Source organism: Methanofollis sp. W23, assembly GCF_017875325.1.
Taxonomy (GTDB): domain Archaea; phylum Halobacteriota; class Methanomicrobia; order Methanomicrobiales; family Methanofollaceae; genus Methanofollis.
In genome coordinates this window covers 288,357-346,027 of sequence record NZ_JAGGMN010000001.1, presented here as the reverse complement: position 1 = coordinate 346,027, position 57,671 = coordinate 288,357, and the positions used below count along the sequence as shown (strand labels likewise).

Below are 57,671 nucleotides of genomic sequence, written 5' to 3'. Positions count from 1 at the left end.
CCCCGGCTCTCCGTAAAATAGGGGTCGTCCACCCGTTCATGCAAGAAGTGGCCTTCCGTCGTCCGCAGATTGTCCTCCCACTGGCGTTCGATATGAATCAGGGCCCATTGCCGTTTACAAAAAGAGAAGTGCTGTATGCCTGACAACGAAAGCAACTCGTCGTCGGCATATCTTTTCTGGATCATAATTTTTCGATCAACTCAACGCCGTCAGGGACGTCGTCGGAGACGGTGACGCGGTAATCGCCGAACGAGCGCGGCGGGAGATCACCGGAGAGACGCTCCACCTTCACCCCATCAAAGAGGAGGTGAGACTGACAGCACCCGAGCGCGTTCTTGTGCTTGAAGACGATCAGTTTGCGTGCAGACATCTTCCCACGCGCCGCCGAGTGGTCGTGCTCGAACATATTGACCAGACTGTCCCAGAGCAGGTCCAGGTCGTCTTCGTTAAACCGGGTCGTCTTCTGGGCCAGGTGAGCAGAGATGTAGCCCTCGGCACGGTACAGCGCATAGGGCACCATCTGCTTCTTGCCCATCGTCTGGCCCTTTTCTGCATCTTTCTCATTGGTGACCGCACACCTGGTGACCGTCACCTCCTGCTGGAAGACCGGGTCCATGCTCCTGGCAAAGTTGATCTGCACCGGCCCCCGCACCTGCCCGCAGTTCACTTCAGTCGTCATCACGGCACCGAATGTCCTGATGTCAAAGAAATTCTCGCACATGAACTCGGTCAGTTTCGAGTCAGTGGGTTTATTCTTGGAGGGTTCCATCCCGAGATAGTCATAGGCCCTCTTGTGCTGGTCATTGAGGACGGCGCCTGACCTGACATAGATCTCATACCCTGGAACGCCGTCCCTGACAAGGTCCACATAATCCCTGATCTTCCTCTTGAGACAGACATCAGTCACGATGCCGTGTCCGGTCTGCGGGTCGATCCGCGGCATATTGCCCATGTCGGGATCGCCGTTCGGGTTCCCGTTCTCGACATCGAACAGCAGTACAAACTCATACCGATTCTTGATAACCTCACTCATAATTTACGCCCCCTCAACCGGAGTCTCCTCTTTCTTCTGGAAAAATGCCTTGCGCTGATGATAATAACCGAGCATGAACATTCCCTGCTCTTCAAGGTTCAGATATGCAGGGAACTCGTCAACTCCCGACAGGATCTCTTCAATAGACTGGCTCGACTTGAACCCCCACTCAGACTTGGCGATGTGGTGCTGTGCAAGTTTGAGCAGGACCGGGAATACCACGGCAGGCGTCGACGACGCACTGCTGAAGTACTTGCTGTTGATGGTGCTCTTCATCTCTCTGTTCGTATCATTCTGTGCCTTCTCAAGGACTGCAAACAGCCTTCCAAGACGATACGGCACATCAGGACTCTCTTCATTCAAACTCACAGTAATCAAATCCTCCTTTAATTTCGTTCCACCGGCCCGGCTCAGTCTCAGCAGATATGCCTTGATAAACCCGGCCTGAACCGAATCGATCGACCGCCCCACCTTCACGCGATCCAGGACCGCACTGTACATCTGGATCGGATAGGGCTGGTTTTTCAGGACCGCATTCATGACCAGACCGCCGAGAAGTGGCGAGACCTTTGGAACATTTGAGTTCGATTTTTGATCTTTCGACCCCTTCGGGAGGGTCGCTTTCAACAACCGGGAGATCGAGACATATTTCGGGCTGAAATCACTTCTGACGATCTCCATATCCAGGTGGTGACGGCCAACCCTTGCAACAAAATTTCCAAAACTGTCCATATACCAGAACCGCACCGCAAGTCTCGCATTGTTGGGGGAGAGCCCAAGGATGTAGAAGTTCGTCTCCGGGTCGGTATGGATATCTGCCTGATTGATCTTCTGGCCAGCCCTCACTTTCTTGAGAACGTCTTCGACCAGTTTGCGTGTTTTTTTATCCCGAACCTTCGCACCGTCTTCAGGTGCATCGTCGGCGGGATCGGCCTCCTCCTCGCGGGGGTTCATCAGGAAGCGTGCCAGGTCTTCACAGGTCCGGTCCTCTGTCTCTGCCCAGAAGACCGTCGTCGTATCGGCGATACCTATCCGGTTCTCCCGATGCGCAAGAAGATGGTTCAGCGCCGTCGTGTATTTGAACATCGAGGTCTCGCCGACCGGGGCGTTGTAACTCTGGTCTTTCCCATATGACTTGAAGGCGTCGTCATTGAAACTGACCAGCGAGGCCCCCGCCTTCTGAGCACCGACCACCCCCTTGATCTTCTGATGCAGTCTGGCGATCGGTTCGTCCTGCCCGCTCACCAGACTCTGAGCAACAACCTGGGCGCCGTCAGCCTCATCCGAGAAATAATCCTCCCAGGCATGCCGAACCGCGCCGTTCCTGTGCAGGTAGTTTCCTCTGCACTCGAAGACGAAGTTCCCGCCATCAAGGATCTCGTCCTTGTACTGGAGGACCTTTGGGTGGTTGAGGAACGATGCAGGGTTCCACCGGTCCAGGAACTTCAGGAAACTCCTGACACCAGCGTCATCCACGCCGTCGAACACCTGATGATGAAGGATCTTGAAGGCCTCAAAGCACTCCCTGGAACGCGGAGAGACCAGGACAACCTCTTTGTCATTCTTCTCAAGAACCGAAGCCTCCTGCGGACCGCCTTTTTTAGCCTTCTTTGCGATCTTCTTCTCAAACTCTTTGACCTTCAGTTTCTCGACGCCAAAGACATACTTCGCATTGTCACATGTGCAATATGGGACTATGCCGTTGGCGCGAGGGGAGTGGAGGGGTACATCCATCTCCTGCGGCCTCGGCTTCTTATCATCGCTCCTGAGGTCGACGATATGCGTCACCTCACCGTCATCAGAGAGGACGAGGGCGAACGAGACATTTGCCTGGCTGTACCCAGGTCTGGCAATCTTCACGCTCTCGTCCTGATCTAAGATATCATAATACCGGCAGAGGGCCTGAATGATCACGAGACCCCTCCTGCACCTATACATTCCCTGACATCGATGACGCCGTCGACCATCCTGGCTCTGAAGAAGACCGGCCGCATATCGTCGGCAAAATCGAGGTCATAGAGCATGAACCCAAGATCCCTCTCCCCTTGATGACTTGAAGAAGGCACTTCTCCTTCGACAAGTTCGAACTGAGCGGGAAATTCGCGACACCCAAGATATGGATGGTGGAAACACTGTCCTCGTCTCATCCGCCTGAGCGCAATATTGTAGTGCTTCTCAGGCGTGTCCTCAGACCCCGCTTTTTCGGTCAGTTCGAAGTGCGCCTCAATGCAGTAACAGACATCACGGAGCAGAAGAGAGGCCCGCTGGACACGGTTCTCATTCGGGTCCTGAGAAAGCGTGACGTCCTTGCCCTTGAGGGCGGACTTCACTTTTGTTGCAGGGATCTTTCCGAGAATTTCATTCCTGCGGATGTTGTCGTACTTGAACGGGTTTATGACATGGATCCTGTCGATCTTCCAGCAGATCGCAGGTTTCCAGTAGATCGCCTCAAGGACACCTCGTGCCGCCGAAGGCGTCATCACGTCATAACTCACCCGCTCGACCTTCATCTCAGGGCGCGTGAAGCAGGCATAGTCTCCCCAGACTTTTAAACAAATTCCAAATCCCATACCAATCACCTCCCTAAGTCATCAATAGTGAGCCATCATATCCATAAAATTTGCGATATAATAGTCCTGTTTCCTCAGAGTAACTCGCAGTATCTTTCAGTACGAAAAACCGACCGCCAACAGACTCCAGGGCATCCGCGTCCTCTAGATCTCTGAACTCATTGGCATAGACGCTGACCGTATAGGGCTGAAGTCTTCGGGCGACTTCCCATGGAGAATGGGTACTCTTGAGTTCCTGTATCAGCGATCTTGCATTCTCATCATAGGGAACGATGACCTCTTTTGTACCGCTCTCGATGATCCTGAATGCGGCGTCGACGTCTTCAAACGGAAACTCAAGCCTTCTCCCCCCGTCTTCAAGGCATGAGAGGATCTTTTTCCGGTCAAGCCCGTCGTCTCCTTCATAGAAATAGAGCCTCTGGAAGTACTCCGCCACTTCAGGGAGAGAGAGCGGGTCATCGGTGGTATCGAGGATCATCTCCCCAATCTCGGCGACCCGTCGCTGCCAGCCGGTCGCCCGGCCATGGGGTTCGGTGGACATGAAGAGATAGACCTCACCTGACTCCAGCCTCCCCTCACGGTTGCACCTGCCCGACGCCTGGGCGATGGAATCGATGCCGGTCATCGCCCGGTAGACCACCGGGAAGTCGATGTCCACCCCGGCCTCGATGAGTTGGGTCGAGATGACGCGGCACTCAACACCTGCTTCCAGCTGCACTTTGATCTCGGCCAGGACCGCACTCCGGTGCGCCGGGCACATCCTGGCGCTGAGGTGGTAGCACGCCCCCGACCCTTTGAGGGAGTCGTAGAGGTTCTTCGCGTGGTTCCTAGTGTTGACGATGCACAGCACCTGAGGGTGCGCCCGCAGTCGGTCTACGAGGGCGACGTCGTCCATCTCACCGAGGTCGTGCACCCGCACCCGCCTGAAGGCCTCATACAATTCTTCCGGCGAATCGGTGATCTCAATCGGGCTGAGGGTTTCGTCCAGCAGGTCGCCGAGTTTCGGCTGGGTCGCCGTGCAGATGACGACCGTCGAACCATAATTCCTGACGAGTTCAGCGAGTGTCGCAAGGCAGGGTTTCAGATACTCTGTCGGGAGCATCTGGGCCTCGTCAAGGATGATCACACTCTTTGTCAGGTTGTGCAGTTTTCTGCACCTGGACCGTCTGCTGGAGAAGAGCGACTCAAAGAACTGGACATTGGTGGTGACCACAATGGGCATGTCCCAGTTCTCTGACGAGAGCCTGAGTGTCTCCTCTGTCGAAGCGTCCTCTTCGGGCAGGACCTTCGAGGGATCGAAGTTGCTGTGATGTTCCAGCACGTTCCGGCCACCAAAGATATCTCTGAACACCCTGGCATTCTGCTCAATGATGCTGGTGTACGGGATGATATAGAAGATCCTCTGCAGGCCGTGCTGTTTCAGGTGGTCCAGGGCAAATGCCATGGACGAGAGGGTCTTCCCTCCGCCGGTGGGGACGGTCAGAGTAAACATCCCCGGTGGAAGAGTCGCTTTTTTTCTGCATTGCTCCAGGATCGAGTGTCGATACCGGTTGATCCCGCTCTCCTCGGCACCTGCCTGCACCTCATCCATGTGGTCCTCGAATTTTTTGGAGAGGAGGTCGAACGGGTCGTAGTGGCCTCTCAGCGCGGACTTTTCAGGGCTGGTGAATGCTTCGGTATCCAGGGAGTCGGCGTCGACCAGGCACGAATAGAGCATGCGGGTGTAGAATGAGAACGTGAACCCAACGGTGTTCTGGAGAGGCTGCGCGGCGATGCGGGCCCCATGCAGGTCGGGGACTGAGATTTCCTCACTATAGGCCGAGTAATCCGGGACATATGATTTCTGAAGCCGCTCTTCCAGTCCGCTCTCGGGGCTCCCATAATTGAGAAGTCCCCCATGATGACCGGTGACAATATATTCCAGGATCCGGCTGTAGGCAGGATGGTAGCGGGACCGTGCCTCCAGTGCGCCGGCGGTGGAATGGTCGACACCGACGGGGGCACCTTCCAGGCGTCTCTGAAATTCAGGTGAATATTTTCCGAGGTCGTGCAGCAGACCTCCGGCATATGCAAACTCCCCGGCACCGAAATTCTGTGCGAAGCCCGACGCGAGGTCTGCAACGTGTATCAGATGGGCTTTGAGGGGTTGCCAGTCGGATTTATCTGGATTTTTTGTAGTGTGAGCATAATACGCCATATCGGGCACGAATCTTACATCGAATATACATTACCATAATATTTTCTAATTTGATCCCTGAGAGGAGGTGCATCGCTAGAATTAAGGTCCTGACCTCTGCAAGGGGGATGAAAATAGAAGAGACTATAGAGGGTGCGACCACCTAATACAAGCCACCCGTCCGGGTCTCCTATATTTCAATCCACACACCCGTGAAGGGTGCGACGCGGCTCCCCTCTCGCGTCGATCAACTCCGTCGATCTATTTCAATCCACGCACCCGTGAAGGGTGCGACGCGGCGCGCTGGACGGGGCGCGTCATCCGTTCGAATTTCAATCCACGCACCCGTGAAGGGTGCGACACTCCCGAAGAACTGGAAAAGATGATCGGAGCCATTTCAATCCACGCACCCGTGAAGGGTGCGACCAGGACAGTTCCTCGTCGATACGACGGTCCGGTTTTGATTTCAATCCACGCACCCGTGAAGGGTGCGACGCAGGAGGGAGATCTGGGGATCCCGGCGGCGGAGGATTTCAATCCACGCACCCGTGAAGGGTGCGACGCGATCCCTCTTTGGACTTTCTTCTTCATTGGTATTTCAATCCACGCACCCGTGAAGGGTGCGACGCAGATCCCCGACGACCTCGACGCGGGTGCCCTGATTTCAATCCACGCACCCGTGAAGGGTGCGACGGGATTTTCCTCCTCCTCGCGATACGGGGCGCGAGATTTCAATCCACGCACCCGTGAAGGGTGCGACCTCTGACCTGGGATCCCGGGCTCGTCACCCTCGCGAATTTCAATCCACGCACCCGTGAAGGGTGCGACTCCACAGTGCCCCGCATCCCGACATAGCTACCCTTTATTTCAATCCACGCACCCGTGAAGGGTGCGACTCCCTGCGACCCGCGTCGAGTAGCTCACCGCCCCATTTCAATCCACGCACCCGTGAAGGGTGCGACACCCCGACGCATTACGCGGCCCCCCCGATCCGGATTTCAATCCACGCACCCGTGAAGGGTGCGACGCCCCCCGGCTCCTCCAGCGGCAGGCAGGAGGGGGAATTTCAATCCACGCACCCGTGAAGGGTGCGACCAGGTTCTCCCGGCGCGGCGGCCCTGCGGAAACATTTCAATCCACGCACCCGTGAAGGGTGCGACGCGCTCGGCGAGGTGGCGCTGGATCAGATACTGATTTCAATCCACGCACCCGTGAAGGGTGCGACTCCCGGATCACCTGCTCTGCTCTCGGGTTGCGGTGGTTATTTCAATCCACGCACCCGTGAAGGGTGCGACGGGGCGAGGGCGGTGAGGGCCTCGGCAAACTGCGATTTCAATCCACGCACCCGTGAAGGGTGCGACGGGGGAGTGGTCGGCTGCCGACTTCGGCGAGGATGATTTCAATCCACGCACCCGTGAAGGGTGCGACGCGTCTCCCCCGAGGCTGCGGTTCGGTATCTCGTCATTTCAATCCACGCACCCGTGAAGGGTGCGACTTTGGTGTCCAGAGATTCGTTGTTGAGTTGGTTCATATTTCAATCCACGCACCCGTGAAGGGTGCGACAGTTGAATTCTTTCCAGGCGCCTGCTGAGCGGGAATTTCAATCCACGCACCCGTGAAGGGTGCGACATTCGGGTGTCTCAAAGTGGGGCCGCCCCTATTCTCAATTTCAATCCACGCACCCGTGAAGGGTGCGACCGCCCGCCTGCGTTCGGATTCGGGCCCGACCAGATTTCAATCCACGCACCCGTGAAGGGTGCGACACCGTAGGTCGAGAGATCTGTGTTGCCGCTGTTGGAATTTCAATCCACGCACCCGTGAAGGGTGCGACGATCTGGGTACTTGATCCAAGATCCAGATCAGAATTTCAATCCACGCACCCGTGAAGGGTGCGACTTTGGAGCGGATACGGCAGAGTATAGGGCTAAAATATTTCAATCCACGCACCCGTGAAGGGTGCGACAGTTTCGCCGCGTCGTCGAGGTCGCGGGCGTCGACATTTCAATCCACGCACCCGTGAAGGGTGCGACGTGCCGATTTTCATGGAGCAGGAGCCGGGCTCAAGCGGATTTCAATCCACGCACCCGTGAAGGGTGCGACGCGGCACGGCGTCGAGGCGCGGATAGATCCGTTCGATTTCAATCCACGCACCCGTGAAGGGTGCGACTTGTTGTTCCCCTTCGGATATCCTAGCCCCACAATTTCAATCCACGCACCCGTGAAGGGTGCGACCCTGCAGATGGAGTCTCCGAACCCGATCCCTACACCATTTCAATCCACGCACCCGTGAAGGGTGCGACAAGAGCACGGCGGCGTCAAGTCGCCGGCCGAAGTATTTCAATCCACGCACCCGTGAAGGGTGCGACGACTCCGAACAGGGCGGTCAGCCAGTAGAACCCATTTCAATCCACGCACCCGTGAAGGGTGCGACTTTTCCAGACGTCGTAGAGGTTCGCGTCCATGTAATTTCAATCCACGCACCCGTGAAGGGTGCGACGAGCAGAGCAATCCCAGAATCCCGATTGTTGACCAATTTCAATCCACGCACCCGTGAAGGGTGCGACCATATTGGGAGGATTCGTCACCCGACCGCAACCCGATTTCAATCCACGCACCCGTGAAGGGTGCGACATCATGTCGTTTCGTCCCAACTCTGGCTCTGTGCATTTCAATCCACGCACCCGTGAAGGGTGCGACGGTCAACGGGACGCAGGCGAAGGACTTCGACGAGCGATTTCAATCCACGCACCCGTGAAGGGTGCGACTCAAGCCCGCGCCGATCTTCTCCACCCAGTTCCAATTTCAATCCACGCACCCGTGAAGGGTGCGACGGCGTCCCTGGACAACATCAACAAGCAGATCGCCATTTCAATCCACGCACCCGTGAAGGGTGCGACCACCGATACGATATATATACTTTTCTGAAATATTCAATTTCAATCCACGCACCCGTGAAGGGTGCGACGTATTTTGCTCCAGGAGTATTGTCGGAGGGGCCAATTTCAATCCACGCACCCGTGAAGGGTGCGACGACCTCGCCGCCGCGATCAGGAGACTGACGGCCTATTTCAATCCACGCACCCGTGAAGGGTGCGACGCGGCACCTATGAGGGGTGGTTCGCGATCCACTGGATTTCAATCCACGCACCCGTGAAGGGTGCGACAATCTCGCCGAGAAATTGATTGAGCAGGGATATACATTTCAATCCACGCACCCGTGAAGGGTGCGACGGTAGGAACGTTCCCCGGTGCGGAGGGTGAAAAAATTTCAATCCACGCACCCGTGAAGGGTGCGACCCTGCTCCGAGTTTTCCCCGGTTCGTGCCGAGCGTATTTCAATCCACGCACCCGTGAAGGGTGCGACCTCAGGGGACGAAGGCCGATGACGAGGTCGAGGTATTTCAATCCACGCACCCGTGAAGGGTGCGACCTTCCAGGTGCGAGTGATCGGGTCGTTTTTTGAATTTCAATCCACGCACCCGTGAAGGGTGCGACTCCAGGGACGCCTGGTGTGCAGAGGCTGAATCCTGATTTCAATCCACGCACCCGTGAAGGGTGCGACGGCGCATGCCCTACTGGCGCCCGGCGCCTGAAAGCATTTCAATCCACGCACCCGTGAAGGGTGCGACGATGTCGGACCGACGACGCGATCAAGGGTCGCTGATTTCAATCCACGCACCCGTGAAGGGTGCGACCGTTTTGGTCGATGGACTACTGGGCCGCCGAACCATTTCAATCCACGCACCCGTGAAGGGTGCGACAGTTCCGCCGGACCATTCTCGGCTACAGAACAGAGATTTCAATCCACGCACCCGTGAAGGGTGCGACGATCTTTTTCGAGTTGGGTGATCTGCCGGATCTCATTTCAATCCACGCACCCGTGAAGGGTGCGACACTCTGCCCTTGCGAAGGCGTGGTCGTCGGCGATTTCAATCCACGCACCCGTGAAGGGTGCGACATGGGCTCTCTGCCGACCACGCCCGGGTGATCGCGAATTTCAATCCACGCACCCGTGAAGGGTGCGACCTGTGACCCGATCTTCCAGTCATAACCTCCATAATTTCAATCCACGCACCCGTGAAGGGTGCGACTGGGGATCCTGGCGGCGGCGGAAACGAAACAGGCTCATTTCAATCCACGCACCCGTGAAGGGTGCGACCCCGGCGCGGACTGCCGCGCAGCGCCCAATCACAATTTCAATCCACGCACCCGTGAAGGGTGCGACCCCGGCGCGGACTGCCGCGCAGCGCCCAATCACAATTTCAATCCACGCACCCGTGAAGGGTGCGACCCTGACACACACTGGTTTGGACCTTTCGCGGCAATTTCAATCCACGCACCCGTGAAGGGTGCGACATCGCAAGACATGTACTTCTCCGACATGCTCCTATTTCAATCCACGCACCCGTGAAGGGTGCGACCACGTCTTCTTCCACTCAACCCAGTCTGAGAGATTTCAATCCACGCACCCGTGAAGGGTGCGACTCCTTGGTGCGCTCTACGTCCTGATGCCGCGCCAATTTCAATCCACGCACCCGTGAAGGGTGCGACCCTTCCAGGTGCGAGTGATCGGGTCGTTTTTTGAATTTCAATCCACGCACCCGTGAAGGGTGCGACGACTCCAGGAACTGTAGGTCCTGAAGGTTCGCCCGATTTCAATCCACGCACCCGTGAAGGGTGCGACACGGGGATTACAGCGATCCTGAGAAATTCATGCGATTTCAATCCACGCACCCGTGAAGGGTGCGACCTCGGATTTCTGCGCCGTTTTCGCGGTCTGGGATTTCAATCCACGCACCCGTGAAGGGTGCGACCGCCAGCTCCGCCGCGAGTGCCAACACCTCCGTTATTTCAATCCACGCACCCGTGAAGGGTGCGACTGCAGATTACCCAAACCCCTCCTTCATCATTTTTCCAAAGATGAGACAGAGATCTAAGCCAATCACAACTCTCTCAACCTGATATCAAATATTGTTTTCGTCAAAATAACGCAGGACAATATTATTCATCGCCCAAAATATCTATTCTCCAAACCATTGCGCAGACCCGCCCCCCAAAAATTAGATGCAACTCAAAAATAATATAGCCTCCTCGCCACCACAAACAGTATATTTCAGTTCTCCATTTTCCCTGCGAAGCTCCCGGAAAAAAGATGGTCGCTCCAGGTTCGCCGCGATCAGGTGATTAATAATCCTTCTGGGTCGTACCCCTCCTTTGCACCAAAGTGCTCAACCCGACGCTTCCAGTTCTTTCCCAGGTAATAAAACCTGAGACTGTCCTTCTCCTCGTCGATGATACTACATAAAGAATGTTTCAGTTGTGCAAACTGAGCGGGGTCCACAAGACACTCGAAGACTGAATTTTGGACCCTCTGCCCATAGTTCACACACTCCTTTGCCACCCTCCGCAGTCTTTTCTTTCCCTCGGCAGATTCTGTACTCACATCATACGTGACCAATACCATCATGCACAACACCTCAATTCATGAAGAACGGTGGATACCCATCGATATCTCCCCGCAAGAAACGGGCAAGAAGCATCGCCTGTACATACGGGACCAGCCCCACCTGTACCTTCTCATTCAGGTAGGGATGAGTAATCGAGTCCACTTTCCTCTTCTGCCAGGCCGCGAGAACCTTTTTCTTTCCATTCTCCGTCATGATCACCGCCCCATTCTCCTTCTTGAGAAAATCGTTCCCCCTCACCTGCTTCAAATTCACCAGGTTCAGGGCCAGACGGTCCCCCAGGAACGGCCGGAGTTCTTCCATCAGATCCAGTGCCAGACTCGGCCTTCCAGGCCGGTCAGTATGGAAGAACCCCACATAGGGATCAAGCCCCACCGTCTCCAGGGCGGACTCGACGTCATGGGCAAGCAGGGTGTACAGGAACGATAGCAGGGCATTCATGTTGTCGAGAGGTGGGCGCCGGTTCCGTTCAGAGATGAAAAAATCATCCTTCTGCTTGAGGATCAGTTCATCAAGGACGCCGAAATAGAACTTTGCGCAGTTCCCCTCGATACCCCTGAGAGTGTCTGCGCTGGCACAGTCGTCAACCCCCAGCAGGTTCTCGATCAGCATCGCATCCGCCGACCTGATCCGGTCACCCCTGACGACATCTGCATGATCGCGGAGACTCCTCCCAAGGACCGTTCGACAGTTCACCACCTTCCCGATGATTAAATCCCTGGCAATATCCAGGGAGGCTTCCTGGTCGTCCGCCGTGCGATACTGTGTCCGTCGCAACAGGACATTCCCCCGCACTCGCCCCTGCACCCGCGCCAGAAACCTTCCCGACGGAGTCAAAAAAGAGAGACCGACATTATTGTCGGTACACAACCGCATCAACTGAGGGCTGGCGCCCATGTACCCAAAACACACGATCCCTTCGAGATTGTGAATAGGAATACGGAACTTCTCTTCGCCACTGACCTTAACGATGACATTTTCGCCATCTCTGAGAAGATAGGATTCTGGAGAGGTGACATATAAGGTGTTGAGCAACTTTCTCATGAATAAATGGTCACAGAGGGTTATTTATCTGTGCAAATATAAACTATTCTAAAATAATCAGAGTATTGAAGATCCTCCATGACCTGCCCGACCCCCCCTACTCTTCTACCACCCCAAGGTCGCACCACCCGTCCTCATTCAGATCAGTCCACAACGAGCACCCCGGCGACCCTGAACAGTGGTTCCCGAACGGACAGGTGCCGGCAAGAGAGGACGGGTCTTCCTCATCTTCACCCGACCCCTCGCCCTCCAGCACGTCGCGGTCGTCGCATGGCTCTTCTTCCTCCTGCGGCGCCGCCTCCAGGTCGTCTCCGGCACCTGGAGGGCTACCGTCATCCACGCACCCGGCAAAACCCATGACCAGACCGAGGAGCACGATCACCTGCACCCAGGATAGACCGGTCTTTCCCTCCAACTCCCTCACCTCATATGCAGTCTCTTCCGTGTCATTGCCGCAAGCCACCGCCAGTGCATCCCCACATGCACCAGGGCAAGCACGCAGAACACCACCCCTGACCAGTCATGGACCAGGGTCAGGGAGCCAAGCAAGTGATACCCCCACCCCAACGCCCCCAGCAACCCGGGCCACTTGAGAAAGCCGGTGAAGGCGCAGAGGAGAAAGGTGATCACCATCCCCAGATCGATATAATAGAGAAAATCTCGTCGTTCCATCATCATCCATAAATCCTGACATCGGGCATGGTTCTAAAAAAATATGGAGACCATCCCTGGATCCCCTCTCCAGGCCCCATCACTCTTTCCTATGCACCGCGATCAGCCCGACACCGAGACCGCCGAGGAGCAGAAGAAAGATCCCGCCGCCCACCACGTCAGGAGCCTCTTCGGGCGGTTCTTCGACTTCGTTGAAGAGCACATAGTCAGGACTCTCCAGGACTGTGTCCCTGGTGGCCGAGTAGTCTGCGACGAACTGCGTGATCTCATCAGGCGTTGCAGTCTTCTCGAACTTCACCTTCTTTCTCATCTCGGCAAACCCCTCAGGGAAGACCTCTTCTGAGATCGTACGTTCGACCGTCTCGCCGGTGGAGCGTTGGGTGATCTCGAACCGGTAACTCTCTGGCGTCCGTGCCTTCGAGTTCTTCTGGATCGCAGACTTGGTCAGGTTGGCGATCGGCACCCCGTCGACCCCGATAAATTCCACCTCTCCCCGGTACGCCGGGTCCATGCCCGGCCCGGTCCCGGTGACGTACCATGCCGCGTGGACCGATCCCTTCGAGACAAGCCAACACTCCAGGCCGATGTCAGAGCGTTCAGGAACTTCGTCGCCCCAGACCTCCTGGATCCCGCTGAGAAGCGCCCGGTAGGTACACCCGCAACAGATACAGACATCAGGACTCTGGCCTTCCAGCGCCCCATGATAGGCCCCGACATCATCGATCGTGATCTCGACCAGTTCCCCGTCCTCAGAGACGACAATCGGCCCGAGGTCCACCTCAGGTGCCGGGGAAGCCCCCGGCATATGAGCAGAGACGCACTGGCAGAGCACCAGCGCGGCACACAGAAGAAACAATCCTTTTTTCATCGCGTATCAACCCTCATCGACGGTACGGCCCCTCTCCATCGCAGTCTATATGCCAGGGAAAGACCGTCCTTGCCCCAGACATGATGCGCACAGGTCAGGGGCATAGTGCGTACAAACTCTAATGTTTGGCGATAATCAAGGGTCTCCAAAACTCTTTCGGGAAATGGGACCAGGCCACAAAAGTTTCGGAAAAGAAGTCCCCGAAAACTCTCCCTGACTGGTTCTGTAGAATCAGGCATGAACCCCTGGTTCACACATACGTGATGAACAAGATCGTGGGTCTCCGGAGTGTGTGGATCCGTGCTCCTCCTTTCGCGCAGGACACCACGCGGGACCACCACTCTCCTGCCACCCCCGCCTCTCCTCACCGTAGGGGGTCCAGGGGAGGGGGGGCACCCCCCGGCGCGAGATGACAGGAAAAATTCGACGATGAGGGTGGCACACCCGATCATCGCGATGGCGAAAGGAGGAGGAAGGCAGAATGCCAACATCCTGAAGGCGTCCCTCTCATCTATCTGCATATCATCTCCAACGAGATCGGGCTGGTTCAAATTCTCATAAAAACCAGGAAAGATAATCGTCAGGATCATTTTCATGGTACATCTCTCTGGTTCCTCTCGGTGACGGGGGGTGCACCCCCCGTTCCCCCGCCGCACGATCGACCGAAGACAGCAGCACTCTCGTCGCAGTCGTCCGTCGTGCCTTCCCTGTCTCATCGTCGTCCTGGAGGGTCCGGGGGCACTCGCCCCCGGCGAGATGATGGGAGAAGGCGGGTGAGTCGCGCTCACGCCAAGAATAGGTGAGGGATTCTACAAAACCCCCTTACGAGGATCCCGGACCTGCGGCCCATTCATGATCCGGACAATATATTAGCCCGCAGATCCCACACTCTCTCTGAGTCAAAGAGAGATTCCAGATCTCCCATTCTCAAAATCATCTCTTCACACCAACGGAGCACCAGACCCATGCTGAACAAATTTTTCATCCCCGTCGTCGCCCTCGCCGCGCTCGTCGCCCTGTACGGCATGATCACCGGACAGTGGATGATTACCGTCTTCTTCATCGCCCTCGGTGTCGTCCTCGTCGCCCTCTGGCGATGGAGCATCAGGCCTATGTTGAAAAAATTCCTCATCCCCGCCACCGTCCTCGTCACGCTCCTCGCCATCTACTGCATCCTCACCGCACAATGGATCTATGCCGCTCTTTTCCTTGCCACTGCCCTCGCTCTCGCGCTCGTCGCCCTCTGGAAATACTGGTAGAGGACGGCCGCCCGCTCAGTCGTGCGCCATCTGGTCGATCGCCGCCGTGACCGCCAGGACGAGTGCAGCGTCATGGCCGGGTGCGATCTCCACGCCGTAGGTGTCCCGGATCCTGAACCACTTCTTCGAGACCTCCGCGACCCGCTCCCGCCCGGCATCGATCCGGTACTCGTGGTCCAGGATGTTTCCCTGCACACTCCAGTCCTCCCCCTCGGGGACCTTCACCGTCCACCGGTCACGGAGCGGGGCGATCAGCGCCTTCTTGATCGTCGCCGCCGTCCCGCCGTCGCCCCGCTCGATCTCCATCGTGTCCTTGATACGGAGCATCCGCTCCTGGATTTTGTAGAGGTCCCGCCCCCCGCTGTCCTGGATGACCAGCGTATTGCGGATGCGCAGCATCTTCCCGTCCACCTTGAAGGCCTTCTCTCCGGTATCGTCCTCGATCCAGTAGTCGTCCCCGAAGGCGACGATCTTCTCCCGCATCCTGTACCGGTGTGCCCCTTCCTCTCGGCCCCGCAGGGCGGCGCCTCCTCTTCGTCGTAACATACTCCTGACTCCCCCGGACCCTCGCCGGTCCGCGGCCCGGAGGCAATACCCGGAGATCGATATAATACTTTTTCCCGGAGACCAGGCACCGGCCCCTGCCATTTTATATAGATCCAGAAATATCTCCTGCCCACCACGCACCCGGAGACGCAGTTGCCTGCCGACCCTCCCGGGTGCCCATGGCCAGGAGGACGGATACCATGAATGGATCAGATTCACGGCAGTTCTGGATCGGCGTGATCGTGGGACTGGTGGTGGCGCTCATCGTCAATTACCTCGTCACCATCGGCGGCGCCTTCATTGGCGGGATCGTGACCGGCTTGATCGTGCGGGGCGGCGCAAAGAACGGGGGGAAAGCAGGCGTCTATCTCGGCCTCCTGAACGCCGTGGTGCTGGCGGCCGCCATCTTCGTGTATGGCATCGAGACCGCCCCGGCCGACATCAGTTACCTCGGGTTCCTCGGCTCGACGCTCTTCATCGTCGTCGCCCTCTTCCCGCTCTTCGGCCTCTTCGGCTATGTGGGCGGGCTTATCGGGGGGTCGCTGACGAAGTGATGGACCCAACTGGCATAAATCTCCGACCGCCGACGACAGAGATCTGATGCAGGGGCGACCTGGAGAGGGGGGCGGTGAAGTGATGAAAGAAAGATACCCCTGTTCACTTTTTCTTAAAACCTCTGAAGACTCGCCTATAGAACAACGAATGGACACAGAAGAAGAACACCGCCTGACGCACATCACGATTGCCGCCATGTCTCTGGCCCCGGTCTGGAACATTTTTATAGCGTCGCCCCCATCTCCCGTCCGCTTGAATGAGATGGCATCTATCCATCCATTGAAGCAGGGTGAAATTTCGAAAGGGGGGAAATGAAAATGCAACAACTGCAGGAAACCGTCGGTCCCCGGACCGTGCCGCCGCCCGACGGCGCGAGCGACGTGTTGCGCGACGCGATCGCCGGCACTCCGGAGCGCATCCTCCAGCGTATGAGGTGGCTGAGGGAAGTCCCTGACAGCGAAGCCGGGTGGCTGGCGCTCATCGCGGCGAGCGACCAGGCCATGGCAAGAGAGGTCAGGGCGGCTATCGACCAGTCCGCGGCCTCGGTCGAGCGCGACGAGATCGCAGGGGTCACGGTCTACCACGTGACCCCTGACGAGATCGACCCCGAGCACGAAGGACACCTCTTCGTCCATGTCCACGGCGGCGCCTACATCTTCGCAGGCGGAGAGGCATGCGTTGCAGAAGCCCTCGCCATCGCCCTCGGGACCAGGATGCGGGCACTGTCCATCGACTACCGCATGGCACCCAGGCATCCCTATCCCGCTGCCGTCGACGACGTGGTGGCCGTGTACCGGCACCTGCGAACCGGGCGGCCAGCACGGTCCATGGCCATGGGCGGCAGTTCGGCGGGCGGCGGCCTCACCCTCTCCGCGGTCCAGCACCTCATCGAACAGGGCGTCGAGGTGCCGGGTGCGCTCTTCGTCGGCACACCAGGGTCCGACCTGAGCGGGACCGGCGACACCATCTTCACCAACCAGGGCGTGGACCGCAACATCCCTTTTTACAACGGCCTGATCGAAGGCGCATTACGGCTGTATGCGGGTGGTCGCAGCCTGAAAGACCCGCGGATCTCACCCATCTACGGCACCTTCGACGGGTTCCCGCCCACGCTGCTGGCGACGGGAACGCGCGACCTGTTCCTGAGCAACACCGTTCGCACCCACATCAAACTCCGCCAGGCGGGCACGCCGGCCGACATTCTGGTGTACGAAGGGGCGTCCCATGGCGACTACCTGCACGAACTTGCTTCGCCTGAGTCTCAGCACTTTCTTGCAGAACTGGATCGCTTTTTCACCCGGCACCTGCGGGTCTCGAAACCGGTGAAAAAGATGATGGCCCACATGGACTCCGCCCTGGGCTTAAACCTGTGAACGGAACAGGGGGCGGCGACGATGATCCCGCCGCTCCCGGCCCCCCTTCCTGCCTCCCCTCCTACTGCCGCGCCATCATGCGGTGGTATTTTTGCTCCTCCGGTTCGAGACGGCTGACCTCGTCCTCTTCCAGATCAATACGCACCCAGTGGATCTTGCCCTGGAACCTGTTCGCCGCACCCTCAGGATAGTCATCGGTGACCGGCATGGCCAGATCAGAACCGATATCCATCGTCTCATCGGCGGAGAAGACGAAGGGCACGGTCTTCTCGATGCGCCCTTCCCCGACCTTTCTGTCGTTGACATAGATCATCCCGGTGCCGCCGGCCCCGGGTCTGCCGCCGTCGAAGGCGAAGTGATAGCGGATGGTGACCGTGCCGGCGGGCAGTTTCTCGGACGTTTTTACGTAGTAGTAATCAAAGTCGAAGAAGTTGTGGACATATCTGGCCGCGCCGTCCCTGACATAGAGTGCCCACCCGGCAAAACGCCCGCCCTGTGCCACGATCACGCCGTCCGTCCTGCCTTCAGTGACTTCCACCTCGGCGGTGACAGTGTGCGAGCGGTTCTTGATGTTGAGCACGGTGTTCTCCATCAGGTGGGTCATGCCCGGGTAGAAGGTCATGGTCGTGCGGCCGCCTGGCAGGTCAGGGCGTCCGGCGACGGCGGCGTTGAAACGCTCGTAGCGCCGATCGTCGAGCGGGAAAACGTTGTACCGGGCCGCCTCGATCATGAACAGGTACTGCAACTCGCGCAGTTTGTCGGGCATCTCCTTCGAGAGGTCGCGGGCCTGGCTCCAGTCTTTGGTGGTGTCGTAGAGTTCCCAGTCGTCCGCATCGAACGAAGGCCACTCACGCGTGAGCCACGGCGTACTGTGATGGGTCACGGCCGTCCAGCCCTCGTGATAGATCCCGCGGTTGCCGAAGATCTCAAAGTACTGGGTCAGGTGCCGCTCTTCGGCGTCCGGGTCGTCGAACGAGTCGGCCATGCTGACCCCCTCCAGAGGCTTCTGGGCGATGCCGTTGACCATGTAGGGTTCGGGCAGCCCGGCCACCTCCAGGATGGTGGGCACGATGTCGATGACGTGATGGAACTGCCGGCGGATCTCGCCCCTGGCCGTGATGCCCTCGGGCCAGCTGACGGCCATGGCGTTGCGGGTACCGCCGAAATGCGACGCCACCTGCTTGGTGTACTGGTAGGGACAGTTCATGGCGTGCGCCCAGCCGACCGGGTAGTGGTTGAAGGCCTTCGGCCCGCCGACATCGTCCAACCTTGGAAGCACGTCTTCCAGCACCTGCGGAATGCCGTTTAAAGCCATCAGTTCGTTGAAGGTGCCGTCAAGCCCGCCCTCAGCGCTGGCGCCGTTGTCGCCGGCGATGTAGATGAAGAGGGTGTCGTCATAGACACCCATCTCCTCGAGGGTCTCGATCAGGCGCATCACCTGGGCGTCGGTGTGCTCGGCAAAGCCCGCATACGCCTCCATCAGGCGGGCGTAGACCCTCTTCTGGGTCTCGTTCAGGTCGTCCCAGGCCGCCACTCCTTCGGGCCGGGGGGTCAGTTCGGTGTCGGGCGGCACGATGCTCCGGGCCTTCATGGCGGCCAGGGTCTCTTCCCGCACGGTGTCCCAGCCCCTGTCGAACCTGCCCCGATATCTGTCGATCCACTCCTGCGGGACATGATGCGGGGCATGGGTGGCGCCGAACGAGACGTAGAGGAAGAAAGGCTTGTCCGGGGTCATGACCTGCAGCCCGCGGACCCAGGCGATGGCCTTGTCGACGATATCCTCTGAAAAGTGGTAGCCCTCCTCCGCCGTGCCCCAGGGCTCGACAGGGATGTTGTTCATGTACAGGGTGGGCGACCACTGGTTGGTCTCACCGCCCACGAAACCGTAGAACTTCTCGAAGCCTTCGCCTGTAGGCCAGCGGTCGAAGGGACCCGACATGCTGACCTCCCAGGTCGGCGTCTGGTGTGCCTTGCCCACACACCCGGTGCTGTAGCCGTTGAGCCGCAGGACCTCGGCAATGGTGGCGACGCTGTTGGGGCGGACGCTGTCGTTGCCCGGCGCACCGGTGGCGACTTCACAGACCGAGCCTATCCCCGCCGAATGGTGGTTGCGGCCGGTCAGCAGCGCCGCACGCGTGGGCGAACAGAGTGCGGTGGTGTGGAAGCGGTTGTAGAGCAGCCCGTCTCCGGCGACCTTTTCCATGGCCGGCATCTGGCAGGGGCCGCCGGTCACACTTGGCGCACCAAACCCCATGTCGTCGATCAGGACGACGACCACATTGGGAGCGCCTTTAGGCGGCCGAAGCGGTTTTATGGGGGGGAATTCAGCGTTCCGCGCGTCCAGCGCCATCTTTCCCGCAACCTGGATATCGGGGATCGGGAGAAGTTCCCGCCCTGTTTTCTCCGGTTTCTGTACCATTTTATCCAACCTCCTTTTAGTTTCCATCCTCTGCCCGTGTGTCCTGGAGTGCGCTCTCCCGCCTGCAGGGATCATGTGATCAAATCGGCCAGAAGAAACGTCGAACCCTCCGCAAAGCGGGTTCTTCTGGCGGACACTGGTCAGCGCCTATATGTCGGCGGATTTATATGTATTCCCAGATGGCGGAGGAGGGGTTGGTGCAGATCTCCACGCCGTCCTCTGCTCACCTCTCCCGAGACCGTCTGAGGATCCGTTTATAGAAAAATGGCTGGACAAAGAAGAAGAACGCCACCGCAATGTACACCACGACCGCCGCCGGCGGGAGGAAGAGGGCGAGCAGCACCCCGATCCCATTGGAGACGATACCTGACCGTCGCCGTCTCTCCATGAGACGGAAATCATCCTCGGCAAGCCCGTCGACGAGCAGTTCGGGGCGCCACGCAAGGTAACGCATGATCGCGCTCAGCAGGACCGAGGCGACGAGGAGGTCCAGGCCGTAGACGAGGACCGAGAGGTGCGAACCCGCCCCGACGAGGTGGCCGGCCATCAGCCTCGTGGTGAACGGCAGGAAGGAGACGAAGAAGAGCGTCATCAGGGTGAGGCGGAACGTGACCTCGTCTTCCTCGGCGGTCAGGCGGGTGATGGACGCATGCGTCATCCAGAACCCGCCGATGAATACAAAACTGATCACATAGGCGAGGAAGTCGGGCCATGCCTCCAGGAGCGCCGGGACCAGGGCCTCGCCGCCCTCCGGCACCGGGAGTTCGAGGACGAGGAGCGTGATGACGATCGCAAACACCCCGTCGGCAAAGGCGTTCAACCGGTCGGCGGGGAGCACGTCGGTCAGGCGGCTCCGGCCCGGTCTCTTCTCCCCCTCGTCGCGGCGGCCCATTATTCACCGTCCCCGCCGGGATGATGGGGAGCAGAACTCAAAATTATTTGGATCGCCGGTGGGAGGGATCGAAAAAAGAGAGGGGAGTATGATCTCATAGAAATCCTCTCGATGATTCTCTTCGACTGGAGACGGCAATACGCTCCTCATGGTCATCGATGGTGCCTTCCCGGCCCTCTCTTCATCCCCCAGGGTCGGGGCGGCACTCGCCCCCCGCGAGAAAATGGGGGAAGGGGTGATGGATTAATCAGACGTGCCGCCCTCAAGTGCAGAATCTTTCCCGCCGTCTCGCGCCGGGGGGCGGCTATGGGAACACGATCCTCACTGATTCATCCTGTCTTAAAAAAGAGCATATCCCAAAACACTCTTAGGGTGAACATCCCCTCGAACCGACGTGCTTCTTTCCAAGAATTCCAAACCCTATCCTCCGCCTGGGGGCGTGCCGCCCCTCTTCATGGCTTCTCGCTGCCTTCCCGTCCCTATCGCCATCCCGGGGGTCTGGGGGCAGAGCCCCCAGCGCGGTGATGAGGGAAGGCGATGAATGCATCGGTGAGGAAGAGGGCTGGAGAGTTTTGGGATGACTTCAACAGGAAATTTTCATCACATATGTTTGAGACGCCCTCTCGTCCCATGCCAAATTCTACAGAGCCAAAAAAAGAAAGGAATATTCAGTCTTACAACGTCTCGATGCCGCCCATGTACTTCCTGAGCACCTCGGGCACCACGACCGAGCCGTCCTCCTGCTGATAGTTTTCGAGGATCGCCCTGATCGTCCTGGAGGTCGCCACCGCCGTGCTGTTGAGAGTGTGGACCGGGTGCTTGGAGGTGAAGTCAGAGGCGTCGCGCACCCTGATGTTGAGCCCCACCGCCTGGTACGAGGTGCAGTTCGAGCACGAGACCACCTCGCGGTACTGCTCCTCGCGAGGCATCCAGACCTCGATGTCGTACTTCTTCGCCGCCACCGTCCCGATATCGCCGGTGCAGATGTTGACGACATGATACGGGAGGCCCAGGGCCTGGAAGTACGCCTCGGCATTGGCCAGGAGTTCTTCATGGTACTGCCACGAGTCTTCAGGCTTGCAATAGATGAACTGCTCGACCTTCGTGAACTGGTGGACACGGAAGAGCCCCTTCGTGTCGAGCCCGTGGGCGCCGATCTCGCGCCTGAAACACGGGCTGATCCCGGCGTACTTCAGGGGGAGGTCCTTCTCCTCGAAGATCTCGTCCTTGTACATCGCCGCCATCGGGTGCTCGCTCGTGGCGATCATGAACTCGTCCTCGCCGTCGATCTTGTACATCACGTTCTCGAAGTCGGCGAGGTCGGTGACCCCCTCGTACGCCGCCCGGTTCATCATGTACGGGGGCGAGACCGGAGTGTAGCCGCGCTCCATCAGCATGTCGAGGGCATAGCGCTGCAGCGCCATGTCCAGGAGGACGAGGTTGCCCTTGAGGAAGTAGAACCCGGCCCCTGAGATCTTGACCGCACGCTCGAAGTCGGCCCAGTCATGCTCGACCGCGAGGGCGCCGTGGTTCTTCAACTCGAACGCCGGAACCTTCAGTTCACCCCACCGCTTCACCTCGACGTTTTCGGTGTCGTCCTTGCCGACCGGGACACTCTCGTGGAGGATATTGGGGATCCGCATCAGATAGAAATGGACCCGCTCGTCGATCGCGTCGAGTTCGGTCTCGGCCTCCTTGATCACCTTCGGGAGGGTGGACGCCTCTTCGAGGAGGGGCGCGATGTCCTCGCCCGCCTTCCTGGCGGCATTGATCTCGCGGCCGATCTTGTTGCGCCGGCTCCGCATCCGGTTGACCTCAGTCTGGATCTCGCGGCTCCGCCGGTCCTTCTCCAGCAGGTCGTCGAGCCATGCAAGTTTCTCCTCGTCTCCCCTCTTCGTGAGGTCGGCCCTCACGACCTCAGGATGATCCCTGATGAACTTCAACTCAAGCATTGTCTTCTCTCTCCCTCTGGTGCGCTGAATTCATAAATTGATTCTTTCCTGTCCTGATCAGTTTGGATGCGAGAGAACTTGAGGGTTGCCCGGAGGGGACTGCCCCGGATAAAATAGGATCAATATCTCCTCTCAGTCTTCCTCTCTTGCTTGAGAGAAGGCGGCCGGAGATGCATACCCCCGGGCCATCCATCACACAGTGGGAGGACGACCAGAAGAAGGTGAGAACAATTTGTAGGGTTTCGCTGTCGACCAGAGCCGAGCATGAGTCAGACTCCGGGCACGCGCAGTCATGAACAGAATTGGTAGAGAGTTGACATTATAGGACTCTGTAGAGAGCCTCACCTCTTCCTGGTGGGAGCCGCGCCCCTGACGCAAGGATATGGGAAGGTATGATGATCCGACGTCCCGCCCTCATCGTAGAGTCTTCCCCGCCGTCTCGCACCGGGGGGGACCCACCCACGACGAAGAGAGGTGGGGGCGGCGATGGAACACGATCCTCTCCAATTCTCCGGTCTTAAAAAAGAATAATCCAGCAACGAAAAATGTTCGTCCAGTATGCGTGAGGCGTGTTCTCGCCTCATGCTCATTCTACACAGCCGATCCTCACCTGCTCTTCAGGCTTGAAAAAGAGAGACCACATGACAAGAAATTTTCATCCCATATGCGTGAACCCAAAGGCTCATGCCAGATTCTACAGAGTCATTACAGGGCACTTCAACAAGAGAACCCTGCATCCAATTCCTATCCTATTATATCTCCTCAGACCAATTCCATGATATGGTACGTGTCCCTGCAGTCATACTCGGTGCAGGCGTGGTCATCGGCGGCGTCCTCATCCTCGCCCAGCACCTCTTTATCGGGGCCTTGCTTATTATCGTTCTTGGAACCCTGGCGATGTGCCTCTATATCATGGAGGAGACCAGAGACCTCCCCGAAGTCTCATGCTATCTCTCTGATGATGCAAAGTCGGTGATCGTCACAAATGGCGGGAACGCTCCGGCAAAGGAAATTCATATCGCCCTTGTCCCGATGAACATCGAGTTCGACATCCCTGAACTCGGCATCGACGAGACCTACACTCATCCACTCTCGTCGATGGCCACCGAACTGAAGGCGGCCGTCTCATATACAAACAGCAGCGGCCAGAGGCACAGCCAGACCGTGCGACTCTCGGCCCTTGATGAGACCGATCCCCTCAAACCGATGTTCCCGATGTTCTCCTGGAAAAAAGAGGACTGAAAAAAATCCCTGGAGATGGGGCCTATAAAAATCCCCTTGATGGACCTCTCTGGCGGGAGTTCGTCGTCCCGCGTCGAAGAGAAGAATCAAGAGGATTTACTCTGAAAATGGTCATGAAGATTATCTCTATAAGTTTTGTAGATACTCTCTCCCTCTCCTATTCTTGCCACCTTCCTACACTTTCTCGCCAGGGGCGAATGCCCCCCCATGAAGAGTGTCGTGGGGTGCCCGTCTTCACGATCATCGCTCTGCCTTCCCATCTCTATCGCCATCCAGGGGGTCCGGGGGCAACGCCCCCGGCGCGGTGGGGAGGGAAGGCATGGTTGGGCAACGAAGAAGGGAAGAGTGCTGGGATGTCCTCCATGAAGATGATCCTGACGATCCTCTCTTCAGGTTTGCATGAGTGTTTGAACTCACCATATCACGTTGGAGCCGACATGCAGAGGATAGAATATATTTCTGATGGATCGGCGGCATGGTGCTCGACTTCGATCCGCTCCTTGAACAAAATAGATGAGGGTCGGAGATCGATCCAGGTCTGAGATGATACTCTGGCCCTGTAGAACCCCTCCCCTCTTGTGTGGGGGAGACGTGTGTCACCCGCCTTCCTACCCCTCTGGCCGGGGACGCCGCCCCCTGCCAGAGAGATTCATCAAGAGGATTTCTCCAAAGCCGATATTTTTTCATCCTGTATGCGTGAGCCCGGAGGTCATGCTCACTTCTACAGAACCAGGAGATGAACAGATCACCCTTTTTTTCTCTGAACTCTCCAGTCATTCTCGTTCTGGGGGTTTGTAGGAGGCTTCACCCATTGTATGTGTGTGGCGCGCCCGGGAGAGCGGAAAAACCAGATCTTCCAGATGTCCTGCCGCGATTAATACAGCCCCCCTTCTTGAAGACAGATAGAGATGATGGCGGGGGGACCGGGCCTGCCTCATCGTCACCTGTCCCGCTCTCCCCCCGCGGTCTCTATATAGGATCAAAGCAAGGGGAGTGCATGCTCTCCGGGATCACTCTCAGGACCGTCAGGGCCTGGGACGCCGAGGAGATCGTCGGGCTCTACCGTGCGGGCGAGTGGTGGAAGGAGGAGTGGACGGCCCACGGGATCCCCCCCCTCATCAAGGGAAGTTTCTGCTTTGTCGTCGCCGTCGACAGGGAACGGGCCGTAGGGATGGGGCGGGCGATCTCGGACGGGTGCTCTGACGCCTATCTCCAGGACATCATCGTCCTCCCCGAGTACAGGGGCTATGGGATCGGGGACGCCATCGTAAAGACTCTGGTCACCTTCTGCACATCCCACGGTCTCACCTGGATCGGGCTCATCGCCCAGCCAGGCACGGTTGCATTTTATCAACGCCACGGGTTTGCCAGGATGACAGGGCACGTCCCGATGCTCCTGAGGGAGGAAGATGATCTCTATTGACGAGTTCAGGCCGGTCACTCCAGGCGACCGGACAGTCTTTGCCGACCTGTACCGCCGCCACCCGCCGGTGCACTCAGACCTGAGCTTCACCACGATGCTCTGCTGGAACCACTATGCCCATTACGAGTATGCCCGCCTCGGCGAGGGGGTCGTGATCATGAGCACGGTCCAGGGGGAACGCTCGTTCCGCGGCCCCATCGGCCCCTCTGACCACGAAGCCCTCGAGGCCGTCCTCGACCTTGCGGCGCGGGAGGGCGGGAAGGTGGCATATTACCTCTTCGACGACGCCACCCTCGACAAGGTGCGCTCGTTGTGCCCCGCCCTTCCCCTCAGCCCAGACCGGGACTTTGCCGACTATGTGTACCGCACAGAAGACCTCGCCGCACTCCATGGCAGAGGCTACCTCACCATCAGAAAACATCTCAACCGTTTCAGGCGCGAGTGTGGCCCTGCGGTCGAGGCGGTCACCCCGCCCCTCCTCGACGAGGTGGTCGAGTTCCTGGAGCGCTGGTGCGAGTGGCGCCATTGCGACGACTCGCCCGTCCTTGCCGAGGAGAAGACCGCCCTGCACTATGCGATCACGCATTTCGAGGACCTCGGACTCGAAGGGATCGCGGTGCGGGTCGAGGACACGATCGCCGGGTGCGCCCTGTACGACCGTCTCAACGAGGAGACGGCGGTGGTCCACTTCGAGAAGGGGCTCCCTGACTGCGAAGGGATCTACAAGGCCGTCAACCAGGAGACCGCCCTGAGCCTGGCCGGGCGCTACCCTTACCTCAACCGCGAGTCAGACCTCGGGATCCCTGGGCTGCGAGAGGCAAAACTGCGCTATCACCCCCATCACATGGCCAGGGTCCATACCGCCCGACGCACCGACCTGGAAAAGAGACATCTATGAATGCGTCGATATGGAGTGGAGCATGACTGAGAGGATATTAGTGGCATACGCGAGCAGGTACGGCTCGACAGAGGAGATTGCCCGGGTCATCGCAGACGAGATCAGGGATCGTGGCTATGAGGTCGACTGCATAAACGTGATGGAGGTCGAGGACGTCACGCCCTACGCCGCCGTCGTCGCCGGCAGCCCGATCTATATGGGCAAGTGGCTCCCTGAGGCGGTCGACCTGGCCAAGCACTTCAGGGTCGAGTTGAACGAGCGTCCGCTCGCCGCCTTTGCAGTCGGGTATTCGATGAAAGAGGAGAGCGACCTGATCAGGAAATCAGCCAGGGCCTCGATGAACGAGTTGCGGATGTACGTTCACCCCCAGACTGAGGGGACCTTTGCCGGGAAGTTCGACCCCGAAGGGATGAGCACGAGCGACCTCCAGATCATGAAGATGGCCAGGGCCGCCCCTGGAGACGCCAGGGACTGGACGGCGATCAGGAACTGGGCCAGGGCCCTGCCCTCGGTCCTCTTCACTCTCGAAGAGCAGGCCTGAAACGTAGACATAACAACTTTGTAGAGCCCCTCCACAGGGTGCGAGGGGATGGCTTCGAAGAGAGGCAATGGATGGCGGCACTCTCGTCATAGTCATCCACTCTGCCTTTCCGGCCCCCTCTTTACCTGGGGGTCGGGGGGCGTTGATTGAACACTATTTTCCTGTTCCTCTGTTGCGATTGAGAGAGAGGGGCACCCATATCTTCTCGCCTGGATTTCTTCGAACGCCTCCGGCTTTCTCACGCTCGCTTCTACCGGGGCCCAGGACCACGATGAGGCAGAGACGGCACTTCGGTTCGACCTACAAATATTTTCATCGCGTATGCGTGAGCGGGGGGTTCATGCCGGATTTTACAAAGCCATAGAACCCAACCTTTATTTTTCGGCATCGCATAGGGCGGACCAGGAGAGAGGGACCGGGCCGGGACTCCAGGTCTCTGAAGCCCAATTACGCTCTCTTTTGATCATGAATACGGGGGGGACGATGATGAGAAGACGATACATGATTATCGCGGTGCTCGTCCTGGTACCTGCAGCATTGCTTGCCATGCAGGCAACTGGGATGGAGGAAGTCGAGCGGCAGGTCACCGACGACGAGGCCGACCAATATATGCCGGCGGTCGAGGGCGACCGCATTGTCTGGACCGACACGCGCAACGGGAACGAGGACATCTATCTCTACAACCTCACGAGCGGGAACCTGACCCGGGTCACCGACGGGCCAGAGAGGCAGTACAGCCCTGTCATCTCCGGGACGCGGGTCGTCTGGGCCGACACCCGCCATGGGAAGGAGGACATCTATCTCTACAACCTCAGAACCGGCGAAGAGACCAGGGTCACCGACGACCCTGGCGTCCAGGGCGACCCTGTGGTCGAGGGTGAGCGGATCGCCTGGGCCGACGTGCGGACCCTCAATGTCAATGTCCATCTCTTCGACCTGCGCATGGGCAACGAGACGCCGGTCACCGAGAGCATTCCTTTCCAGGGGTATCCTGCACTCTCCGGCGACCGGGTCGTCTGGACCGACACCAGGTACTGGAACGCCGACATCTATCTTGGCAACCTCACCACCGGGGAGGAGACCAGACTCACCATCAACGAGGCCGATCAGTACGAGGCGGCATTTGACGGCGACCTCATCGTCTGGACCGACACGAGAAACGAGAACCGCGACATCTATCTCTACGACCTCGCCACCGGCGAGGAGGAGCAGGTCACCGACGACGAGGCCGACCAGTACGAACCGGCGATCAGCGGCGAGCGCATCGTCTGGACCGACGAGAGGAATGGGAACCGCGACGTCTACCTCTATGACCTCGGAACTGGAGAGGAGGAGCAGGTCACCGACGACAAGGCCGACCAGTACGAACCGGCGATCAGCGGCGACCTCATCGTCTGGACCGACGAGAGGAATGGAAACCGCGACGTCTACCTCTACGACCTCTCTGAACACGCGAGCACCTGAAGAAATGGCTCTGTAGAACCCCTCGCCTATTCCTGGTGTGAGCATGACTCACCCACCTTTCCACCTCTTCGTGCCGGGGGCCCTGCCCCCGGATGATGATAGGGCCGGGGAAGGCATATTCGACTTCCCTGAAGAAAGACTGCCGTCCACGACCTCGTGAGGTGGGGGGGTTGGGGGGGGCGAGCGCCAGCGAGCTTGAGATAATTTCCAATTTTCGAACGGCCAGGCCCCCCGCCAGAGAGAGATCCAGAGGGTTTCTACAGAGCCGATCTTCGAGATGCGAGTGATAACAAGCAGGAGGATACGCAGGTGTTCCGAGTCACCCCCCAGTGCAAGATGGCGGTGAAAACCTGCGATGGGAGCGGCCGCCTGATCATCACGCCTTCCCCTATCTTCCCTGAAAATCAAAGATTTTCTCGAACTCATTATCATTCGCTACCCCCTGACCCCAGGATGAAGATAGGAGGAGGCCGTATCTTTCTAAAAGATATCAGTCATGAGAGAACCTGGTGTGATCAAATCCTCATGCAAAATCTTCGGGATCATTTGGATCTAAACCCTTGCCTGGCGGGTTCTCTCCATCATCATCCGTCACTATCTTCTCCCCAGGGAGGACCGGAGATTCTGGTATGATCTCCAGAGAAAATGGTTCAGGAGAACCCATTCCCAATTCCTGGTTGAACATGACGCACCTGCCTCCCCGCACCTTCGTGCCTGGGGCTCTCCTGAGGTCAGAGATCTTCTTATGCTCCTTTCAGTCGCACCGCAAAGACCTCCGGGCCCTCTCAAACGTGCTCTCACCCGTTTCCCAGGGATGAAGATTGAGCCGGGAAGGCAGGTGTGAGTTGAGCAAACAGAACCCGAACAATCGTGCCACCCCGCCTTTCCTCGCATGGAAGGTTCCGGGAGGTCTCTCACCGGTGCGAGAGTACAGCGAAGTGATTCTCCACGCCCTAAACGCCCAAAAATAGAGAGGAGGGGTCACTCCTCTTCATGGGCATGCGGTGTGCCCCCCACCGCCACCGCGGCCACCGGGCAGCCGTCCGGCTCACGCCTGACAATCACCGGTTGCTCGGCAAGTTCGGGCCATTTCAGGACATTGCCGTCGGTATCCCTGAGCGGCACCGGCGGGTGGGAGGTCTGGGTCAGGACCGAGACGACAACCATCGCCACCCCTGCCACCGCCGTCGGGACAAAGGTGAAAAAGACCGTCCACTCGTTGTCGGGCGGGACAAGCGTGAACGCCCCCTCCTGAAGAGAGAGGGCGGCGATCCCGACAAGGGTGGTGACGAACCCGCCAAGCATCGAGGCGATCGCCCCGGGTGCGTTCGCCCGCTTCCAGAAGAGCCCGCAGACCACCGTCCAGAAGAGACAGGCAAAAAGGAGTGTGAACCCGAAGATCATCAGGTCATAGACTCCCGTAGCGGTGAAACTGATCCCGATACAGAGCAGACCGATGGCGACGACCAGGAGCCTGGTGATCCGCAGCACCCTCCGCTCCTGGTGCCTGCGGTCCGAGACCGCCCCGTGGATGAAGTTGGTCGAGATGACCGCCGCCGCGGCAAAGATCGCCGAACTCGCCGTGGACATGATCGCCGCCACCAGCGAGCCGACAAAGAGGGCCATCATCCAGGGGGAAAGAAGGGTCTTGGCAAGGTAGGGGACGATCAGTTCGGGGTCCTGCGCCAGGAGCGCCCCGTCGATGAGCCCGGTGTTCACCATCACGATCCCGACCAGGCCAAGGACGATGGGGCCGAGGCCCGCGACCCAGTACAGTCCGGTCCCGAAGAGAAGTCCCTGCCTGGCCGCTTTATCGTCCCGTGCACAGAAGACCCGCTGCGAGATGTCCAGAGAGGCAAGGCTCCCAAGACCCATCCCGCACCAGGCCGCAAACCAGGCCATGATCCCGGTGAGGGTCCACCCGATCCCGCTCGGCGAGGCGTCGTCAGGGAGGACCGACCAGAAGTCCTCGGGAGTGTTGGCCGCAAGGGCGTCGAGCCCACCGACATAGGAGATGCCGGTCGGGATGAGGATGGCAAGCCCGAGGAGGATCAGGACCATCTGAATGTTGTCGGTGATGATCACCGCGAGCATCCCGCCAAGATAGGTGTAGATGATCACGATCAGCCCGGCAAAGACCGCGCTCTCCATGGCCGGGAGGCCGATGAGGACGTTGAGGATCTTGCCGATGGCCAGGATCTGGACCGAGGTCCAGAAGATAAGGGTGGGCAGGGAGAGGACGGAGGCGACAAGCGAGCCCTTCATCCCGTACCTGAGATAGTACATCTCCCCCAGCGAGGCGATCTTCATCTTCCGCAAGATGGTGACGAAGAACGCCGCCATCAGGAGAAGCGTGATACCCGAGGCCCAGGGGTCGGCGATGGTGGCAAGGAGATGCCCATCGTACGCCGCACCGGCCCCACCAAGAAGGGTGCCCCCGCCCCAGAAGGTGGCAAAAAGGGTGCCCCCAATCAGGAGAGGACCGACATTCCGGTTTGCAACCAGGTAACCCTTCGAGGTCTCGACCGCACCCCGGCGCTGGACAAAAAAGCCTATTGCAAGCATCAGGGCGAGGTACAGCAGGATAATCAGGAGTTCTATGCTCATCAGGCGACCACTACTATTTTCCCGGAGGTTTTTTGAGAATTTCGGATGGGGACGTCAGAGCAAAAAAGAGATCTCCACACTCAAACCCAGGAAAAGAGGGCGTCAGGGTGGATTCACAAGAGTATGAGAGATGTGTAGAAACTCGAAATCGGGGGCGTGCGCGCACCGCCGGACGCACCTTCGGGCATAGAATGGGTACGGGGGACGGCCACCAGGGGGACGTGCCGCAGGGTCACGTCCCCCTGGCATGACTCCATACCGCGGTCAGAGGTGTGAGGACAGGGTCAACGACCCATGTTCGTTCAGCCTGGGCCGGGGATGAAGAGGGCAAGAAGGAGCACTTCTCCACCGGTGGCACAGACTCGATGGTCGACACCAGGCGGTGTCACAAAGGAGGCGCCTGTGGTGAAGGGAATCTCATGTTCCTCAAAGAAGAAGGATCCCTCTCCTGCCAGGACACCGTTCCATTCCCACTCGTCCGGGTGGGCGTGGACACCGACCTCGCACCCCTCATCGACCCTGACCAGATGATACCCGAACGCTTCACCGGTATCACTCTTTGTCATGAGGTCTTTGAGAGCGACCCCTGGCCATGCAGGGTGCTCGATCCAGGACACGTCCCTGGAGACGACCGTTCCGGTCGGGGTGAAGGTGGCGCCGTTCGCGAAGGCCTCGCCATGATCTGGTTTTTCCATGGGATTCACCTGATCTCATTCAGATTAAAAAAGAAGAGAGACCAGGAGGTCAGTCCTTGACCGCGGGGATGACCTCCTTGAAGACGTCGATGCCGAAGTTCACGTCCGGGCTGGAGTTGCCAAGACAGAAATGATTAATTCCAGCCGCCTTGAAACGCTCGATCTCTTTGATCATCCCTTCTGCGTCGGTCGCGCACATGTAGTTCTCTTTGATGACGTCGGAGTGGACAAGATTGGCGTGGAGCTGGACTTCCTTCGGGCTATAGACCTTGTACTTGAACATGGAAGGGACAAGACACCCTGCCCAGAACCGGTTGCCCTCGACGGCTTTGTCATAGTCGGGATCGACCGAGTACCAGATGAGCATGGCGTGCTCCATCTTAGACGGATCTTTCCCGGCCTCACGGGCTCCTTCCTCAAATTTCGGGATGGTGACGTCCTTGAGGGTATTGGTATCGGCGGCGACGGTCATGAGGTGGTCCCCATACTTCCCAGCAAGTTTCGCACCCTTGGGGCCCATGCCACTGAAGTAGAGGGGAACCTCATCGTCTGGTTTGGTGTACAGGAAAGCCTTGTCGAGCGTGAAGTGGTCGCCTTTGAAGGTGACCGGGGTGTCGCTCTCCCAGAGTTTTCGCATCACTTCGACGGCTTCAACAGTCATCTCCTGCCGCTCCGGGACTGTCGGCCACTCGCCGGTGACCGGCACTTCGTTCATCGCCTCGCCCGCACCGACAGCCACGCCGACCCGACCAGGGTACATCTGGCGGAGGGTGGCAAAAGTCTGGGCCACAATCGCCGGGTTATACCGCATGATCGGGCAGGTGATACAGGTGGAGAAGAAGATATCCTTGGTTGCCTGGAGGGCGGCCCCCATCCACGCCCATGCCTGGGCGGACTGCGCGTTGTCATGGTACCAGGGGTGGAAGTGATCGTCTGCCCAGATCGAATCAAAACCTACTTTTTCTGCTCGTACCGACTGTTCAAGGGCATCCATGGGCCTATACTGCTCAAGAGATGCAAAGTAGCCAATTTTTGTTTCCATAATCTAGACCTCCAACAGATCACGTTCAGGTCTCCAGATATGGGATAGGAAAGATCAAACCCAAATTTTGATACCTCATAAGGGGTAAGATCGTGGGTGGTGTAGAACTGGCCACGGCTCTCCTGCATCACCACATGCATAGAGGGAGGGACACAGCCATTCTATCCCATATATGGCTCTTTACGATCTGTTTTGATGTGGACATGACATCCACACAGGGAACTCTCTGTGCGCCTATATATATCATCCCATTATTGATCGACAATACGCCATCTGTCTGATCCCTCCTGGTACCCGGCACAGTTCCCCTCATGCGCTATGCCCACTCGAAAAGATATGATCTCCCAGGGGATCTTTAGAATGAGGCGATTGCCGACGATCAGGAGGCAGTGGCCATGCCCCAGCATTGACGAACAATAAGAGGAATGATTATATATCGCAATAATTTTCCACTCTACAAACATCACACGGGTGTACCCGTGAAGCGACTTTCTCTCGAACCTCCTCAGAGACATCGACCATAAATGAGGCGATCTCTCCAGATGGGAGTTTGAAGATATAGTGCGAGAGCCAGGGCGAATCTTTCCCTCTCCTGTACTGAAGGGGGGAAAGGAACTCAGGCACCTCCGTCTTCAACACCCTCACCAGGGCGTCGTGCACCTCGGGGTCAGGGAGATCGGGAAATTCTTCAAAGAGTTTCTTCCCAATCAGATCCTTTTTCTCAACCCCGAGGATGGTCTCGGTCGCCCTGTTGATATCTTTGAAGAGGTAATCCCTGCCGTCCTCGATCGGTTCATAGATCAGGACGCCGTTGCACGCATTCTCAAAGAACGACCGGTATCTGATCTCCTTGAAGGTGAGGTCTATCTCAGACAATTTTTCTGAGGTGATGTCCCTGAACAGGATCGCGAACTCACGAGGGGTGCCGCCTCCTTCGGTCAGGAGTGGTGCAAAAACCACATAAAAATATGCAATCCCCGACTTCGTCGTCGGGAGCAGGTCCTCATGGCGTAACCGATCGAAGTCGCAGGCCAATTCGGTCTCCGCCACCTTCCCCGCACCGACCAGGTCGAGCAATTTTTTCCGATAACAGGAGATATCGAAAATGGACTGATTTTTCAGTTCTTGAAAGTTCCTGAGTCCAAGGATATGGAGAGACGCCTTGTTCGCATTGAGGATGGTGCCGTCGTCCCCAAAGAAGACAATCCCGCTCGGGACAGTCTCAAAAATTGTCCTGATCTTCGTCTCACTATTTTTCAGGGCGACCTCGGTCTTCTTCCACTCGGTCACGTCCCGCAACGTGATCATGATCCCCTGGTCCCCGACCTGAGAGATGATCGGGGCGAACTCGATGAAATATAGTTGTCTGGTTTTCTCGTCGATGTACTGCATCTCAGTGATAAAGGTGTCCCGGTGCCGTAACCTCTCAATGTTTTTCCTGATGGACTGGTCGTCAAAGAGGCCCAGTCCCAGATCATAGAGACAGTTTCCAACAATGTTTCGCCCTTTATTGAGCTCGAAAAAGGTGATAAAACTCTTGTTGACCGTGACGACATGCAGACTGGTGTCCAGGATCACAATAGCAAAGGAGAGGCGGTCAAGGAGGTCGGAATAAAAAATCTGCTTTGATGAGGTGAACAACTTCGACCTCCCAAAGGGTTCCATTGTCACATACCCCTTTGACAGAAGAATTTCAAGATATTTGGAGACCGAACCGCGGTTCATCTCGAGTTCTCTGGCAATGGCGGATATGGACATCTTCCGCGGGTGTTGCCTCTTCAGGAATTCGAGGATGATCTGAAATCGGTCCTGAAATTCATCGTTCTGGTAGGGATTCATGGGGGGTGACCAATTGATCCATTCACGTATGAGAAATAAAAGAGATCGTTTTTTGGCTCTGGAAAAGCCTTTCGATCGGACTTTGTAGGATCCAGCGTGAACCTGGGCTCAAGCATACGCGATGAAAACTTCCCGTTGCTTGATCACTCATTTATAAGATAGGAGAATCGATGTGGATCCTGTTCCATCGCCGACCCTGCCTATCCTCGGTCATGGGGGGGGCGGCGATGGCCTGTGTTCCTGTCCATTGTTTCGTCTTGAGGAGCGTGATGATCAAAGGTCTCGACAGGTCCCCTGAGACTCCCCACGACCGAGGAGAAGTGGGGGCGACAGACCGATCGGGATCAGGGCCGAATGATCCTCTCTCTTGATGAAGAACAGTCAGGAATATTATCCAGAAGATGATCAGGCGTGAAAGGATCGATCTTTGATCCATCTCCTTGTGACAGGGCAACGCCTCTGGCATGAAAATAGAGAGAGGTACACCGATCCGATGGGGTCCCCCCTCTCACCAGGCCCCGCCCAGCACCAGGTACAGCGCCCCCACCGCCACCGCCATATGGAGGAGCGCAAAGACCGGCACCAACTTGAACTTCATCTTCTGCGTCTTGTGCCGGTAGTGCTGCATCGCCCACCAGGCCCCGAACGGTCCCAGGAACGAGAATGCAACAAGCATATCCTCAGAAGTCCGCCACCTGCCGTCGATCGCCTTCTTCTTGTCGCTCCAGAAGAGATACGCGGTGTAGAGATTGAGGAGCACAAAGAGTATGAAGACCAGACCGACACCCTCTATCATCACCATCTCTCCTCACGCAAAGTCGAAGAGCGTCGTCCTCGAAGGGTCGACATCGGTCCAGGTCCATCCCAGTGGTTCGATGATCCGGGCGATCGGTTGCTTGATCGTCTTCTCGAGCATCGTCTCCCAGTCGACGACAAACTCGGGGGGCACCTGGTCGGCGTACTCAAAGGCGACCACGTCGGTCTGCGGGTACTTCCCGGTCACCTGTTTGATATAGATCCGTTTGGGCTTGCTTCCCCGCTTGAAGTCGGTGCCAAGATAGGTGTTCGAGTAGATCGCCCCCCTGATATGGGCGTCCTTTATCTCGTAGTCCTCAAGAGCCTTCCCGATCCCGCCAGGGATCCCGGCCTCGTCCAGAGAGTACCCCCCCTTGCGGTACGTCCTGATCACCTCGCCGAGATAGGTCTTCACCTCCGCGAGCGGGGCACCCCTGAGGATCATGGCAATCACCTCCTCCTGGACCTTGCGGGTGACCTGCGGGGAGTCGCTGCGCCGCATCTCAAAGCCGACGATGTCGACGGTGTCCGCTTCGACCCCTTCCTTCCAGACCAGGTGGCCGGCGTACCGTTTCTTCTTGCCTGCCTGGAAGAAGCGAGCATAGACCTTCTCGAACTTGATGGAGAAGTAGTTCTGGTCGGCGTTGAGAGTCTCTTTCGCAAATGTCTCATAACTCTCGTTGAGGCGTTTCTCGATCTCGCGGGCCCGCGCGATCGTCTCTTCGAGGGGGGCCTGCGGGAGTTCGACCATGCACGAGTCGGTGTCGCCGTACAGCACCTCGTAGCCCATCGAGGTGATGACGTCGCGCGTGTGTTTGATGATCGCCCGGCCCACCGAGGTGACCGCCGCCCCGATCTCCCGGTCGTACAGCCTGAACCGCGAGTAGCCCGAGACCCCGTAATAGGTGTTCATGATCACCTTGATGACCCCCTGCTGGAGGTCGAGGAGACGGTATTCGGGCGAGCCGTACGGGTGCTCGTTCCGGCGCGCCTTGAATAAATCGCGCTCGGCCATCAGTTCTGAGATGATCGTCCTGGTGAGGCCGTCGGGGTGCCGCCTGAACCGCACGCCATTCGGGGCGACCAGTTCACCGGCCTGGTCCTTCGTCTCAGGCGAGGCGTTGATGGTCATCATCGCCATCGGGTACAGCGACTTAAGGTCCAGGACCACCACGTTCTCCTTCACGCCGAGCGTCGGCTCAAAGACCGTGGCGCCCTCGAACTCGTCGGCCAGGACATGCCCCTTGGAAGGGAGGACAAACCGGTCATGGGCCCTGCGCAGGATGTAGATGTCGATGACATTGGAGGAGTTGAGGGTCCGGTCGAGGGGGACGCCGACATAGCGCGCGATCATCCGGTAGAAATCGACGATGTCGTTCTTCTCATTGATCTTGACGCAGAGTTCGACGTCGGTGCAGTTGTACTCGACGAGCCGTTCGGGGTCGTCCCGCCAGAGGTCGCTGATCGTCCCGGTGTAGCGGACCTTCCGCTCCCCGACCTCGTCGGCGGCGACGGCATCGAGGCGGTACGACTCCTTCTGGCTGGGCTGAAGTTTGCGGTAGGCGGTGAGGAGGTCAAAGACCGTCCTTCCCCGCACGGCCGTCCGCTCGGTCAGGCCAGGGAGCCTGGAGAGGTCGGTCGGCCTGAGCCCGAGGGCGCTCATCCGTTTGACAATGTAGGGGAGGTCGAAGTCGGTGAAGTTCCAGCCCGAGAGGATATCGGGGTCGCGTTCCCTGATATAGGCGACAAAGGCGTGGAGCATCGCTTCTTCGGTCTCGTAAGGGCAGAGAGTGTGGCGGGCGTCGCCTTTCCAGAGGCACCCGTTCGTCTTCTCCCAGGTCTCCGAGAAGGTGGCGGGCGTCCCGTCCGCAAGGTAGAGGAAGGTGGTATAGTCCTGCTCGAAAGAGTCCCAGCAGGTGATGCAGATGATCGCGTCCCGCTCGGTCTCGGGAAAGCCGCGCTCGTCCTCGCACTCGATATCAATGAAACAGAGACGGGCCGGGGCGTCGACCTCGGCCGGCGCCACCTCGGTGTACTCGACGACCTCGGCCAGGACCTCGAGCCCCCCGGTCAGCCCGGCATCGATGAGGTAGCGCGTCGCAAACGGGATGTCGGCCTCGTAGTGGCGACTGAAACGGTCACGAACATTCCGCACGTCAGTCGGTTTGCGGGTATAGAGTCTGGTCAGGGCCTCGCCCTTGATCGAGCGGTACACCTCCTCGTCCTGATCGGTCACCTCATCAGGGAGAGAGGACAGGTCGGCCACCTCCTCGGCTGGGGCATAGAGGTACGGCCTGAACCCGGTCACCTGGATATGGACCGCACGGCCGTCAGGTTCCCGCCCGAAGACGTGGATGACCGGGCCCACACCCGAGAGATTGTATTCCACCTGGTTGATCGCACACCTGATCCCCCCCGCTCCGGCCCCGGCCTCAGCCGGGCCAAAGAGCGTCGCCTGTTTTTCCGTCATTACGCGTCCCTGCAAAGTTTCTTGATGAAGCCGGCAGCCTCGTTCAGTTTTGCCGTCTCCCATTTGTCGAGATCCCACTCGACGATCTCCTCGATCCCCTCGGCCCCAACCCTGGCCGGGAGGCCGATGGAGAGGCCGGAGAGACCATATTCGCCGTCGACGATGCACGAGCACGGGACGACCTCGTCCCGCCGGTCGGAAAGGACCGCATCGGCAAGCCTCGTGATATGGGCCGCAGGACCAAAGGCCGTGCCGCCCTTGCCCTTGATCACCTCCATGCTCGCCCCGCGGAGGGAGGCGAGCACCGCCTCGCGCTTCTCGACCGGCACCTTGGTCCCGAACCTGGAGAAGACCGGAACCTGATGTTCCCCATGTTCGCCGAGGACCATGGCCGGGGTGTCCGCGATCCCCTCCTTTGCAAGCCTGAGGGCGAACCTGGCGCTGTCGAGCTGGCCGCCGAACCCGACGCACCTGGAAGGCTCCAGGTCAAGACAGCCGGAGAAGAGATAGTTGTTCACGTCCATGGGGTTGGTGACCGTGATCAGGACGCCCCCGAACCCCTTCAACGCCCGGCAGCAGTCGTCGAGGACCGGGAGGTTGACGGTAAGGAGGTCGGCCCTGGTCTTCACGTCAGGGGTGCGGGGCCGTCCTGCGGTGAAGACACAGACGTCTGCGTCCCTCAGGCGGGCGGGATCGGTCTCGATGGTAACATCATAGGCGGCATGACTGATATCAAGAACCTGCGCGCGTTCAAGAGGCTTGACGGCGTCGCAGAGTATGAGCTCGTCCGCAAGCCCCAATGCTGCGGCGAGAAATGCGACTTCACCCCCGACCCGGCCGGTTCCGATCACTGCGAGGCTGCTCATATGATCTCTTCTATGGGTATGCTAATAATAAATAACCACAATCTCTTCTGGATGATTACCCTCCAACCTGGCGAAATAACGGTCGGCGGGGTCGCTCTTCACAACCATCTCCTCCTCGCGGCCGGAGTGCTCGGGACGACCGGTGCGTCCCTCAAACGGATGCTCAGGCTCGGGGCGGGCGGCGTGGTGACCAAGTCCATCGGCCCAGAACCAAACCCCGGGCACCACGGTCCCTGCCTGGTCAGGACCGAGGGCGGGCTGCTCAACGCGATGGGGCTGCCAAACCCCTCAAAGGAGTTTGTGGATGAGATCGAACCCCTCAAGGACGATCCTGTGGTCGTGAGCATCTATGGCAAGGACCCGGACGACTTCAAGGAGGTCGCCGGATGGTTTGCCGGGACAGGAACGGCCCGCGGCTTTGAACTGAATGTGAGCTGCCCGCATGCCGCCGGCTATGGGGCGGCGATCGGGACCGACCCTGAGATGGTGCTCGAGTGCACGCGGGCGGTGGCCTCCCATGGCCTGCCGGTCTGGGTGAAACTCACCCCAAATGTCACCGACATCACCACCATCGGCCTGGCCGCCGAGAAGGGCGGGGCGAGCGCGATCGTGGCGGTCAACACCGTGCGCGCGATGCGGATCTCCACCGAGATGCGCCGCCCGGTCCTGGGATACCGGAGCGGCGGGCTTTCTGGCAAGGCGATCTTCCCGATCGCAGTGAAGTGCGTCTGGGACCTCTACGAGGCCTGCTCGGTCCCGATCATCGGGTGCGGCGGGGTGTCGACGGCTGAGGACGTCGTCGAGATGATGATGGCCGGCGCGCAGGCCGTCGAGGTCGGAAGCGCGGTCGTCGACGATGTGCGGGTCTTCGAGCAGATCGCACGCGGGCTGTACTCCGGCGACGGGGTGGCGGCCGAGGAGATCGTGGGGGCGGCGCACCATGTCTGACCTCCCGATGCTCCCGGTGCGGGTGACGGTCAAGGCGGTCGTCGAGGAGACGCCGTCGGTGCGGACCTTCTACTTCGAGCCCGCCATACCCTCCTCACCCGGCCAGTTCGTGATGGTCTGGGTGCCTGGCGTCGACGAGGTGCCGATGGCTCTCTCCTCGGCGACCTCGATCACGGTCCAGCAGGTCGGCGACGCCACGACGGCGATATTTGGGCTCAAGCCCGGCGACTCCCTCGGGATCCGCGGCCCGCTCGGGAACGGGTTCACGGTGAGCGGCAAGACCCTGGCCATCGGCGGCGGGGTCGGGGCCGCCCCCCTCCTTCACCTTGCGGTGGAGGGGAAGGTGAGCACCTTCCTCCTGGGGGCGCGGACCGCCGACGAACTCCTCTTCGCCCCGGTGATCAACGCCTCCTCCAACCTGAAGATCGCCACCGACGACGGCACGGCCGGCCACCACGGGGTGGTCACCGACCTGATGGACGAGATCGACCTGGAGGACTACGACCACATATGCGTCTGCGGCCCCGAGATCATGATGCTCAAGGTGCTCGAACGTCTCCATGCCGCCGGCGTCGCCGACCGCGGCCAGTTCTCGCTCCACCGCTACATGAAGTGCGGGATCGGGGTCTGCGGTTCGTGCGCCACCGACCCCCACGGCCTGCGGGTCTGCCGGGACGGTCCGGTCTTCACCGGCGCCGACCTCCTGGAGTCTGAGTTCGGGCGCTATGCACGGGACGCCACCGGCAGCAAGGTCGTCTTCCCGTGGGCGAAGAAAACAGAAGAGTGAGCAGTACTTCCTTTTTTTATTTTTGAGCGCGGTGGGGTAGAGCGGAGCGGTTGTCTTCGATCTCTCGCTTCCCCCTCTATCGCCATCCGGCGAGGGTTCGGGAGACCTGAACCCTCGTATTGTGGGGATAGGAGCGGGACGGTTCATCGTTGAAGAGAGAAGGAACAAGACCGCTCATGATCTGCCATTCTGCGGTCCCACGCCAATCGCCATCAGGGCGGGGTTCAGGGGGCCGGGGCCCACCGAACAACCCCCTTTACCTCAAGATGAAGGGCAAAAGACAAACCGGAAGAGCAAGAAGAGCATCCTCTCGGCTTCATCATTTTGCTATCCTTGCCTATCGCTGGCGGCGAGGGTTCGGGAGACCCGAACCCTCGTATCATGAGGATAGAAGGGGGACAGCAAACAGAAGATAAGAGAGGAACTCTCCTCACTCCCGATCTACCGATCGATGATCTCCGTCTATCGCCACCAGCGGGGGTTCGGGAGACCCGGACCCCCATATCATAAGGATAGGAGTGGGCGGCACTCGCCCCCGACGAGAAGATGAGGGAACGCACGTCGACCAGAACGAATGCCCCGGCAAAAAAACGAGGAATGCCGGAGTGTTCTCTCCCACCGGAGGGAGAGCCCCCATCATGGCCATGAAGATAGATGGGGGACGGCATTCCGGCATTCAGGATCTTTTCTTCAGCCTTCCCCGCCCTATCTTCGTCCCGGGGGTCCGGGGGCAGAGCCCCCGGCATGGTGGTGTGGGAAGGCGTGATGATCCAGACGCGTCACCCTCATCGCAGAACCTCCCCCATCATCTCGCGCCGGGGGGTTGCACCCCCCGGACCCCCCCCACAACGAAGATAGCCGAGGGGTGGCGATGAATCCGTATCTTCAAGATGGCCTGTCAGAAGAAGGATAGAGATCCACCCACACGCTGAAGCGCTGCTCAGAAAATTTTCATCCCGCATGCTTGAGTCCAGGTTTCATGCCGACTACAAAACCAAAATGACTGCTCTGTGACTGCTCCCCCGACTGAAGTCAGGGGCATCCTGGGATGTTACCCCTGAGATTGCAGTCCCAATCTCATAATATTGATCGCCGCGTTCTGGTCACGATCCATCACCAACCCGCAATGCGGGCAGGAATGAACACGATCAGAAAGCGCCTTTGCGACGATCATGCCACACCTGGAACATTGCTGAGACGTGTTTCTGGGGTTCACCAGGACCACGCGTGAGCCAGCATCCTCCGCTTTGCTCTCGGTGATCGTGATGAACTGATTCCAGGCAACATCTGCAATGCTTTTTGCCAGATGGTGGTTCTGTTCCATTTTTATGATGTTCAGATCCTCGAACACAATCGTACCAAACCGATCCACCAACTTCCGGGAAGTCTGGTGAGCAAAATTGAGCCTTCTGTTGGCGATCCGTTCGTGAATGTGTGCGACGATCTTTCGGGCTTTCTTCCGTTCGGGTGTACCCTTCTCTGCCTTCGAGAGTTTCCTCTGCGCTCTCGCAAGGGCCTTCTGGTCGGTACGGAAGAACCGTGGGTTCTCGATCTTCTCTCCGTTCGAGAGGGTGGCGAAGGACTCAAGACCCACATCGATCCCGACGACGGTCTCCTTCTGCGGTGCAGGAGCGGGATCACACTCGGCCGAGAAGCAAGCGTACCATTTCCCGGTTGATGAACGTCTGATAGTGAGGGTCTTGATCGTTCCCACGATAGAGCGGTGGAGGACGATCCTCACGTCTCCGATCTTTGAGAGATGGAGGCGGCCCCCATTGAACTTAAACCCTCCTTTCGGACCTTGAGGGTACGTAAAACTGTCGTATCGTCCTTTCCCCTTGAACCTGGGATAGCCTGGTTTTTCCCCTGCTTTCACCCGCCGGAAGTACGCTTTGAAGGCAAGATCCACGCGCATTTGAACATTCTGGAGAGTTTGAGCATAGACCTGTTTCAGATCAGGTCGTTCTTTCTTCCACTGCGTCAGGATCTTGTTCGTCTCATAGAGAGAAATTGAACGCTGTTCCTCTTCCCAGGCGTTCTTCCGCAATGCAAGCGTATCGTTATAGACCCACCGACATATCTCAAGCGTCTGCTCAAGAAGAGTAACCTGAGACTTTGTGGGATAGAGCCGATACCGATATGCCCTAAGCATTGTACGGCCATATTGGTATTTTGCTTACATAATGTTATCAGAGGACGGCATTCACCTCCCCACTGAAGTGGGGAGCACTCTGCCTGTTTTCTTCGTAGAATCGGGCATGAACCTCTGGCTCAAGCATACGGGATGAAAATATTCCGTCGCTTGATTGCTCTTTTTCAAGAGAGGAGAATCGGTGGGGATCGTGTTCCATCGCCGCCCCTCGGGTATCTTCGTCGTGGGGGTCCGGGGGGTTTCCTCCGGCGCAAGATGGCAGTGAAATCTCGACGATTTGGGGCGGCACGTCGGATCATTATGCTTTCCCATATCCTTGCGCCGGGGGCGGCGCCCCCGGACCCCCGGGATTGCGATTGGGTCAGGGAGGCAGAGGCCTGATCATTCGGAAGATGTATCCGAAATCTTCGTATCGGTCCAGAAGGTGTTTGGAGGTCTCAAACCATTACGGAAATCCGGAAAGGTGATCTTCTGGATCATTTTCATGGTAAACCCTCACCTATTGTGGGGGATGTGTGTCGCCCACCTTCCCCCATCTTCTCGCCGGGGGCGAGTGCCGCCCGCACCCCCGCGCCACGATAGGGTCGGGAAGGCAGAATAGATGACCATAAAGAGAGTGCTGCCGTCCTCGACCTATCGTGTGGCGGGGGGTTCAGGGGGCGGCCAGCCCCCCGCCAGAGAGAGAGCCGAAGGATTTCTACAAAGCCGAAAATAATCGCACCCTCACAACCGGTGCTCAATCTCAGCCCTGAACTCTTCGAGATCGCTGATATGGTTGATATTGATGAAGGTGAGGAGGTCGGGGTCGACCGGCCTGAACGACTCGGCAGGGACATAGCGGGGGTGGAGAGCCTCGATCATCGCCCGCAGCGAGCGGGACTCGTGCTCGCGGAGGTATTCGAGAAGGGCGGAACGGCGATAGACCGCATGGAGCGGTTCGAGCATCTCCCTGTTCCAGCAGGGGATCGCGGCGTCGTAACCCTCCATCATCCTGAAGAGCCCCTCGATCACCTTCCCGTTGATGCAGGGCATATCGCAGGCCACGACAAAGAGTTCATCGCCATGGGCGGCAAGGGCCCCGGCATGGAGCCCGCCGATGGGGCCCATCCCCTTTCGCAGGTCCTCGATGCACCGGACGTCCTGGTATTCAGCAAAGCGCGTGCACTGCTCCCTGTCCCTGGCGACGATGACGATCTCGTCGACGACCTCCCTGAGCGTCCCAAGAAGACGGTCGATGAACGTCTGGCCGCAGACCTCGAAGAAATATTTCTCCACCCCGCCGGCCCGGCGCGCCTCCCCGCCCACCAGCACGATCCCGGTTCTCATTCCTCACTGCTCCAGGAGCGACTCGCGGAAGTGCATCAGCCTGGTGATGCAGTCATTGTAGGGGGCATCAAGTTCATATTTTCGTGCCCTGGCCGCGATCTCCCCGTTCATGAAGTCGATCTCGGTCAGATGCCCATGCATGATGTCCTGGAGCATGGAGGCATGGTGCTCGGCGGTGCTCGGCACCTGGACGTCATGGAGATAGGCGAGGTAGTCGTCGGCCGTCTTCCAGGGGACGCGGACGCCCTCCCTGTCCATCACGGCATAGGCCTCCCTGACCACGTGCTCGATGATCCCCCAGGGCATCGGGTGGAGGAGTTTGCCGTACGGCACATTCATCAGGGCGCCCAGCGGGTTGAGCGAGGAGTTGTACAGGGTCTTCGCCCAGAGATCGCCCTTGATATGGTCGCTCCCCTCGACCGGAACCCCGGCCTGCTCGACGAGGGCGACAAGAGCCTCCACCTTCTGGTCAGGACCGTCCGGGAACCGCCCCAGTTTCATCGGGCCCCCGACCACCGAGACATGGACGCGGGCATCGCCCCGCCACTCGAACCCGGTGATGATCGTGCCGCCGATGACCCGGTCGGTGTACCCGGCGATGATCTCCTCGTTCCCGATCCCGTTCTGGAGACTGACCGTCTCGGTGTCCTTGATCACGTCGGCGAACTGCTCGCAGATCGCACGGGTGGCAAGTGCCTTGGAGGTGATGAAGATGTAGTCGTAGCGCTCGCCTGCAGGCACCTCCTCAGAGGCCGAGAAGTGGTGCGTCCCCTCGCCCCAGAGCCCGGTCAGCACCAGGCCGCGTTCGGCGATCGCATCGGCATGCCGCTGCCTGCAGACGGCATGGACATCACAGTAGTCAGAGAGCCTGGCGGCAAGGGAGAGTCCGACTGCACCGGCTCCGAGTATCAGCACTTTCATGGAAGAATCGTTATAAATTATGACACTCACGGCTCTTAATATGTCCGCTTTCCCTTCTCCATCGAGAGAAGTGCCTGCTTCAACTCAGGAGAGGGAGAGAACCCGCCGGGCCCGTCCTTTGCCACCACGCGGTGGCAGGGGACGACGAGCGGGGTGGGGTTGAGGCGCATTGCCGTGCCGACGACCCGCGGCACGGTCCCGACACGGCGGGCGACCTCGCCGTAGGTCGTCGTCTCGCCGTACGGGACCTCCTGCACTGCCCGGTAGATCCTGGCAAAGAGGCTCTCGCCCTCGACGGCGACCGAGTGGAGCCCGTCGAGCCCGGTCACGTCGCCGGCAAGGTATCTGGTGAACTGCTCCGGCACCCCGCCCGAGGCCGGGTGCCGCAGGAAGCACACCCCGGAGACGAGGTCGCCCTCCCAGGCGACATGCACGTGCCAGAGCCCGAAGGGGCAGCTCCCTTCATGCACCCCGGTTCACCGCCGTTTCTTCCATGTGAGCACCAGGCGCATGAACTCCTCGAGCCCACACTCTTTCATCTCCTGCTGCATCCAGGGGGGGAGGCCGTCCTTCACCCCTGGATCCAGGAACCGCTGCTCGGCAAAGACGAGCACCCCTGTGTCTTCAGGGGTCCGCAACACCCGGCCGAGCGCCTGGGTGGCCCTGTTGATCGCCGGGAGGGTGTACGAGATGAACTCGCCTTCCCGCCCGAACTTGTGCTTGTAATAGTCGATGACCATCCGGCGGACATTGTTGTACGGCGCCAGCGGGAGGCCGACGACCATCGCCCCGCGCAGCATCTCGCCACGGTAGTCGAGCCCCTCGCTCCACTTGCCGCCGCAGACCGCAAAGAGGAGCCCGGCCCTCCCCCGCTCAGGGAGACCGACGAACTCGCGCAGTGTCGCCGTCGCCTCGCCCGATTCCCTGGGCTCGACATAGACCTTCTTGCCATTGACCCGGCTCCCGCAGGCCTCGGCATAGGTGTTGAGGAGTTGGTATGAGGGGAAGTAGATGGCCAGGTTGCCGGGTGCCTGGGCGAAGGCCCTGATATAGCCGACGATCCGCTCGGTGTTCAGGGGATCGCGGCGCTTCCGGTAGGTGGTGGTGACGTCGTTTGCACAGGCAAGCAACCGGTTCTCCCGCGGGAAACTGTTCGGGAGGGACTTGGTGCTGACCTCAAGGTCGCCGAAGAAATATTTCATGTAGGCGTCAAGGGGAGAAAGGGTGCCCGAGATGAGGACCGCGGCGGCATGGGCCTCGCAGATCTCCTGCATCTTCCCGCTTGGGTCGATATTTCGCACCTCAAGTTCGACCTCGCCCTCGGAGGAGCGGTACAGGGTGAGGAAGGTCGGGTCGGCCCCGGCACGAAAGACCCGGTACATGAACTCGGAGAACTGCTCGACCGCGCTCTCCTTGTAGATCCCGGCGTTCTTGTTCTTCTCAGAGACCCGGTCGGCGATCCTGGAGAGGTCTTCGACGACCTCTTCAAGCCCTTTGTATAGTGTGCCCCTGATGGCCATACGGTGGAAGATCGCCGGGTCGAACCAGTCCTCGCCTTTGGGCGAGCGCTTGAGGTCGTCCATGAAGCGCGAGACATTGGGGAGGACCTGCCTGACGGCGTTCACCGTCTTCATATGCTTTGAGAGGTGGGCCAGTTCGGTCATCGTCCCTTCGAGCACTCTTGCCTCCAGGACGACGCTCTGGATCCCCTCGACGACGTCCCCGCAGTTATGGGCCTCGTCGATGAGGAGGAGGACGTCTTCGGGTTTGATGTCGAGGTTGGCGTACAGCTGGTCCCTGACGTCGTCGTTGAAGAGATGGTGGAAGTTGCAGATGAGGACGTCGGCACCGCGGGCCGCCTGCATCATCGTCTCGTACGGGCAGAGCCCCCGGCAGAAGGCGTTGAGGTTCTCGGGCAGGATGTTTTTGCGCCGCACCTGGGTGGCCCGGTCGCGGAGCGCCCCTGACGGCACCATCCGCAGGCCACCTTCCTCGGTGTCCTTCACAAAGACCCGGCTCTTGATGAAGTAGGGGCAGAGGAGCGGGTGCTCCTGGTCCATCTTTCTGATCTGTGTCTGGATCTCAGGATCCTCGTTCGGGACAAGCGAGCCCTTCTGCGCCCTTTCACGCATCAAAGATGAGGAAAAGGCCTTGACCGCCTCGCACCGCCGGTAGGGGTCGCCCTCCCCGCCGAGCGGGCACATCGATCGCTTTCCGACGAGGTATGCAAAGGTGAGGGTGGGCTTTACCTTCCTGACCAGTTCGAGTTCTCTGATAAATGTCGCAAGTTGTGAGATGGTCCGCACCGCCACGACCACCTTCTTCGTGCCGCGGGCGGAGAGGAGGGCTGAGACGACGCTCGATTTCCCGCTCCCGGTGGGGGCGTCGATCATCGCGATCCCGCCGTCGCGCGCGGTCTCGGCGGCGAACTCCAGCATCTCCCTCTGGTTCGGGCGGAAGGACGGATACGGGAACCAGTCTTCAAGCGGGTCCATTCACTACGTCTTGGTCGCCCGGGATGATGTAGTATTGGGTTCTTGCACGGCGGGTCAGAAGACGACCCCGTCTGCCATCGCCAGACTCTCGGGCACGAAGACAATGATGTTCTCCCGTTCGGGGTCGGGTTCTTCGTAGGTGGTGTAGGTCTTCTCCTCATGCCAGAAGAGGAAGTCGCTCGTCTCGGTGATGGTGACGTTTCCTCCCTGGCCGCCCCTCCCATAGATACCGATCGGACATCCCTGCACGTCCGGGGTAAACCAGACCTCCCTGAGTGGGGTGAAGGTGCCGTTTTCAAGGAGGACGAGATCGTAGTTCCCGTTGCCGTACCCGATCGAGCCTCGCGTTCCAGAGACCTCGATCCAGAGTCCCTCTGTCCCGAGGTGGAGATCGGCGAAGTCAACCTGTTCGAGTTCGCCGAGGACGTCGAGGGGGTGGAGGCTCACCGGCACCGTCTCAGAGATCGCTCGTGACCAGGAGATCGTCCCGGACCGGTCGGGAGAGAACGAGAGGTCGACATGGACCAGGTCCGCGCCGTCCTCGTTTTCGTCCCAGAACTCAAGGCTCAACCACTCGAGCGATCCGTCCACTCCGATCATGATGTCGGCACTGTTGAGCACGGCCGTCTCGTTCGTCGCCCCGGTCTTCTCCAGGATGGTGTTCCATATCTCGGTGAACGGGAGGCCGAGGGCATTGGGTTGGAGGATAATGGTCTCTTTGTGATCAGGCGCCCCGGCAAGACCGGTGCACCCGGCGGCGATGAGGCATAGGGCGAGAGCGAGGGCCGAGCAGACGTAGAGAATACGAGAAGATTCCATATGTGCACTTCTATCTCAGATCCCATAATATTTCTCAAATCACGACCATTAATGGCCCAACACATAAAATATCTACAAAAGGATCACATTGCATTCAAGTAATATTATCATTGAAATGATCCTGACGTTCTGTTCTGGAGTTATGGATGAGAATTCGAACACATAGATCTCCCTCATAATGATCAGACTCTCTGCCTTCCCGACCCTGTCTTTGTCCCAGGGATCCCGGGGGCAGCGCCCCAGGGGCGTATGGTGTGAGAAGGCATGAGCTTTGGGCTCAAGCATAGGGAATAAAAATTGCTTTGATCAGCGTTTTGAGATGTTGATGTATCCCTTCCCTCACAACAGGGAGGGATCATTCTATCGCCGCCCCCCGGCTATCTTCTCTCTGTGGGGGTTCCGGGGGGCACGGCCCCCCGGCGCGAGACGAGGGGAAGATTTTCCAATTGAGGGCGGCACGTCGGATCATCATGCTCAATTCTACACAAGAGGGCATCCCAAAACTCTCCGCCCTTGATATGTGACCTGGAGGTGTTTCAGAAGTACGGCGTCGTTCAAGAGATTACTGCCGCCCCTCCCCTATCTTCGTCGTGGGGGTTCCGGGGGGCCGTGCCCCCCGGTGGAAGAGAGCAAGAAAACACCCATTTATTCTCGATGTAGGCGGCACGTCTGATCGATCCACCCCCCACTATCAATCACGCCGGAGGCGCGGCCCCCGAAAATCTCAGGATTGCGATTGAAGCAGGGAAGGCAGAGGAATGGCCGAGAAGAGTCTCGATCTAGGTGATTGTTCGAGCCCCGGCTACTTCTGGGATATGCTCCAGGTATATTCGTGAGGCAGATACTCATATAGGTCACGAATTCAGAAAAGAGCGTGTGACCAGAACATGATACGACTCGACCGATTCCTCCTGATAATCCTCGGCATCACACTGGTGGCGGGCGTCGTCGCGGTCATCACCGGACCGCACCTGATCCCCGACAGGCAGGCGGAAAATATCACGCCGGTCGATATCGGAGGCCCGGGATGGGCCTGTGTGCTCCGTGACATCGACGATCCCGTCACCACCGAAGAGATGAACGACCGGATCGACCTCGCCGTCAGCGACTACCGGGATATCGGAGGCCGGGTCGCATCAGAGATGTATTTCGGGAACTCCACCGATCCCGACGGCGTGGGCACCCTCGCCTTCGGTTTTGTCATCGACAAAGATGGTGTCCCTGGAACCTATACCGGGTCGGGGAACCGTGGTGCGGTCGGGACGATTCATGAGATGGCACGCAAATGGTTCTCCAGGCATTTCACGCCCCGCTGCCCCCATATGGTGCCGCCCTTCCGGATCGAGGACTGCGACGGCCTGCCGCTCATCGACCTCGCCGGGATACCAGTCCTCGAAGAAGAGGGCGAGACAGCACTGAGGACAAATATCTCTTATATCGCACGGATCGCCATGCAGGACAAAACGGCCAGAGAACTGCTCATGAGCGGCGGCACGATCGAAGGGGTGGCCAAGAGCATCCATCACCCTAAAACGTTGGGAGAAACGACCGATACACTCTGCGAGACCTACCCTGCACTCAGGATCACAGGATCCGGAGTCACCCTCGACGTGATGGTCGATGAGACCGCGGGGACCGTGGTCGGGAGCACCGTCAAAGTGCCGAGCGGGGCCGAAGTCCGGACCCTGGACAACCCTACAGAGATCTGCCATGGGGACGAGGTGCCCCTCGCCTTCGCCACGTCGGACACCCTATGACACAGGTGCTCTCTGGCCCTCCCCCTGCCTATTTATCGCCGGAAACCGATATATTCCCCATGGCGATCCACCCGATAGACTACCGGTACGGCACGCCCGAGATGAAGGCTGTCTGGGGCGAAGAGAACCGGTTCAGGTGCATTGTGGCGGCAGAGGTCGCGCTTGCACAGGCCGAGGCGGCGTGCGGGGTCATCCCGGCCGACGCTGCGGCGAAGATCAAGGAGTGCGCGGGCGAGGCCACCCTCGCACGGGCAAACGAGATCGAGGCCGAGATCAACCACGACATGATGGCCGTCGTCAAGGCCGTCACCGAGGTCTGTGGCGACGCGGGACGCTGGATCCACTTTGGCGCCACCTCGAACGACATGCTGGACACCGCCACCGGGCTCCAGATGAAGGCGGCGATGGACCTGATCGAGGAGAAACTCCAGCGACTCCTTGCCGTCCTGCTCCGTAGGAGCGAAGAGACGAAGCACCTCGTCTGCGTCGCACGCACCCACGGCCAGCACGGCGTGCCGACGACCTACGGGCTGCGGTTTGCGATCTGGGCAAGCGAGGTCGGCAGGCACATCGAGCGCCTCCGCGAGCTGCGGCCCAGAGTCGCGGTCGGTCAACTCACCGGCGCCGTCGGGACGCAGGCGGCCCTGGGGACCAAGGGGATTGAGGTGCAGCCCGCGATGATGGAGTACCTCGGTCTCACCGCGGTCGACGTCTCCAACCAGGTAATCGCCCGCGACCGCTACGCCGAGTACGTCCTCTTCCTCGCAAACATGGCCACGACGCTGGACAAGATCGGGGTCGAGATCAGGTCACTCCAGCGGACCGAACTCGCCGAGGTCGAGGAGGCCTTCGGCAAGAACCAGGTGGGGTCCTCGACGATGCCCCACAAGAGGAACCCGATCAAGAGCGAGCAGGTCTGCGGCCTTGCCCGGATCGTCCGCGCGATGGTCGAGCCCGCCCTCCAGAACAACACTCTCTGGGACGAGCGCGACCTCACCAACTCATCCTGCGAGCGGGTGGTCTTCCCTGAAGCCTCGGTCCTCGCCGACCACATCCTCAACGTGATGACCAGGGTGCTCGACCGCCTCACTATCAGGGAGGAGAACATCAGGAAGAACCTCAACCTCCTCCACGGCGTGAACCTGGCCGAGTCGGTGATGATCGAACTGACCAGGCGCGGCATGGGACGGCAGGACGCCCACGAGGCCGTCCGGGTGGCGAGCATGACGGCACTTGCAGAGAAGCGAAACATCGCCGGGGTTCTTGAAGAGAACCCAAAGGTCGCGGCCGTCCTCTCGGCCGAAGAGATCGCCCGTCTTCTCAACCCTGACAACTATATCGGCACCGCGGTCGAGCAGGTCGAGGGTGTCGTCGAAAAACTCAGGCCCCTCGCGGCCTGAAGATCTTGTTTTTTTTTTTGCTCTGTAGAAACCCTCACCCTTTATGGGTGCACGCGTGATATTCCCGCCTTCCCCAATGAATCACGCCGGGGGCGAGTGCCCCCGGACCCCTGGAACCACGATAGGGGCAGGAAGGCAGAATAGATGATCATAAAGAGAGTGCTGCCGTCCTCGACCAATCGTGGCGCGGGGGGTTCGGAGGGCGGCCAAGCCCCCCGCCAGAGAGAGAGAGCCGAAGGATTTCTACAAAGCCATGCGGGAAAATCTTTGATCTCCCCTGCACTCAAAGCCCTTCAAGGGAATCCTCCGCCAGGAGTGAGATCATACCCACCTTTCCTATCTCCTGAGAGAATGGAGGTACGACCCTCCCCCAAATACGGCCATATGAACCCCCATTTCGAGAACAAAGCATCTAATCAGGGGTCATCCCGGGCTCCATTCACGATAACCCCATAGAGACGTTCATTCATCCAACGCACCGAGGAGACCAGGCCTATCCCGCCTCTCATGGCCCCGTATGATCCCAAGTAATGCTATAGACCATGATCCGCAGATATGCCCCTGAAAAGGGCGGAAAAGAAGAGCGGATTCTGGCGGATTCCAGGGTGCTTGATCCGACCAAATCTTCATTCTTTTGCCTGGGTGGCTCCCCTGATCACCCCCCATACCTCCTGCAAGCCAGTACATTCCCAAAGCCTTTTCACTGATCAAGAAGAGCCGTATTTTATGGCATTCTCCCTCCAGACCGAACGCCTCGAACTGGTCCCGGCCACTCCCCGCCACCTCGACCTCGACCTCACCGACCACAGGGGACTCGCCAGACTCCTGGAGGCCGAGATCCCCCACGACTGGCCGCCCGAAATGGTCAGGGAGGCACGGCAGACCTTCCTCACCATGCTCAGGGCCGACCCGTTCAGCGAGGGCTGGAACCTCTGGTACCTCATCTGCACCGAAGGGAACCACCGGGTGCTCATCGGGGGGTGCGGGTTTGTCGGGTGTCCCTCCTCTGAAGGGAGGGCCGAGATCGGCTACTCGCTCCTGCCAGAGTTCAGAGGCCTGGGATATGCGACCGAGGCGGCGGGTGCCCTCATCAGGTGGGCCTTTGACGACCCAGAGGTGACATGTGTCTTTGCCAGAACCTATCCTGACCTGACCCCATCGATCCGTCTCCTCAGGCGACTCGGCTTCACCCCTGCGGGGGAAGAGGAGGGAGGGATCAGGTTATGCTATCACCTGACCCGGGCAACGTGGGACAGGAAGAACCTTTGGGACGGGAAAAAAGAGGGGTCTATCCCCGCCTTCCCCTGAGGAGGAGAGCGGTACCCGCGGCGAGGAGGGACAGGGCTGCGGGCAGGGGGGTCTGCGTCGGGGTGGATTCAGGCTCCTCCGATTGCGTCGGGGTAGACCCCGGATCTTCAGAGTCTGGAAGGGTTGTGTCTGTGGGGACAGGGGCTACCGGGGTCATCACCACTGTAGTTCCCGGTGCTTCAATCACAACCGCAAAGAGGGAAAAACCCTCTGTTTCAGCACGGAAATATGCCTTTCCATCTTTTTCTTCGATGTACTCGGTAGGGAGAGGTACCCATGTATTGTTGTGATATCTGTAGAGGACAACATCTTCTACCCCGGCACCGTGTTCTTCCAGCCATGCGAGGGGGACCGAGAAGATGATCTCCGCACCATTCAGGTCAGAGTTTGTAGCATGGTAGAGAAGGATTTCCAGGTACGCGTAGATGGTATCTCCTGGGGCTCCGGCACTGCTGGGGGGGGAACCCCTGCCGACGGTGACGAGAACATCCGAGAGGCTCGAGTTGGCGGTGATCCCGATTCTGGTGATTACACTTCCACTTAACGAGACATAACCTGATTCACCTTTTTTGAGCCGTTCAAATACCCCTGCCGAGAGCAAAGAACGACCACCATCAGAGGAAGAACCAGATGATCGGGTGGGGGTCGTTTTGGGTTCATTCACCGTGATGAGATCTGTACGGGTGATCCTGTCGTCCATGCCCCTGTTAGAAACCGTCAGGTTCACCGTGTAGACTCCGGCGTGTTGGTAGGTGTACGACGGACTCCGGTCGTCCGAGGTGTTCCCGTCACCGAACGTCCACCGCCAGGACGTCGGTGTGCCGGTCGAGGCGTCCGTGAACTGCACCGTCAGCGGGGCGGTGCCGGAGGTTGGAGAGGCGGTGAAGTTGGCCTTTAGATCAGGTACGGGTTCTTCCACCGTGATGAGGTCTGTACGGGTGATCGTGTCGTCCGTGCCCCCGTCAGAAACCATCAGCGAGACAGTGTAGGTACCGGCGTGTTGGTAGGTGTACGACGGACTCCGGTCGTCCGAGGTGTTCCCGTCACCGAACGTCCACCGCCAGGACGTCGGTGTGCCGGTCGAGGCGTCCGTGAACTGCACCGTCAGCGGGGCGGTGCCGGAGGTTGGAGAGGCGGTGAAGTTGGCCTTTAGATCAGGTACGGGTTCTTCCACCGTGATGACAGTGGATGCCTTGTCATCGCCGCCGGAACCTGTAACCGTCAGGTTCACCGTGTAGACTCCGGCGTGCTGGTAGGTGTACGACGGACTCCAGTCGTCCGAGGTGTTCCCGTCACCGAAGGTCCACTGCCGGGAGGTGATGGCGCCGGTCGAGGCGTCCGTGAACTGCACCGTCAGCGGGGCAAGGCCGGAGGTTGGAGAAGCGGTGAAGCTGGCCTTTAGATCAGGTACGGGTTCGTTCACCGTGATGACAGTGGATGTCGTGTCATCGCCGCCGGAACCTGTCACCGTCAGGTTCACCGTGTAAGTGCCGGCGTGCTGGTAGGTGTACGACGGACTCCGGTCGTCCGAGGTGTTCCCGTCACCGAACGTCCACTGCCAGGACGTCGGTGTGCCGGTCGAGGCGTCCGTGAACTGCACCGTCAGCGGGGCGGTGCCGGTGGTTGGAGAGGCGGTGAAGCTGGCTTCTAATTGTGGTTCGTAAACTTCAATGTACTCCATCGTCTCATACGACGAAGATGTCTTTCCGTCAGAGACGGTGAGGTTGACATTATACAGCCCGGAAGAAATGTAGGTGTGGGTCGGGTGCTGCTCTGTCGAGAAGTTCCCATCTTTAAAGTCCCACAGCCAGGACGTCGGTGCACCGGTCGAGGTATCGGTGAACTGAACGGTCAGCGGGGCGGTACCGTTCTGTGGAACGGCCATGAAGTTGGCGGAGAGCACAGGTGGTGCTGCGGTGATGTTGATGTATTGCTCCTTCGTCTCGGTGTCGGTCTGCATCCCGGAAGAGATGGTCAGATTTACAGTGTAGAGTCCGGGTACCGTATAGATATAGACCGGGTTCTGTTCGCCCGAGGAGTTCCCGTCACCGAACGTCCAGACACAGGTGTCATAGATACCGGTCGAGGTGTCCGTGAACTGCACCGCCAGCGGAGCGGTGCCGGTGGTCGGGGACGCGGTGAAGTTGGCATCAAGCGGTGCAGCATCGACATCGATGTACTCCTCCAGTTTAAACCACGATTGTGTTGTTCCATTTGAGACGGTCAGGTTCACGAAGTACGTTCCCGGTTCTACATAGATATGGGACGGATTCTGAACGGTGGAGGTGTTCCCATCGTCGAAGTCCCACAGCCATGATGTAGGTGAACCGCTTGAGGTATCGGTGAACGAGACGGTCAGCGGGGCGGTGCCGGAGGTTGGAAAGGCGGTGAAGTTGGCCTTCAGTTCAGGAGCCGGTTCTTCCACCGTGATGACGGCGGATGCCGTGTCATCGCCGCCAGAACCTGTCACCGTCAGGTTCACCGTGTAGACTCCGGCGTGCTGGTAGGTGTACGACGGACTCCAGTCGTCCGAGGTGTTCCCGTCACCGAAGGTCCACTGCCGGGAGGTGATGGCGCCGGTCGAGGCGTCCGTGAACTGCACCGTCAGCGGAGCGGTGCCGGAAGTCGGGACGGCGGTGAAGTTGGCCTCCAGAGGGGGAAGATTCAGTGCAGAATATGCCCTGATACAGAGATTTGTATTCACAAAACTTCCGGTCAGGTCCCCCCAGGACGTACCATCCAGGCTCACATAACTCTCTCCCGCTCCTGCAACGGCATTATCAGAGTATGGATAACCGATAGGCCCCTCCACGGCAAGAATGGCGTCTTCAAGCGGAGAAGTGATATTGAGCACGACCGAGAAGGTCTGACCTGATGCAAGCGGAACCTGAGTGGCGAGGGGGATGGTATGGTAACCCGGGAGTGCAAGGGTGCCTCCGCCGGTTGCAACCGGGCCCGACGTGTTGACTGGAGGAGCATCAAGACCGGCAAATACCTCGTAGGTGTAAGCCACCTGCGGCTCCAGGGTATAGAACCCTATCGCCGCAAGATCCTCTTTTTCTGTTGCCGTAAAGACGTTCGCTGCATAAATTGTTTTACGACCCGGGGCTCCAATGGCACGGCAACACCCGAGCGGGTCATGCTGGTATATCCCATCATATTTATCCACAGATTCGGCAGAGAAGTGTGCAAAATCTTTGAGGGAAGAATCATAGTATGAAATATAGAAATACCCATTTTCACCAATACCAGTACCCCAACTGTTCTTCGCGATGAAAGCACCGTCATCCGGGGGCGTGACAACGAAATTGGATTTATCGTAGGTGTCATTCCACCCTACCAGAAGAATGGCATGGCCGTTCTGTGCGGTGCCATTTGTATAATAGGGGTCATCCGGGAGATAGTAGGTTGTAGCATCCGGCCTAAAACAGGATGCATTTATGATTAAACAGGCATACAATCCTCCATCATCATGGATGTACTCCTTAATCAGATCGTTGTCCATCGAGCCACTCCGTAGAGGAAGGAAAGTGACGTTCTGGGTATGCATCACCGACGAGAGGCCAGGAGGCGAGTCACCCGAAGTCGCGTTGTACCGGTCGTCGTTCTCGTTCACCGGCCCCGACCACCTGGCGAGGTAAGCCGTCGCCATGAGGAAATTGCCGCCTTCGCATGGCCCCAAGTCAAAACCGTGGGTGTTTTTCATGTTGTTCTCTGAAAGATCCCACTCTCCAAATCCATCAGTAAGCAGGGCCGATTCAAGGGAACCGAGGGAAGCAAAGGCCCAGCACGACCCACAATTACCCTGATCCTTCACCGGAGTTACTCGTCCTTCATTCCGGAGATCAAAAGAGTTTTGAGTAGGAGGAGCACCGGCAGGTGCCCTGTATCCTTCCGGCCAGACCAACATTGCGGGGGCCGGTACGGCCCCTGTCGCAAAGATAGGCGTATCTTCATACCATAGAGGAACAGTGCCTCTTGCGATGGATACGTCCATAGGGACAGGATCCTCTGCCTGCCTCATCTCCATATATTCCACAAATTCCGGGTTCAGGGGCGCCATCTCGATATCTATGGCATTTACCCCTGAAAATAGGGAAAATAGAACCACACAGTAGATTAGAGAGATCAATATGCCTTTTGGCAACCGAATCATAATCGCCACCACCATAAATCCATATATATTTTACCGAAAACATCCCTATTGATATATTTTTCGAAATCGATCCCGCCGGAAGAGACCATATTAACGGTTGTGAGCACATATTGACCCTCAATGAATCGGCCCACAAAAAATTCAACCAATAAATATTTCAATTCGCCAAATCACCAATATTGTTTGATATAAGCACAAAATCCAGGTAAGCATCGAAAAAATGGGCAATGTGATAATATCTCTCCGCGCGATCCGCGACAGAGAGCGTAACCTCAATAATAAGAAGATCAATTTTCTGCGATGATACACAGCTGCAAACAGATCAGCATCTCGATTATGGGTACAGTTACCCACAACCTGATCGGGATCTGCTGTATGGGGTCTCCTTGTAAAATATCGGCTTTGTAGAAATCATCTTAATGGTTCTCTTCGCCGGGGGGCTGGCCGCCCCCCGGTCCCCCCGCATCACGATAGGGGGGTGGACTGCACCCCCCACTTCATGGTCTTCTCTGCGCCTTCCCGACCCTATCGCAATCCCGGACGGGGGGCAGCGCCCCCGGCATGAGCATGAGGGAAGGTGATGGATGAAGGTCAGAGGGGGGTTGTGGTGATGAAAAGAGGATGTTTTACCATGAAAATGATCCTGACGATCCTCTCTTTCGGTTTGCATGAGAGTTTGAACTCCCCATATCCCGTTGAAGCCAATACGCAGAGGATAGAAAATTCTTCTGATGGATCGGCGCCCCCATCGTCGAGATTCCCTGTCATCTCGCGCCGGGGGGTTTCACCCCCCAGACCCCCCACGGACGAAGATAGGTGGGGGCGGCCGTGGAACACGATCCCCATCGATTCTCTTCTCTTGAAAAAGGGCGATAAAGCGACGAAAAATGTTCATC

At 58.7% G+C, this 57,671-nt stretch carries 44 protein-coding genes and 1 CRISPR repeat array (1 of these 45 only partly in view); of the genes, 13 read left to right on the top strand and 31 right to left on the bottom strand.

From position 1 onward, the window contains the following. The 10 genes from cas4 to J2129_RS01380 all read right to left on the bottom strand — a co-directional run. A protein-coding gene (gene cas4 / locus J2129_RS01425; RefSeq protein WP_209628915.1) for a CRISPR-associated protein Cas4 crosses the window boundary here: on the bottom strand, positions 1-185 show its 5' end (the start). The gene continues 502 nt to the left of window position 1, outside the view; the window shows 185 of its 687 coding nt (coding positions 1-185); it begins with the start codon at positions 183-185; its stop codon lies beyond the left edge, outside the window. Then, positions 182-1,033, bottom strand: coding sequence for a type I-C CRISPR-associated protein Cas7/Csd2 (gene cas7c, locus J2129_RS01420; protein ID WP_209628914.1), 852 nt, complete (start codon positions 1,031-1,033; stop codon positions 182-184). Before cas7c ends, cas4 begins: the two co-directional genes overlap by 4 nt. Before the next feature lie 3 nt (positions 1,034-1,036). Further along, positions 1,037-2,947, bottom strand: coding sequence for a type I-C CRISPR-associated protein Cas8c/Csd1 (gene cas8c / locus J2129_RS01415; RefSeq protein WP_209628912.1), 1,911 nt, complete (start codon positions 2,945-2,947; stop codon positions 1,037-1,039). Further along, positions 2,944-3,603, bottom strand: coding sequence for a type I-C CRISPR-associated protein Cas5c (cas5c, locus tag J2129_RS01410; protein ID WP_209628910.1), 660 nt, complete (start codon positions 3,601-3,603; stop codon positions 2,944-2,946). The genes cas8c and cas5c overlap by 4 nt, the downstream gene beginning before the upstream one ends. Before the next feature lie 13 nt (positions 3,604-3,616). Beyond that, entirely contained in the window at positions 3,617-5,800 is a 2,184-nt protein-coding gene (gene cas3, locus J2129_RS01405) for a CRISPR-associated helicase Cas3' (RefSeq protein ID WP_209628908.1), read from the bottom strand. Positions 5,801-5,907: 107 nt separating this feature from the next. Beyond that, positions 5,908-10,659: a CRISPR direct-repeat array (repeat unit 32 nt; unit sequence ATTTCAATCCACGCACCCGTGAAGGGTGCGAC). Between the two features lie 296 nt (positions 10,660-10,955). Next, positions 10,956-11,246: a CRISPR-associated endonuclease Cas2 gene (gene cas2, locus J2129_RS01400; RefSeq protein WP_245320537.1), complete on the bottom strand. Its 291-nt coding sequence runs from the start codon at positions 11,244-11,246 to the stop codon at positions 10,956-10,958. Positions 11,247-11,256: 10 nt separating this feature from the next. Continuing rightward, positions 11,257-12,288 carry a type I-C CRISPR-associated endonuclease Cas1c gene (gene cas1c, locus J2129_RS01395; RefSeq protein WP_209628906.1) on the bottom strand — a complete coding sequence of 344 codons (1,032 nt, stop codon included), beginning with the start codon at positions 12,286-12,288 and terminating at the stop codon, positions 11,257-11,259. Positions 12,289-12,385: 97 nt separating this feature from the next. After that, positions 12,386-12,703 (bottom strand): hypothetical protein, encoded by a 318-nt coding sequence (locus J2129_RS01390; RefSeq protein WP_209628904.1) that lies wholly within the window; start codon positions 12,701-12,703, stop codon positions 12,386-12,388. 5 nt (positions 12,704-12,708) lie between these two features. Further along, positions 12,709-12,960 (bottom strand): DUF4405 domain-containing protein, encoded by a 252-nt coding sequence (locus tag J2129_RS01385; RefSeq protein WP_209628902.1) that lies wholly within the window; start codon positions 12,958-12,960, stop codon positions 12,709-12,711. Positions 12,961-13,039: 79 nt separating this feature from the next. Continuing rightward, on the bottom strand, positions 13,040-13,828 hold the full coding sequence (locus J2129_RS01380; protein ID WP_209628900.1) for a hypothetical protein: 789 nt from the start codon (positions 13,826-13,828) through the stop codon (positions 13,040-13,042). A gap of 965 nt (positions 13,829-14,793) precedes the next feature. On the opposite strand from J2129_RS01380, the gene J2129_RS01375 reads away from it, so the two are divergent. Further along, positions 14,794-15,087: a hypothetical protein gene (locus tag J2129_RS01375; protein ID WP_209628898.1), complete on the top strand. Its 294-nt coding sequence runs from the start codon at positions 14,794-14,796 to the stop codon at positions 15,085-15,087. Positions 15,088-15,102: 15 nt separating this feature from the next. Here the strand turns inward: J2129_RS01375 and J2129_RS01370 are convergent, their stop codons facing one another. After that, the gene (locus J2129_RS01370) at positions 15,103-15,633 is read right to left on the bottom strand and encodes an LURP-one-related family protein (RefSeq protein WP_209628896.1); all 531 of its coding nucleotides are present in this window, start codon (positions 15,631-15,633) and stop codon (positions 15,103-15,105) included. 200 nt (positions 15,634-15,833) lie between these two features. On the opposite strand from J2129_RS01370, the gene J2129_RS01365 reads away from it, so the two are divergent. Then, entirely contained in the window at positions 15,834-16,187 is a 354-nt protein-coding gene (locus J2129_RS01365; protein WP_209628894.1) for a DUF5518 domain-containing protein, read from the top strand. 318 nt (positions 16,188-16,505) lie between these two features. Beyond that, positions 16,506-17,561 (top strand): alpha/beta hydrolase, encoded by a 1,056-nt coding sequence (locus J2129_RS01360; RefSeq protein ID WP_209628892.1) that lies wholly within the window; start codon positions 16,506-16,508, stop codon positions 17,559-17,561. Positions 17,562-17,622: 61 nt separating this feature from the next. Here J2129_RS01360 and J2129_RS01355 read toward each other — a convergent pair whose 3' ends face one another. The 3 genes from J2129_RS01355 to serS form a co-directional block, all read right to left on the bottom strand. Then, entirely contained in the window at positions 17,623-19,980 is a 2,358-nt protein-coding gene (locus J2129_RS01355; protein WP_209628889.1) for an arylsulfatase, read from the bottom strand. Positions 19,981-20,203: 223 nt separating this feature from the next. Next, positions 20,204-20,872 (bottom strand): TMEM175 family protein, encoded by a 669-nt coding sequence (locus tag J2129_RS01350; RefSeq protein WP_209628887.1) that lies wholly within the window; start codon positions 20,870-20,872, stop codon positions 20,204-20,206. 674 nt (positions 20,873-21,546) lie between these two features. Then, positions 21,547-22,824: a serine--tRNA ligase gene (gene serS, locus J2129_RS01345; protein ID WP_209628885.1), complete on the bottom strand. Its 1,278-nt coding sequence runs from the start codon at positions 22,822-22,824 to the stop codon at positions 21,547-21,549. A gap of 780 nt (positions 22,825-23,604) precedes the next feature. On the opposite strand from serS, the gene J2129_RS01340 reads away from it, so the two are divergent. From J2129_RS01340 to J2129_RS01320, 5 genes are all read left to right on the top strand, one after another. Further along, positions 23,605-24,066 carry a hypothetical protein gene (locus J2129_RS01340; RefSeq protein ID WP_209628883.1) on the top strand — a complete coding sequence of 154 codons (462 nt, stop codon included), beginning with the start codon at positions 23,605-23,607 and terminating at the stop codon, positions 24,064-24,066. 997 nt (positions 24,067-25,063) lie between these two features. Continuing rightward, the gene (locus J2129_RS01335) at positions 25,064-25,489 is read left to right on the top strand and encodes a GNAT family N-acetyltransferase (protein WP_209628881.1); all 426 of its coding nucleotides are present in this window, start codon (positions 25,064-25,066) and stop codon (positions 25,487-25,489) included. After that, on the top strand, positions 25,476-26,387 hold the full coding sequence (locus J2129_RS01330) for a phosphatidylglycerol lysyltransferase domain-containing protein (protein WP_209628879.1): 912 nt from the start codon (positions 25,476-25,478) through the stop codon (positions 26,385-26,387). The genes J2129_RS01335 and J2129_RS01330 overlap by 14 nt, the downstream gene beginning before the upstream one ends. Positions 26,388-26,409: 22 nt before the next feature. Further along, positions 26,410-26,928 (top strand): flavodoxin domain-containing protein, encoded by a 519-nt coding sequence (locus J2129_RS01325; protein WP_209628877.1) that lies wholly within the window; start codon positions 26,410-26,412, stop codon positions 26,926-26,928. A 483-nt stretch (positions 26,929-27,411) separates the two neighbouring features. Next, positions 27,412-28,392, top strand: a complete 981-nt coding sequence (locus tag J2129_RS01320; RefSeq protein WP_209628875.1) for a hypothetical protein — start codon at positions 27,412-27,414, stop codon at positions 28,390-28,392. Between the two features lie 523 nt (positions 28,393-28,915). Here the strand turns inward: J2129_RS01320 and J2129_RS01315 are convergent. The 8 genes from J2129_RS01315 to J2129_RS01280 form a co-directional block, all read right to left on the bottom strand. Then, the gene (locus J2129_RS01315; RefSeq protein WP_209628873.1) at positions 28,916-29,077 is read right to left on the bottom strand and encodes a hypothetical protein; all 162 of its coding nucleotides are present in this window, start codon (positions 29,075-29,077) and stop codon (positions 28,916-28,918) included. Between the two features lie 296 nt (positions 29,078-29,373). Beyond that, the gene (locus J2129_RS01310) at positions 29,374-30,999 is read right to left on the bottom strand and encodes a hypothetical protein (protein WP_209628872.1); all 1,626 of its coding nucleotides are present in this window, start codon (positions 30,997-30,999) and stop codon (positions 29,374-29,376) included. 302 nt (positions 31,000-31,301) lie between these two features. After that, the gene (locus J2129_RS01305) at positions 31,302-31,694 is read right to left on the bottom strand and encodes a cupin domain-containing protein (RefSeq protein ID WP_209628871.1); all 393 of its coding nucleotides are present in this window, start codon (positions 31,692-31,694) and stop codon (positions 31,302-31,304) included. Between the two features lie 49 nt (positions 31,695-31,743). Then, positions 31,744-32,736, bottom strand: a complete 993-nt coding sequence (locus tag J2129_RS01300) for a TIGR03557 family F420-dependent LLM class oxidoreductase (protein WP_209628870.1) — start codon at positions 32,734-32,736, stop codon at positions 31,744-31,746. Positions 32,737-33,165: 429 nt separating this feature from the next. Beyond that, positions 33,166-34,575, bottom strand: a complete 1,410-nt coding sequence (locus J2129_RS01295) for a PAS domain-containing protein (protein WP_209628869.1) — start codon at positions 34,573-34,575, stop codon at positions 33,166-33,168. A gap of 508 nt (positions 34,576-35,083) precedes the next feature. After that, positions 35,084-35,371, bottom strand: a complete 288-nt coding sequence (locus J2129_RS01290; RefSeq protein WP_209628868.1) for a DUF1294 domain-containing protein — start codon at positions 35,369-35,371, stop codon at positions 35,084-35,086. Between the two features lie 12 nt (positions 35,372-35,383). Further along, positions 35,384-37,840, bottom strand: a complete 2,457-nt coding sequence (locus J2129_RS01285; RefSeq protein ID WP_209628867.1) for a DNA-directed DNA polymerase — start codon at positions 37,838-37,840, stop codon at positions 35,384-35,386. After that, positions 37,840-38,706: a lactate dehydrogenase gene (locus tag J2129_RS01280; protein ID WP_209628864.1), complete on the bottom strand. Its 867-nt coding sequence runs from the start codon at positions 38,704-38,706 to the stop codon at positions 37,840-37,842. Before J2129_RS01280 ends, J2129_RS01285 begins: the two co-directional genes overlap by 1 nt. Positions 38,707-38,757: 51 nt before the next feature. Between J2129_RS01280 and J2129_RS01275 the strand changes: the two genes are divergently transcribed. Further along, on the top strand, positions 38,758-39,654 hold the full coding sequence (locus tag J2129_RS01275) for a dihydroorotate dehydrogenase (RefSeq protein WP_209631213.1): 897 nt from the start codon (positions 38,758-38,760) through the stop codon (positions 39,652-39,654). Further along, positions 39,647-40,441 (top strand): dihydroorotate dehydrogenase electron transfer subunit, encoded by a 795-nt coding sequence (locus tag J2129_RS01270; protein WP_209628862.1) that lies wholly within the window; start codon positions 39,647-39,649, stop codon positions 40,439-40,441. Before J2129_RS01275 ends, J2129_RS01270 begins: the two co-directional genes overlap by 8 nt. 1,051 nt (positions 40,442-41,492) lie before the next feature. On the opposite strand, the gene J2129_RS01265 is transcribed toward J2129_RS01270, so the two are convergent. From J2129_RS01265 to J2129_RS01235, 7 genes are all read right to left on the bottom strand, one after another. After that, on the bottom strand, positions 41,493-42,593 hold the full coding sequence (locus tag J2129_RS01265; protein WP_209628860.1) for an RNA-guided endonuclease TnpB family protein: 1,101 nt from the start codon (positions 42,591-42,593) through the stop codon (positions 41,493-41,495). Positions 42,594-42,630: 37 nt separating this feature from the next. Beyond that, on the bottom strand, positions 42,631-42,792 hold the full coding sequence (locus tag J2129_RS01260) for a hypothetical protein (protein ID WP_209628858.1): 162 nt from the start codon (positions 42,790-42,792) through the stop codon (positions 42,631-42,633). A gap of 524 nt (positions 42,793-43,316) precedes the next feature. Further along, positions 43,317-43,919 (bottom strand): molybdenum cofactor guanylyltransferase, encoded by a 603-nt coding sequence (locus J2129_RS01255; protein ID WP_209628856.1) that lies wholly within the window; start codon positions 43,917-43,919, stop codon positions 43,317-43,319. Between the two features lie 3 nt (positions 43,920-43,922). Next, positions 43,923-44,840, bottom strand: a complete 918-nt coding sequence (locus J2129_RS01250; RefSeq protein WP_209628854.1) for a ketopantoate reductase family protein — start codon at positions 44,838-44,840, stop codon at positions 43,923-43,925. A 35-nt stretch (positions 44,841-44,875) separates the two neighbouring features. Then, positions 44,876-45,310, bottom strand: a complete 435-nt coding sequence (locus J2129_RS01245) for a methylated-DNA--[protein]-cysteine S-methyltransferase (RefSeq protein ID WP_209628852.1) — start codon at positions 45,308-45,310, stop codon at positions 44,876-44,878. A gap of 6 nt (positions 45,311-45,316) precedes the next feature. Next, positions 45,317-47,335, bottom strand: a complete 2,019-nt coding sequence (locus J2129_RS01240) for an ATP-dependent DNA helicase (protein WP_209628850.1) — start codon at positions 47,333-47,335, stop codon at positions 45,317-45,319. Positions 47,336-47,389: 54 nt separating this feature from the next. Next, the gene (locus tag J2129_RS01235; RefSeq protein ID WP_209628847.1) at positions 47,390-48,154 is read right to left on the bottom strand and encodes a hypothetical protein; all 765 of its coding nucleotides are present in this window, start codon (positions 48,152-48,154) and stop codon (positions 47,390-47,392) included. Positions 48,155-49,041: 887 nt separating this feature from the next. On the opposite strand from J2129_RS01235, the gene J2129_RS01230 reads away from it, so the two are divergent. The 3 genes from J2129_RS01230 to J2129_RS01220 all read left to right on the top strand — a co-directional run bounded on the left by J2129_RS01230 (position 49,042) and on the right by J2129_RS01220 (position 52,619). Next, positions 49,042-49,911 (top strand): hypothetical protein, encoded by an 870-nt coding sequence (locus J2129_RS01230; RefSeq protein WP_209628846.1) that lies wholly within the window; start codon positions 49,042-49,044, stop codon positions 49,909-49,911. Between the two features lie 59 nt (positions 49,912-49,970). After that, a complete protein-coding gene (gene purB, locus J2129_RS01225; protein ID WP_209628844.1) occupies positions 49,971-51,311 on the top strand; it encodes an adenylosuccinate lyase in 1,341 nt (446 codons plus the stop codon). Positions 51,312-52,037: 726 nt separating this feature from the next. After that, positions 52,038-52,619, top strand: coding sequence for a GNAT family N-acetyltransferase (locus J2129_RS01220; protein ID WP_209628842.1), 582 nt, complete (start codon positions 52,038-52,040; stop codon positions 52,617-52,619). Here J2129_RS01220 and J2129_RS13100 read toward each other — a convergent pair. Together J2129_RS13100 and J2129_RS01180 are read right to left on the bottom strand one after the other, a co-directional pair. Then, positions 52,600-56,529: a PKD domain-containing protein gene (locus J2129_RS13100; RefSeq protein ID WP_281069781.1), complete on the bottom strand. Its 3,930-nt coding sequence runs from the start codon at positions 56,527-56,529 to the stop codon at positions 52,600-52,602. The two genes, J2129_RS01220 and J2129_RS13100, sit on opposite strands and share 20 nt — an antisense overlap. A gap of 837 nt (positions 56,530-57,366) precedes the next feature. Beyond that, a complete protein-coding gene (locus J2129_RS01180) occupies positions 57,367-57,621 on the bottom strand; it encodes a hypothetical protein (RefSeq protein ID WP_209628840.1) in 255 nt (84 codons plus the stop codon). Positions 57,622-57,671 lie beyond the last annotated feature (50 nt).

What these genes read in the sequence shown, in the direction of transcription:
- cas7c (WP_209628914.1), bottom strand. Translation starts at nt 1,033, where the DNA reads ATGAGTGAGGTTATCAAGAATCGGTATGAGTTTGTACTGCTGTTCGAT.
- cas5c (WP_209628910.1), bottom strand. Translation starts at nt 3,603, where the DNA reads ATGGGATTTGGAATTTGTTTAAAAGTCTGGGGAGACTATGCCTGCTTC.
- cas3 (WP_209628908.1), bottom strand. Translation starts at nt 5,800, where the DNA reads ATGGCGTATTATGCTCACACTACAAAAAATCCAGATAAATCCGACTGG.
- cas2 (WP_245320537.1), bottom strand. Translation starts at nt 11,246, where the DNA reads ATGATGGTATTGGTCACGTATGATGTGAGTACAGAATCTGCCGAGGGA.
- cas1c (WP_209628906.1), bottom strand. Translation starts at nt 12,288, where the DNA reads ATGAGAAAGTTGCTCAACACCTTATATGTCACCTCTCCAGAATCCTAT.
- J2129_RS01385 (WP_209628902.1), bottom strand. Translation starts at nt 12,960, where the DNA reads ATGGAACGACGAGATTTTCTCTATTATATCGATCTGGGGATGGTGATC.
- J2129_RS01380 (WP_209628900.1), bottom strand. Translation starts at nt 13,828, where the DNA reads ATGAAAAAAGGATTGTTTCTTCTGTGTGCCGCGCTGGTGCTCTGCCAG.
- J2129_RS01375 (WP_209628898.1), top strand. Translation starts at nt 14,794, where the DNA reads ATGCTGAACAAATTTTTCATCCCCGTCGTCGCCCTCGCCGCGCTCGTC.
- J2129_RS01370 (WP_209628896.1), bottom strand. Translation starts at nt 15,633, where the DNA reads ATGTTACGACGAAGAGGAGGCGCCGCCCTGCGGGGCCGAGAGGAAGGG.
- J2129_RS01365 (WP_209628894.1), top strand. Translation starts at nt 15,834, where the DNA reads ATGAATGGATCAGATTCACGGCAGTTCTGGATCGGCGTGATCGTGGGA.
- J2129_RS01360 (WP_209628892.1), top strand. Translation starts at nt 16,506, where the DNA reads ATGCAACAACTGCAGGAAACCGTCGGTCCCCGGACCGTGCCGCCGCCC.
- J2129_RS01355 (WP_209628889.1), bottom strand. Translation starts at nt 19,980, where the DNA reads ATGGTACAGAAACCGGAGAAAACAGGGCGGGAACTTCTCCCGATCCCC.
- J2129_RS01350 (WP_209628887.1), bottom strand. Translation starts at nt 20,872, where the DNA reads ATGGGCCGCCGCGACGAGGGGGAGAAGAGACCGGGCCGGAGCCGCCTG.
- serS (WP_209628885.1), bottom strand. Translation starts at nt 22,824, where the DNA reads ATGCTTGAGTTGAAGTTCATCAGGGATCATCCTGAGGTCGTGAGGGCC.
- J2129_RS01340 (WP_209628883.1), top strand. Translation starts at nt 23,605, where the DNA reads ATGGTACGTGTCCCTGCAGTCATACTCGGTGCAGGCGTGGTCATCGGC.
- J2129_RS01335 (WP_209628881.1), top strand. Translation starts at nt 25,064, where the DNA reads ATGCTCTCCGGGATCACTCTCAGGACCGTCAGGGCCTGGGACGCCGAG.
- J2129_RS01330 (WP_209628879.1), top strand. Translation starts at nt 25,476, where the DNA reads ATGATCTCTATTGACGAGTTCAGGCCGGTCACTCCAGGCGACCGGACA.
- J2129_RS01325 (WP_209628877.1), top strand. Translation starts at nt 26,410, where the DNA reads ATGACTGAGAGGATATTAGTGGCATACGCGAGCAGGTACGGCTCGACA.
- J2129_RS01320 (WP_209628875.1), top strand. Translation starts at nt 27,412, where the DNA reads ATGATGAGAAGACGATACATGATTATCGCGGTGCTCGTCCTGGTACCT.
- J2129_RS01315 (WP_209628873.1), bottom strand. Translation starts at nt 29,077, where the DNA reads ATGTTCAACCAGGAATTGGGAATGGGTTCTCCTGAACCATTTTCTCTG.
- J2129_RS01310 (WP_209628872.1), bottom strand. Translation starts at nt 30,999, where the DNA reads ATGAGCATAGAACTCCTGATTATCCTGCTGTACCTCGCCCTGATGCTT.
- J2129_RS01305 (WP_209628871.1), bottom strand. Translation starts at nt 31,694, where the DNA reads ATGGAAAAACCAGATCATGGCGAGGCCTTCGCGAACGGCGCCACCTTC.
- J2129_RS01300 (WP_209628870.1), bottom strand. Translation starts at nt 32,736, where the DNA reads ATGGAAACAAAAATTGGCTACTTTGCATCTCTTGAGCAGTATAGGCCC.
- J2129_RS01295 (WP_209628869.1), bottom strand. Translation starts at nt 34,575, where the DNA reads ATGAATCCCTACCAGAACGATGAATTTCAGGACCGATTTCAGATCATC.
- J2129_RS01290 (WP_209628868.1), bottom strand. Translation starts at nt 35,371, where the DNA reads ATGATAGAGGGTGTCGGTCTGGTCTTCATACTCTTTGTGCTCCTCAAT.
- J2129_RS01285 (WP_209628867.1), bottom strand. Translation starts at nt 37,840, where the DNA reads ATGACGGAAAAACAGGCGACGCTCTTTGGCCCGGCTGAGGCCGGGGCC.
- J2129_RS01280 (WP_209628864.1), bottom strand. Translation starts at nt 38,706, where the DNA reads ATGAGCAGCCTCGCAGTGATCGGAACCGGCCGGGTCGGGGGTGAAGTC.
- J2129_RS01275 (WP_209631213.1), top strand. Translation starts at nt 38,758, where the DNA reads ATGATTACCCTCCAACCTGGCGAAATAACGGTCGGCGGGGTCGCTCTT.
- J2129_RS01270 (WP_209628862.1), top strand. Translation starts at nt 39,647, where the DNA reads ATGTCTGACCTCCCGATGCTCCCGGTGCGGGTGACGGTCAAGGCGGTC.
- J2129_RS01265 (WP_209628860.1), bottom strand. Translation starts at nt 42,593, where the DNA reads ATGCTTAGGGCATATCGGTATCGGCTCTATCCCACAAAGTCTCAGGTT.
- J2129_RS01260 (WP_209628858.1), bottom strand. Translation starts at nt 42,792, where the DNA reads ATGGAACACGATCCCCACCGATTCTCCTCTCTTGAAAAAGAGCAATCA.
- J2129_RS01255 (WP_209628856.1), bottom strand. Translation starts at nt 43,919, where the DNA reads ATGAGAACCGGGATCGTGCTGGTGGGCGGGGAGGCGCGCCGGGCCGGC.
- J2129_RS01250 (WP_209628854.1), bottom strand. Translation starts at nt 44,840, where the DNA reads ATGAAAGTGCTGATACTCGGAGCCGGTGCAGTCGGACTCTCCCTTGCC.
- J2129_RS01240 (WP_209628850.1), bottom strand. Translation starts at nt 47,335, where the DNA reads ATGGACCCGCTTGAAGACTGGTTCCCGTATCCGTCCTTCCGCCCGAAC.
- J2129_RS01235 (WP_209628847.1), bottom strand. Translation starts at nt 48,154, where the DNA reads ATGGAATCTTCTCGTATTCTCTACGTCTGCTCGGCCCTCGCTCTCGCC.
- J2129_RS01230 (WP_209628846.1), top strand. Translation starts at nt 49,042, where the DNA reads ATGATACGACTCGACCGATTCCTCCTGATAATCCTCGGCATCACACTG.
- purB (WP_209628844.1), top strand. Translation starts at nt 49,971, where the DNA reads ATGGCGATCCACCCGATAGACTACCGGTACGGCACGCCCGAGATGAAG.
- J2129_RS01220 (WP_209628842.1), top strand. Translation starts at nt 52,038, where the DNA reads ATGGCATTCTCCCTCCAGACCGAACGCCTCGAACTGGTCCCGGCCACT.
- J2129_RS13100 (WP_281069781.1), bottom strand. Translation starts at nt 56,529, where the DNA reads ATGTTGGTCTGGCCGGAAGGATACAGGGCACCTGCCGGTGCTCCTCCT.
- J2129_RS01180 (WP_209628840.1), bottom strand. Translation starts at nt 57,621, where the DNA reads ATGGGGATCGTGTTCCACGGCCGCCCCCACCTATCTTCGTCCGTGGGG.